Annotated in this window: 48 protein-coding genes (2 of these 48 running past the window's edge); 24 read left to right on the top strand and 24 right to left on the bottom strand. The window is 67.4% G+C overall.

All coding sequences use genetic code 11. From position 1 onward, the window contains the following. The 3 genes in view from LWW89_RS01040 to LWW89_RS01050 are tightly spaced (at most 11 nt apart) and all read left to right on the top strand, a layout consistent with a single transcriptional unit that may run on beyond the window. Window positions 1-1,272, top strand: partial view of a hypothetical protein gene (locus LWW89_RS01040; RefSeq protein ID WP_293259783.1) — the 3' portion only. Its footprint begins 57 nt before the window's first position; 1,272 of the gene's 1,329 nt are visible here — the last part of the coding sequence; its start codon lies off the left edge, out of view; the stop codon is at window positions 1,270-1,272. Window positions 1,273-1,276: 4 nt separating this feature from the next. Beyond that, on the top strand, window positions 1,277-1,675 hold the full coding sequence (locus LWW89_RS01045) for a SirB2 family protein (RefSeq protein ID WP_293259785.1): 399 nt from the start codon (window positions 1,277-1,279) through the stop codon (window positions 1,673-1,675). An 11-nt stretch (window positions 1,676-1,686) separates the two neighbouring features. After that, window positions 1,687-2,238 (top strand): hemerythrin domain-containing protein, encoded by a 552-nt coding sequence (locus tag LWW89_RS01050; RefSeq protein WP_293259788.1) that lies wholly within the window; start codon window positions 1,687-1,689, stop codon window positions 2,236-2,238. A 44-nt stretch (window positions 2,239-2,282) separates the two neighbouring features. Here the strand turns inward: LWW89_RS01050 and fnr are convergent, their stop codons facing one another. Continuing rightward, window positions 2,283-3,026, bottom strand: a complete 744-nt coding sequence (gene fnr / locus LWW89_RS01055; RefSeq protein WP_293259791.1) for a fumarate/nitrate reduction transcriptional regulator Fnr — start codon at window positions 3,024-3,026, stop codon at window positions 2,283-2,285. A gap of 100 nt (window positions 3,027-3,126) precedes the next feature. Here fnr and hemN point away from each other — a divergent pair, with 100 nt between their 5' ends. Both hemN and LWW89_RS01065 read left to right on the top strand, forming a co-directional pair. After that, on the top strand, window positions 3,127-4,560 hold the full coding sequence (gene hemN, locus LWW89_RS01060; RefSeq protein ID WP_293259794.1) for an oxygen-independent coproporphyrinogen III oxidase: 1,434 nt from the start codon (window positions 3,127-3,129) through the stop codon (window positions 4,558-4,560). Window positions 4,561-4,667: 107 nt separating this feature from the next. Then, window positions 4,668-5,360 carry a sulfite exporter TauE/SafE family protein gene (locus tag LWW89_RS01065; protein ID WP_293259797.1) on the top strand — a complete coding sequence of 231 codons (693 nt, stop codon included), beginning with the start codon at window positions 4,668-4,670 and terminating at the stop codon, window positions 5,358-5,360. A gap of 123 nt (window positions 5,361-5,483) precedes the next feature. Here the strand turns inward: LWW89_RS01065 and LWW89_RS01070 are convergent, their stop codons facing one another. The 3 genes from LWW89_RS01070 to LWW89_RS01080 all read right to left on the bottom strand — a co-directional run bounded on the left by LWW89_RS01070 (window position 5,484) and on the right by LWW89_RS01080 (window position 7,357). Beyond that, window positions 5,484-6,260 carry an FTR1 family protein gene (locus LWW89_RS01070; protein WP_293259800.1) on the bottom strand — a complete coding sequence of 259 codons (777 nt, stop codon included), beginning with the start codon at window positions 6,258-6,260 and terminating at the stop codon, window positions 5,484-5,486. Between the two features lie 172 nt (window positions 6,261-6,432). After that, window positions 6,433-7,044 (bottom strand): 30S ribosomal protein S4, encoded by a 612-nt coding sequence (gene rpsD / locus LWW89_RS01075; RefSeq protein ID WP_293259803.1) that lies wholly within the window; start codon window positions 7,042-7,044, stop codon window positions 6,433-6,435. 31 nt (window positions 7,045-7,075) lie between these two features. After that, window positions 7,076-7,357: a hypothetical protein gene (locus LWW89_RS01080; protein WP_293259806.1), complete on the bottom strand. Its 282-nt coding sequence runs from the start codon at window positions 7,355-7,357 to the stop codon at window positions 7,076-7,078. 519 nt (window positions 7,358-7,876) lie between these two features. On the opposite strand from LWW89_RS01080, the gene LWW89_RS01085 reads away from it, so the two are divergent. The 3 genes from LWW89_RS01085 (at window position 7,877) to bfr (ending at window position 10,105) form a co-directional block, all read left to right on the top strand. Then, window positions 7,877-8,149 carry a hypothetical protein gene (locus LWW89_RS01085; protein ID WP_293259809.1) on the top strand — a complete coding sequence of 91 codons (273 nt, stop codon included), beginning with the start codon at window positions 7,877-7,879 and terminating at the stop codon, window positions 8,147-8,149. 15 nt (window positions 8,150-8,164) lie between these two features. After that, the gene (locus LWW89_RS01090; protein WP_293259812.1) at window positions 8,165-9,517 is read left to right on the top strand and encodes a DUF2325 domain-containing protein; all 1,353 of its coding nucleotides are present in this window, start codon (window positions 8,165-8,167) and stop codon (window positions 9,515-9,517) included. A 105-nt stretch (window positions 9,518-9,622) separates the two neighbouring features. Continuing rightward, the gene (bfr, locus tag LWW89_RS01095) at window positions 9,623-10,105 is read left to right on the top strand and encodes a bacterioferritin (protein WP_293259815.1); all 483 of its coding nucleotides are present in this window, start codon (window positions 9,623-9,625) and stop codon (window positions 10,103-10,105) included. A 218-nt stretch (window positions 10,106-10,323) separates the two neighbouring features. Here bfr and LWW89_RS01100 read toward each other — a convergent pair whose 3' ends face one another. The 13 genes from LWW89_RS01100 to LWW89_RS01160 form a co-directional block, all read right to left on the bottom strand. Then, window positions 10,324-11,730: a trypsin-like peptidase domain-containing protein gene (locus LWW89_RS01100; protein WP_293259818.1), complete on the bottom strand. Its 1,407-nt coding sequence runs from the start codon at window positions 11,728-11,730 to the stop codon at window positions 10,324-10,326. Window positions 11,731-11,788: 58 nt separating this feature from the next. Next, the gene (locus tag LWW89_RS01105) at window positions 11,789-12,925 is read right to left on the bottom strand and encodes a cytochrome c peroxidase (protein ID WP_293259821.1); all 1,137 of its coding nucleotides are present in this window, start codon (window positions 12,923-12,925) and stop codon (window positions 11,789-11,791) included. An 11-nt stretch (window positions 12,926-12,936) separates the two neighbouring features. Further along, a complete protein-coding gene (locus tag LWW89_RS01110; RefSeq protein ID WP_293259824.1) occupies window positions 12,937-15,729 on the bottom strand; it encodes a TonB-dependent receptor in 2,793 nt (930 codons plus the stop codon). A gap of 61 nt (window positions 15,730-15,790) precedes the next feature. Further along, on the bottom strand, window positions 15,791-16,777 hold the full coding sequence (locus LWW89_RS01115) for a FecR domain-containing protein (RefSeq protein WP_293259827.1): 987 nt from the start codon (window positions 16,775-16,777) through the stop codon (window positions 15,791-15,793). Window positions 16,778-16,781: 4 nt separating this feature from the next. Continuing rightward, the gene (locus LWW89_RS01120; protein WP_293259830.1) at window positions 16,782-17,279 is read right to left on the bottom strand and encodes an RNA polymerase sigma factor; all 498 of its coding nucleotides are present in this window, start codon (window positions 17,277-17,279) and stop codon (window positions 16,782-16,784) included. A gap of 12 nt (window positions 17,280-17,291) precedes the next feature. After that, window positions 17,292-17,639 carry a DUF2149 domain-containing protein gene (locus LWW89_RS01125; RefSeq protein WP_293259832.1) on the bottom strand — a complete coding sequence of 116 codons (348 nt, stop codon included), beginning with the start codon at window positions 17,637-17,639 and terminating at the stop codon, window positions 17,292-17,294. After that, on the bottom strand, window positions 17,639-18,172 hold the full coding sequence (locus LWW89_RS01130; protein ID WP_293259835.1) for a MotA/TolQ/ExbB proton channel family protein: 534 nt from the start codon (window positions 18,170-18,172) through the stop codon (window positions 17,639-17,641). Before LWW89_RS01130 ends, LWW89_RS01125 begins: the two co-directional genes overlap by 1 nt. Window positions 18,173-18,209: 37 nt before the next feature. Beyond that, entirely contained in the window at window positions 18,210-22,442 is a 4,233-nt protein-coding gene (gene cobN / locus LWW89_RS01135; protein WP_293259838.1) for a cobaltochelatase subunit CobN, read from the bottom strand. 451 nt (window positions 22,443-22,893) lie between these two features. Then, entirely contained in the window at window positions 22,894-23,016 is a 123-nt protein-coding gene (locus LWW89_RS17530) for a hemin uptake protein HemP (protein ID WP_334156945.1), read from the bottom strand. Window positions 23,017-23,074: 58 nt separating this feature from the next. Continuing rightward, window positions 23,075-23,506 (bottom strand): biopolymer transporter ExbD, encoded by a 432-nt coding sequence (locus tag LWW89_RS01145; protein WP_293259844.1) that lies wholly within the window; start codon window positions 23,504-23,506, stop codon window positions 23,075-23,077. Further along, window positions 23,507-24,271: a MotA/TolQ/ExbB proton channel family protein gene (locus LWW89_RS01150; RefSeq protein ID WP_293259847.1), complete on the bottom strand. Its 765-nt coding sequence runs from the start codon at window positions 24,269-24,271 to the stop codon at window positions 23,507-23,509. Window position 24,272: 1 nt separating this feature from the next. Next, window positions 24,273-24,986 (bottom strand): energy transducer TonB, encoded by a 714-nt coding sequence (locus tag LWW89_RS01155; protein ID WP_293259850.1) that lies wholly within the window; start codon window positions 24,984-24,986, stop codon window positions 24,273-24,275. Window positions 24,987-25,276: 290 nt separating this feature from the next. Then, window positions 25,277-27,565: a TonB-dependent hemoglobin/transferrin/lactoferrin family receptor gene (locus LWW89_RS01160; RefSeq protein WP_293259853.1), complete on the bottom strand. Its 2,289-nt coding sequence runs from the start codon at window positions 27,563-27,565 to the stop codon at window positions 25,277-25,279. A gap of 226 nt (window positions 27,566-27,791) precedes the next feature. Here LWW89_RS01160 and ppa point away from each other — a divergent pair, with 226 nt between their 5' ends. The 3 genes from ppa to LWW89_RS01175 all read left to right on the top strand — a co-directional run bounded on the left by ppa (window position 27,792) and on the right by LWW89_RS01175 (window position 30,473). Continuing rightward, window positions 27,792-28,322, top strand: coding sequence for an inorganic diphosphatase (ppa, locus tag LWW89_RS01165; protein ID WP_293259855.1), 531 nt, complete (start codon window positions 27,792-27,794; stop codon window positions 28,320-28,322). A gap of 154 nt (window positions 28,323-28,476) precedes the next feature. After that, entirely contained in the window at window positions 28,477-30,093 is a 1,617-nt protein-coding gene (locus tag LWW89_RS01170; RefSeq protein ID WP_293259858.1) for an NAD+ synthase, read from the top strand. A 41-nt stretch (window positions 30,094-30,134) separates the two neighbouring features. Continuing rightward, window positions 30,135-30,473, top strand: coding sequence for a P-II family nitrogen regulator (locus LWW89_RS01175; protein ID WP_293259861.1), 339 nt, complete (start codon window positions 30,135-30,137; stop codon window positions 30,471-30,473). Between the two features lie 107 nt (window positions 30,474-30,580). Here LWW89_RS01175 and LWW89_RS01180 read toward each other — a convergent pair whose 3' ends face one another. Next, entirely contained in the window at window positions 30,581-31,168 is a 588-nt protein-coding gene (locus tag LWW89_RS01180) for a hypothetical protein (protein WP_293259864.1), read from the bottom strand. A 129-nt stretch (window positions 31,169-31,297) separates the two neighbouring features. On the opposite strand from LWW89_RS01180, the gene LWW89_RS01185 reads away from it, so the two are divergent. Next, entirely contained in the window at window positions 31,298-31,807 is a 510-nt protein-coding gene (locus LWW89_RS01185) for a superoxide dismutase family protein (protein ID WP_293259867.1), read from the top strand. Window positions 31,808-31,847: 40 nt separating this feature from the next. Continuing rightward, on the top strand, window positions 31,848-33,836 hold the full coding sequence (locus LWW89_RS01190; protein ID WP_293259870.1) for a BCCT family transporter: 1,989 nt from the start codon (window positions 31,848-31,850) through the stop codon (window positions 33,834-33,836). Between the two features lie 155 nt (window positions 33,837-33,991). On the opposite strand, the gene LWW89_RS01195 is transcribed toward LWW89_RS01190, so the two are convergent. The 3 genes from LWW89_RS01195 to trxB all read right to left on the bottom strand — a co-directional run bounded on the left by LWW89_RS01195 (window position 33,992) and on the right by trxB (window position 37,919). Next, the gene (locus tag LWW89_RS01195; protein WP_293259873.1) at window positions 33,992-35,383 is read right to left on the bottom strand and encodes a restriction endonuclease; all 1,392 of its coding nucleotides are present in this window, start codon (window positions 35,381-35,383) and stop codon (window positions 33,992-33,994) included. Between the two features lie 432 nt (window positions 35,384-35,815). After that, window positions 35,816-36,952 (bottom strand): Smr/MutS family protein, encoded by a 1,137-nt coding sequence (locus LWW89_RS01200; protein WP_293259876.1) that lies wholly within the window; start codon window positions 36,950-36,952, stop codon window positions 35,816-35,818. A 7-nt stretch (window positions 36,953-36,959) separates the two neighbouring features. Then, window positions 36,960-37,919: a thioredoxin-disulfide reductase gene (gene trxB / locus LWW89_RS01205; protein WP_293259879.1), complete on the bottom strand. Its 960-nt coding sequence runs from the start codon at window positions 37,917-37,919 to the stop codon at window positions 36,960-36,962. A 289-nt stretch (window positions 37,920-38,208) separates the two neighbouring features. Between trxB and LWW89_RS01210 the strand changes: the two genes are divergently transcribed. The 5 genes from LWW89_RS01210 (at window position 38,209) to pstS (ending at window position 43,962) form a co-directional block, all read left to right on the top strand. Continuing rightward, entirely contained in the window at window positions 38,209-38,883 is a 675-nt protein-coding gene (locus LWW89_RS01210; protein ID WP_293259882.1) for a cyclic nucleotide-binding domain-containing protein, read from the top strand. Between the two features lie 148 nt (window positions 38,884-39,031). Beyond that, the gene (locus LWW89_RS01215) at window positions 39,032-41,365 is read left to right on the top strand and encodes a DNA translocase FtsK (protein ID WP_293259885.1); all 2,334 of its coding nucleotides are present in this window, start codon (window positions 39,032-39,034) and stop codon (window positions 41,363-41,365) included. A 201-nt stretch (window positions 41,366-41,566) separates the two neighbouring features. Beyond that, on the top strand, window positions 41,567-42,220 hold the full coding sequence (lolA, locus tag LWW89_RS01220; RefSeq protein WP_293259888.1) for an outer membrane lipoprotein chaperone LolA: 654 nt from the start codon (window positions 41,567-41,569) through the stop codon (window positions 42,218-42,220). 145 nt (window positions 42,221-42,365) lie between these two features. Further along, the gene (locus LWW89_RS01225; protein WP_293259891.1) at window positions 42,366-42,662 is read left to right on the top strand and encodes a DUF3861 domain-containing protein; all 297 of its coding nucleotides are present in this window, start codon (window positions 42,366-42,368) and stop codon (window positions 42,660-42,662) included. 214 nt (window positions 42,663-42,876) lie between these two features. Next, complete coding sequence (gene pstS, locus LWW89_RS01230; protein WP_293259894.1) at window positions 42,877-43,962, top strand: phosphate ABC transporter substrate-binding protein PstS; 1,086 nt, start codon at window positions 42,877-42,879, stop codon at window positions 43,960-43,962. A gap of 76 nt (window positions 43,963-44,038) precedes the next feature. Here the strand turns inward: pstS and LWW89_RS01235 are convergent, their stop codons facing one another. Beyond that, window positions 44,039-45,370, bottom strand: coding sequence for a serine hydrolase (locus tag LWW89_RS01235; protein WP_293259897.1), 1,332 nt, complete (start codon window positions 45,368-45,370; stop codon window positions 44,039-44,041). Between the two features lie 302 nt (window positions 45,371-45,672). Here LWW89_RS01235 and LWW89_RS01240 point away from each other — a divergent pair, with 302 nt between their 5' ends. From LWW89_RS01240 to serS, 6 genes are all read left to right on the top strand, one after another. After that, the gene (locus tag LWW89_RS01240) at window positions 45,673-47,481 is read left to right on the top strand and encodes a 3'-5' exonuclease (protein ID WP_293259900.1); all 1,809 of its coding nucleotides are present in this window, start codon (window positions 45,673-45,675) and stop codon (window positions 47,479-47,481) included. Between the two features lie 241 nt (window positions 47,482-47,722). Next, complete coding sequence (locus LWW89_RS01245) at window positions 47,723-48,250, top strand: hypothetical protein (protein WP_293259903.1); 528 nt, start codon at window positions 47,723-47,725, stop codon at window positions 48,248-48,250. A 166-nt stretch (window positions 48,251-48,416) separates the two neighbouring features. Continuing rightward, complete coding sequence (locus LWW89_RS01250) at window positions 48,417-50,087, top strand: transglycosylase domain-containing protein (RefSeq protein ID WP_293259906.1); 1,671 nt, start codon at window positions 48,417-48,419, stop codon at window positions 50,085-50,087. 1 nt (window position 50,088) lies between these two features. Beyond that, a complete protein-coding gene (locus LWW89_RS01255) occupies window positions 50,089-50,811 on the top strand; it encodes a hypothetical protein (RefSeq protein ID WP_293259909.1) in 723 nt (240 codons plus the stop codon). A gap of 157 nt (window positions 50,812-50,968) precedes the next feature. Next, entirely contained in the window at window positions 50,969-52,462 is a 1,494-nt protein-coding gene (locus tag LWW89_RS01260) for a replication-associated recombination protein A (protein ID WP_293259912.1), read from the top strand. Window positions 52,463-53,012: 550 nt separating this feature from the next. Beyond that, entirely contained in the window at window positions 53,013-54,329 is a 1,317-nt protein-coding gene (gene serS, locus LWW89_RS01265) for a serine--tRNA ligase (RefSeq protein ID WP_293259915.1), read from the top strand. Window positions 54,330-54,617: 288 nt separating this feature from the next. On the opposite strand, the gene LWW89_RS01270 is transcribed toward serS, so the two are convergent. Next, the gene (locus tag LWW89_RS01270) at window positions 54,618-55,439 is read right to left on the bottom strand and encodes a ferritin-like domain-containing protein (protein ID WP_293259918.1); all 822 of its coding nucleotides are present in this window, start codon (window positions 55,437-55,439) and stop codon (window positions 54,618-54,620) included. 30 nt (window positions 55,440-55,469) lie between these two features. Next, window positions 55,470-56,917, bottom strand: partial view of a membrane-bound lytic murein transglycosylase MltF gene (gene mltF / locus LWW89_RS01275; protein WP_293259921.1) — the 3' portion only. Its footprint extends 70 nt past the window's final position; the window shows 1,448 of its 1,518 coding nt (coding positions 71-1,518); its start codon lies off the right edge, out of view — the gene reads right to left on this strand; it ends in the stop codon at window positions 55,470-55,472.

Below are 56,917 nucleotides of genomic sequence, written 5' to 3' on the forward strand. Positions count from 1 at the left end.
CCGCTGCGCTTTTTCCTCACCGCCCCCCTGTTCGGGATTCTGGCCGGCGGGCTGCTGCTCGTTCGCGGCGGCGCGGTGTTCGCGTCGCGCTGGACTGGCGAGGCCCTGGCCGCCACCCACTGCCTGACCGCCGGGTTCATGCTCCAGATCATGCTTGGCGCCCTGGTCCAGTTCCTGCCGGTGGGCGCGGGCGTGGTCTTGCCCGGGCAGCGGTGGTTGGTGCCCCTGGTGCACGGGGCGGTCACGGCGGGCAGCTTGGCCCTGGTGATTGCCTTCCTCGGTGCGGGGCAGCCGGCCTTTCTGCTGGCCGGGGCGACCCTGGCCCTGGGCGTTGGCGCCTTTGCCCTGGCCGGGGTCATGGCCCTGCGCCGACGTTTCGCCCTGGTGGGCATCGTGGGGGCGCTGCATCTGACATTCCCGGCCCTGCTGGCTACCCTGTTGCTGGGGCTGTGGCTGGTCGGCGGCCTGGCCGGCTGGAGCAATCCGCCGGTTTTCCTGGCCACCGCCCTGCACGCGGGCTGGGGGCTGTTTGGCTGGGCCGGGGGGCTGTTGCTGGGTGTTTCCCTGGTGGTGGTGCCCATGTTCCAGCTCACCCCGGCCTATCCAGGCTGGGTCGGCCGGGGGTTGGGGCCGCTCCTGACGCTCCTGCTGCTGGGCTGGAGCGTTGCCCGGCTGGGGGCCGGGGAGGGCAGCGGTGTGCAGGTGCTGCCCTGGTCGCTGCTGCTCGCGGCCGTGGCTTTCGGCTTCTGCCTGGTCACCCTGGGCTTGCAGCGCCGCAGCCGCCGTCCCTGGGGTGATCCGACCCAGCGCTTCTGGCGCCTGGGACTGGTGGGCCTGGCGGCGGCCGCGCTCCTGTGGGGCACGGGAGAAGCGGGGCGGGGCGTCTGGGGTGTGGGGAACGGCGACCGGCTGGCCCTGTGGATCGGGGTGCTGGTCTTGTTCGGCGGGTTCATCCCGGTGATCTGCGGCATGCTCTACAAAATAATGCCGTTCCTGATCTGGCTCGACTTGCAGAACCGGGGACGGGGGCGGGTGATTCCGCCCAACATGAAGCGCCTGCTGCCAGAAGCAGGCATGATGCGCCACCTGCGCGGCCACGCGGCGGCCCTGGTGGCGTTGCTTGCCGCGCCCCTGGCGCCGGATTGGCTGGCGCCCCTGGCCGGTGTCCTGGTGTTGCTCGCCTTTGCTCTGCTCGCCGCCAACCTGCTGGGGGGGCTGCACCGCTACCGGCACGAATGCCGGCGCATCGCCGACTGCCTCGACCAAGGATGAGCGAATGACCACTGCCTACCTGATTCTCAAGCACCTGCACGTCACCTGCGTGGCCCTGTCCGGCCTGGGCTTCCTGCTGCGCGGCGGCCTGATGCTGGCCGATTCGCCCCGGCTCCAGGCCCGGGTGTTGCGCATCGCGCCCCACGTGATCGATACCCTGCTGCTGGCCAGCGCCCTCAGCCTGGCGGCGCTGCTGCACCAGTACCCCTTCGTGCAGGGCTGGCTCACCGCCAAGGTGCTGGGGCTGCTGGCCTACATCCTGTGTGGCACCGTGGCCCTGAAGCGCGGTCGGACCAAAGGCGTGCGGATCGTCTTCCTGATCCTGGCCCTGGCCTGCTTCGCCTACATCGTTTCGGTGGCCCTGACCCGCAATCCCTGGGGCTTCTTCCTTTTCCTCGCCTGAAAGTCCGTTCCATGTCCGCATCCCTGCTCGGCCCGGCCGCCCCGTCCTTCGACGAACCCCTGGAAATGCTCGACGCCTGCCATGGCCGCATCGAAGCCCAGCTGAAGACCCTGGAACGCCTGGTGGAGCACCTGCCCCGCCATGGCGTCGATACCGCCGCCCGGCAGGCCATCGAGGGGGTGGTGCGTTACTTCACCGTGGCCGCGCCGCACCATCACGAGGACGAGGAAACGGACCTGTTCCCCGCCCTGAAAACCGCCGTGGCCGGCCAGGAGGCAGCCAGCGGCGAGGTGGAGGCCCTGGTCGGGCGCCTGCTGGCGGACCACCGGCGCATGGACGTGGCCCGGGACGCCATGCTCGACCACCTGGGCAAGCTGCTCGCCGGTGGGACGGCGGACCTGTCAGCCGAGATGGTGGCGGGGCTGGCGGCCCTGTACCGGGAGCACATCGCCCTGGAAACGGCCGAACTGCTGCCCCTGGCCAAGCGGGTGCTGCCGGAGGAGGTGGCGCATCGCCTGGGCGGGCACATGGCGGCACGGCGCGGGGCGCCGATGCCGTCGTGAAGCGATGAGGGGGAGATGCCTGGCGATGAGCCCTGAAGGGGCTGTCAGACCGGAGTGTGGTTCATCAGGCGCTTCAGGCCCGGGATGTCGAGGATGCGGATGTGCTTCTGCTGCACCGCGATCAGCCCTTCTTCCTGGAACTTGGAGAAGGAGCGGGAGACGGTTTCGAGCTTGAGGCCCAGGTAGCTGCCGATCTCCTCCCGGGTCATGCGCAGGTAGAACTCGGCGGGAGAATAGCCCCGGGCGACGAAGCGCTGCGACAGGTTGAGCAGGAAGGCTGCCAGGCGCTCCTCGGCGCGCATGGTGCCGAGCAGCATCATTACGCCGTGGTCGCGCACGATCTCCCGGCTCATCACCTTGTGGAAGTGGTTTTGCAAGGTCGGCACCTGGCGCGACAGGCGCTCCAGATAGTCGAAGGGGATCAGGCAGACCTCGCTGTCTTCCAGGGCGATGGCGTTGCAGGAGTGGTTTTCGCTGCTGATGCCGTCCAACCCGAGCAGTTCGCCGGACATCTGGAAGCCGGTGACCTGGTCGCGGCCGTCCTCCATGATCACGTCGGTCTTGAAGAAGCCGCTGCGGATGGCGTAGAGGGCTTCGAAGGGCTGGCCGGCCCGGTAGAGCAGGTCGCCGCGCTTGACGCGCTTGCGGGTGGAGACGATTTCCTCGAGCTTGGCCATTTCCTGGGAATTCAGGCCGAGCGGCAGACACAACTCGCGCAGATTGCAGTTGGAACAGGCGGTCTTGATGACCGAAAGATTGACGGTTTTCAGAGCCCGGTTTTCGGACATAACGAGTGCGTGCCCCTAGGCAAATTGCGGTTTGATCCAGGTCAACGTGAATCTGTTCCTTACAATGAATACTTAGGAACAACCCTCATATTACCCTGCAATGGCGCTTCCGCTCTCTTTGACCCCCAACGCCTCCAACGTCGTCTTCGATCCCGAGATCATCCAACGTTTCGACATCAGCGGCCCGCGTTACACGTCCTATCCGACGGCGGACCGTTTCGTCGAAGCCTTCGATGCCGAGGCGCTCAAGGCCTGGCTCGGCAAACGCGAGATCGGCGGTGTGGGCGGGCCGTTGAGTGCGGCGGGACGTGCGTTGTCATTATACTTCCACCTCCCTTTCTGCAATACCATCTGCTATTACTGCGCCTGCAACAAGATCATCACCAAGGATCACGGGCGCAGCGCCAAGTACATCAAGTACTTGGGCAAGGAACTGGCCCTCCAGGCCGAGAGCCTGGACGGCAGCCGCGACGTGGCCCAGCTGCACTGGGGCGGCGGCACGCCCACCTTCCTCTCCCATGACGAGATGCGCCAGTTGATGGTGCTCACCCGCAAGTATTTCCACCTGCTGCCGGACGGCGAGTTCTCCATCGAGGTAGACCCTCGCAAGGTGGATACCGCCACCGTGGAAGTGCTGGGCGAACTGGGCTTCAACCGCATGAGCATCGGCGTGCAGGACTTCGACGAGCGCGTGCAGGTGGCGGTCAACCGCATCCAGTCCGAGGCCGAAACCGTCAACGTGGTCGAGGCGGCCCGGGCCAACGGCTTCCAGTCGATTTCCATGGACCTCATCTACGGCCTGCCGCACCAGACCGTGATGGGCTTCAACCGCACCCTGGAGCGGGTCCTGGCGATGAGCCCGGACCGCCTGTCGATCTACAACTACGCTCACCTGCCGCACCACTTCAAGCCGCAGCGGCGCATCCTCGAGGCCGACCTGCCCAGCGCCGACGCCAAGCTGCAGATCCTGCAACTGGCGATCAAGAAGCTCACCGAGGCCGGCTACGTGTTCATCGGCATGGACCACTTCGCCAAGCCCGACGACGAGTTGGCGGTGGCCCAGCGCCAGGGGCGGCTGCACCGCAACTTCCAGGGCTACTCGACCCACGCCGACTGCGACATGCTGGCCTTCGGCATCTCATCGATCGCCAAGGTCGGGCCGACCTACAGCCAGAACGTGCGCACCCTGGACGAGTATTACGACCGTCTCGACGCCGGCCAGCTGCCGGTGCTGCGCGGCCTGGAACTGACTGCCGACGACATCCTGCGCCGCTCGATCATCCAGGCCCTGATGTGCCACTTCGAGCTGTCCCTGGAGTCCATCGAGATCGCCCACCTGATCGACTTCCGCAAGTACTTTTCTGCCGAGCTGGAGGACCTGCGCGAGATGGAGCAGGCCGGCCTGCTCAAGGTGGACGACAAGTGGATCACCGTGCTGCCCCCGGGGCGCATGCTGGTGCGGGTCATCGCCATGGTGTTCGACCGCTACCTGCGCGCCGACCGGCAGCGCACCCGCTACTCCAAGGTCATCTGACCGCCCGGCCGGCGGCACCCCTGCCGCCGGCGTTTCCCTGCGCCACCGTTCTCGGCCGCCGCGTCGTTTCCATCCGGATTCGGCGCCCGGGGTAGTACACTGACGCCGTGGATTCCCTGACCCCCGCTTCCCTCCTGCCTTTCCTCATCGTCGGCTTTCTCGGCGGCCCCCACTGCGTCGGCATGTGCGGGGGCATCGTCGCCGCCCTCACCGCGGGGGGCGGCTCGTCACGGCGCGGTCTGCACCTGGCCTACAACCTGGGGCGGATCGCTGCCTACGGCCTGGCCGGCGCGGCCATGGGCGCCCTGGGCGGGCTGCTCGGCGGCCATGGCGCCCTGGCCGCCCAATGGCCGCTGCGCACCGTGCTCTACCTGCTGGCCAGCCTGCTGCTGGTGGGCATGGGCCTGTATCTGCTCGGCTTGCCGCAATTGCTGCTCCCCCTGGAGCGGGGCGGGCAATTCCTGTGGCGGCGCATCCAGCCCCTGACCCGGCGCTTCGTGCCGGTGCGCTCGGCGGCCCAGGCGCTGCCCCTGGGCTTCCTCTGGGGCTTCCTGCCCTGCGGCCTCGTCTACAGCGCCCTGGCATCGGCCCTGGCGGCCGGTTCCGCGGCCCGGGGCGGGGCGATCCTGCTGGCGTTCGGCCTGGGCACCCTGCCCAACCTGCTGGCCATGGGCCTGTTGGCGGTTCGGCTCAAGGACTGGGCGCGCCGCCCGGCGGTGCGCCGCCTGGCCGGTGTGCTGGTGCTGGGGTACGGCGCCTGGGGATTGTTCGCCGGCCTGCGGTTACTGGTCGCCAACTGAGCAATCGCGCTGACGGAAGGTGGATCGGGGTCGGTACCGGCCGGGCTTGTTCTAAAAGTAAAGCAACAAAACAAACGGGGCACCCTTGGGTGCCCCGTTTGTTTTGCGTGTTGCCGACGCAGCTCAGGCGGTGCGCGGGTGGTGCGGGCGGGAGAGCTTTTCCCGGAGGACCAGCAGGGCGAACCAGGCCAGGGGGATGGCCACCAGGGAATAGGTGATCCACTGGCCGTACTGGCCTTCCGGCCCCCAGGGCTCGGTGACCATGTGCCAGTACTCGTTGTCGATGGGCAGCAGGCCGGTCTCGGTGAATTCGTGGAAGGCGTAGAAGACCAGTTGCAGGGCGAACAGGACCAGGAACACCGAGGTGACCTTGAAGAAGCGGTCGAGGCGGATACGGCTGCCGAAGCGGCCCCAGCCCCAGGCCACCAGGCCGGCCAGCAGCACGCCGAGGACGCCGCCGATGGCCAGGTCTTCCATGCCCGCGCTGAACAGCACGGCGGAAAGCATCAGGGCGGTTTCCATGCCTTCCCGGGTGATCATCAGCAGGACGAAGGCGAACACGCCGATCCAGGCGCCGCTACCGGTCTTGAGGCTGGCGGCCTCGATGCGGGCGGCGATGTTGGCGCGCATGTGCTTGGCGGCGGAAAGCATGTACACCACCATCGATACCACCAGCACGGCGGCGATGGCGGCCAGGGTGCCTTCCCAGAAGGGCTGGCTTTCCGCCTTGCCGAAGAAGTAGCCGGCGACGACGGAGGCGAGGATGCCGGCGCCGGTGCCCCAGTAAACCGCGGAGGTGAGGGCGTGGCGGCCAGTCTGGCGCAGGTAGGCGAGGGTGATGGCGACGATCAGGAAGGCTTCCAGGCCTTCCCGCAGGGCAATGACAAGGGCTTGCATCATGGCGGGCTTCTCCAGGGGCCGTGGGCGCAGGGGGATCGGAGCGCCGGGCAAAGGAATAGTCTAGCCGATAGCCATATTAATGAGAATGGCTATCGTTTTTGGCTGGGCCCCGAGGGACGTTGCGAGTGCCGGGACCGCCGGCCGGCGTGGGCCCGCCGACGGTGCAGGGTTATCAGCCGCGCAGGGCGTAGTACTCCACCACCTGCTGCATTTCGATGGGGAAGGGCACGTCCTGGGGGCCGGGCAAATGGCCGACCCGGGCGCTCAGGGCGGTTTCGTCCCACGCCAGCCACTCGGGGCGGGTCAGGGCGGGTTCGGCCAGGCTGGCGCGGATGGCGTCGAGGGGCTTGTCGCCCCGGTGCAGGGTGATGGTGTCGCCGACCTTGAGGCGCACCCCGGGCAGGTCGACCCGGCGCCCGTTCAGGCGCAGATGGCCGTGGCGCACCAGTTGCCGGGCCGCCGGAATGGTGGGGGCGAAGCCGGCGCGGAACACGGCGTTGTCGAAGCGGCGCTCCAGCAGCTCCAGCAGCTTGTCGCCGGTGGGCGTCTTGCTGCGCTTGGCTTCGCTCACCAGGCGGCGCAGCTGGCCTTCGGTCAGGCCGTAGTTGAAGCGCAGCTTCTGCTTTTCCATCAGCTTGGCGCCGAAATCGGACAGGCGCTGGGGCTTCAGGCCGTGCTGGCCGGGGCGATGGGGACGGTCGGCAATGGTCTTGCGCGACAGGCCGGGCAGGTCGAGGCCGAGGGCGCGCATCACCTTGAGGCGCGGGCCGGTATAGCGGGACATAAAGGGCTCCAGTAGGGCGGCCGGATGGGCGTCAGTGGGCGAGGGGCCGGGCGGCTTCGCCGGGGGCGTCGAGGCGGTCCAGGTCGGCGTAGGCCTGGGCCAGGTCGGCCCAGTGCCGCAGCATCTGCCGGCAGGTATGGCGCAGGGCCGGCGGCACCTGGGGATCGGGCAGTTTGTCCAGGGCGGCCAGCTTCTGCACGATCAACTGGCACAGATAGGGCTCGCCGCACAGGGCATGCTCGGTCATCCAGGTCATGGCCGCCGAGAGGAGTTCGTTGGCGTCGCCGGGACGCCGGTCGAGGGGCTCGCGCATGGCTCCGCATCCGGTGGGGCGGCGGCCGGAGCCGCCGGTTGCAGGGTTGGGCTGGCGGCCCGGTCCCTGCATTCCTGGCAGGCGGGGCGTGGCTGGCATCGAGGGGCCGGGTGGGCAGGCTTGGGATAAGCCCTGTCCGGCAATTGATGATAATAGTTCGCATTTGCTTTTGTCGCAACCCGCAGCGGAATTTGTTCTGGGCGTGCAGGCGGTGCGACAGAACAGGGCTCCCGGCAATTGGCGTTGCTGCCGTGCCCTGCCACCCTGATGCCGTGCGTACCTTATTTCACTGGGGAGGGACGTGCCGAGCTGATCAGGCTGCGCCGCAATTTGGAATTGCCGTTCATTGGCCTACCAGGCGAACCCTGACAGAGGGCTAGACCGCGAGCGTTGCAATCCAGGGCTTGTCTTTTTAATGAGAATAATTATCATTTGATGTGTGTGGGGACTATGCCATGTGCCACAACCACCATGCCGCCCGCTTTTACCGACGATCCTTTCACCCCTCGGGAGACCGCCATGAATGCCCTTGCCCAGCCCCTGGTCCAGGATGACGAAGCCGCCAGCATGGCGGCCAGCCTGCTCTACCTGATGAGCGAATACGCCGCCGAGGACAACCCCTTGCTCGCCGCCCTGGTGGCCGGCGAACTGGCAGCCCTGGGCCGTCTGGTCGATCCCCGCTCGCCCCTGGCCTACATGGTCCAGCGCATGACCCGCCGCTGGCGCGCCCTGGCCCAGAGCCGCAGCGGCGAAACCCGGGGGCGCGGCGCCCTGGCGGCCCTGCCGGCGTAAGGTAAGGAGAACGCCGTGCCGATCCGCTTTCCCTTGACCAAGCCCGCGCCGGCAGGCGCCGCCGCCGCGGCTCCCGCCCTCGATCCCGCCGCCCTGGCCCGGGCGGTCGATCCCCTGGCCGCCGGCGAGGATGCCCGGGCCGGCTCCCGGCGCCGCCGCCTGTGGGACGTGAAGCACCAGTACCACTGCCCGGTGATCGGCACCTGCCTGCCCATGGACGTGCTGCGCCGCCTGGCCGAGAAGGCCCGGGTGAGCGTGGACGGCCTCACCGACTTCGCCCTGCATACCCAGGCCGTGGGCCACGCCGAAGCCCGCACCCCCTTCGCCGAACTTATGCAGAAGGAGCTGGAACGGCGCCACGCCCTGGCCATCAAGCGCTTCAACCAGGCCCGGGACGAAGCCGCCCTGTGGCAGCTGTGGTGCGATGCCGTGGCCCGGGGCGAAGTGCCGGGAGCCCTGTGGGCGGTGTGGACCCACCCCCGCTGCGGCAACGACCTGGCCCACCGCATCTACGGCGAGGTGCACATGATTTCGCACCAGATGGGCGCTGGCCAGACCGCCGACCTGCAACGCCTGTCCCAACTCGCCGCCACCGTGGCCGAACTGCGCGGCAAGCTCGACGCCCTGACCGAACGGACCGCCGAGCGGTTGGCGGAAAAGGTGGACGAGCTGGAAGCCCTGCGCCAGCAGGTGGCCACCCTGGAAGCCGCCGCCGCCGAGCGCGACGCCCTGCGCGGCCGCGTCGAGTCCCTGGAAACGGCCACCGGCCAGGCCGCCGAGCGCATCGACGGCTGGCGGCGCCAGGCCGACAGCCAGTCCCGCCGCGCTGACCGGGCCGAAGCCCGGGCCCGGGCGCTGGAGCGGGCCCTGGCTGAGGCCCGCGACGAACTGGCCGAGGTCCGCGCCGAGGCCGCCGCCGCCGAAACCGCCCTCGGCGCCTGGAGCGGCGGGTCGGGGGGCGAATCCGGCGGCGCGACGCCGCCGTCCTGCTCTGCCCCGTGCGCCGCTTCGGCGCCCCGGCTGGCGGGCCAGGCGGTGCTGTGCGTCGGCGGCATTCCGGCCCTCACCGAGGCCTACCGGCAGATCGTGGAAAAGGCCGGCGGGCGCTTCGTGCATCACGACGGCGGGCTGGAGGACAACCCCCGGGCCCTGGAAGGAACCCTGGCGGCGGCCGACGCCGTGATCTGCCAGGCCGGCTGCATCAGCCACGGCGCCTACTGGCGGCTCAAGGACCACTGCAAGCGCACCGGCAAGCCCTGCGTCTATCTCAAGCGGGCCAGCGTCACCAGCTTCGTGCGCGGCGTCGTCCAGGTGGCCGAGGGGGCTCCGGTCTTGCACACCGGCGAGGATGAGAAGGCGTATCGCTAACGAAATGGGCCGGCAACGTTGAAAAGGCCGGGGGGAGCATCCAGAATGGAGGTCCAGACCGCCCGCCGGTCACCCCTTCCCACTTTCCAGACACGGAGCCTGCCCATGAAAGGCGACAAGAAGATCATTGGTCACCTGAACAGCCTGCTCGCCGGCGAACTGACCGCCATCGACCAGTACTTCATCCACGCCGAGATGTACAAGGACATGGGCCTCAACGCTCTGTTCGAGCGCATCAACCACGAGATGGAGGACGAGCGCGAGCACGCCCGCCAGCTGATCGCCCGCATCCTGTTCCTGGAAGGCGTGCCCGACCTGACCAAGCGCGAGCCGGCCATCAAGGTCGGCAAGGACGTGCCGGGCATGCTGGAAAGCGACCTGGCCCTGGAATACGCCGTGGTCAAGCATCTCAAGGACGTCATCGCCGAAACCGAGAAGGCTCAGGACTACGTCACCCGGGACATGCTCGTGGCCATGCTCGACGACACCGAGGAAGACCACACCCACTGGCTGGAAAAGCAGCTGCGCCTGATCAAGCTCACCGGCTTGCAGAACTACATCCAGTCCCAGATGGGCAGCGCCGCGTAAGCATCGCTCTGCGCCCCAAACGAAAAGCCCCCGCAACGCGGGGGCTTTTTCATTGGCGCCGCTGGAGCGGCACTGGCAGCACTAACGGCAGAGCTGCCTGGAGAACCGCTCCCATGGCCGATCTCCGCGCTGGCATGACGAAGATCGAGTAATGGCGCGGCGTTTCATCGGGTATGCCTGGGAATCGGCCACTGGCGCGGGGTTTCGCGGTGCAGATTTCAGCGTCCCGGGATTGAAGCGGCCGAGGGTGCCGTCCGGCGCGGCCCCAGGGGCAGAGCCAGGTATTCGCCCTGGCGGCGCAGTCGCAGCAGGGCGGCCTCGCCAGCCGGCAGGCGTTGCACCGCCCGGTTGAAGTCCGCCAGGGTCGGCACCGGTTGGCCGTCCAGGGATTCGATCTCGTCCCCCGGTTCCAGGCCGTTGCCCTCGGCTGTCCCGTAGCTGGCCAGGATGCGCAGCGGGCCAGCCTTGTCCCGGGCGCCCGGTAGGGTCGCCGGCTCTTGCAGGATCAGCCCCAGCTCCCGGGCCGGGTCCTGGGCGTTTGCGTTGTGGCGCGGCCGGGAGCGGGTCTCCTCTTCCCCCAGGGCCACGGTGACGCGGCGGCGGGACTGGTCGCGCCAGACGTCCAGTTCGAGCCGTTCCCCGGGGCTGGAAACCGCCAGGGCCCGGTGCAGGGCGCCCACGTCGGCCAGGGCGGCGCCGCCGATGCCGACCACCAGGTCGCCGCTTTTCAGTCCGGCCCGGGAAGCCGGCGTACCGGGATGAACCCGGGTGAGCAGGGCGCCCCGCCGCTGGCCGAGGAGCCGGGCGCTGTTCTCGGCGGGGAAGATGTCGGCGCCCAGCCAGCCGCGTTTCACCTGACGGTCCCGCAGCAGCAGGGCGGCGACGCGCAGGGCCTCGTCGATGGGGATGGCGAAGGCGATGCTGGTGTAGCCGCCGGAACGGGAGAAAGCCAGGGAGTTGATGCCGACGATGCGCCCGGCGGCGTCGAACAGGGGGCCGCCGGAATTGCCTGGGTTGATCGCCGCGTCGGTCTGGATGAAGGCCACGTGGGGGTTGCTCGGCACGAAACGGCCAGTGGCGCTGACGATGCCGGAGGTCACCGTGTGGGCCAGGCCGAAGGGGGCGCCGATGGCGAACAGGGCATCCCCCGGGCGCAGGGCCGCCGGGTCGCCGATGGGCGGCGGCGGGGCGGCCAGTACCGGCTCGGTACTCAGCACCGCCACGTCGGTGGTCTGGTCGCTACCCACCAGGGTGGCGGCGTACTCCCGGCCGTCGTGGCCGATCACGGCGATTTCCCGGGCGTTGCGTACCACGTGGGCGTTGGTCAGCAGGTGGCCCCGGGCGTCGAAGACGAAGCCCGAGCCGGTCCCACCGGGCAAGGGAGCGGGCTCTATGGCGGGAAATGCCGGGTTCGGCGTGAGGGCCGCCGGGACGGCGCGGCGCACCTTGATCTGCACCACCGCCGGCAGCCGCGCCGCCACCTGCTCGGCCAAGGATGGCGGAGGGTCGAAGGCCGGGGTAGCGGCATGGGCGGCGGGAACGTTCAGGGCGCAGGCCAGCAGGATGGCGGTGACGGCAGGCCGGAAGGGGCGGACGAGGCGAGAGGCGGGGGTGTGGTGGAACATCGGTCGGGAATCGTGTTGGCTGGGCTGGCTTTGGCTGGGGGGGATGGGGGGCTGGCGCTCACAGCGCTTCAAGGAAGGCGTGCAGGGCGTCGATTTCCGCCTCGTCGAGCTGGCGGGCGCGGATCAGGGGCGACTTGCGCGGCCGGTAAGGGTCGGCTGTAGCCGTCTCCTTGGGCGTCAGGTTGCCCATGCCGGCGTTGTACATGCGCAGCAGGCCTTTCAGGTCGGGAAAAATGCCATTGTGCATCCACGGCCCGGCCCGGGCCACGTTGCGCAGGCTGGGGGTGCGGAAGGCCCCCAGGTCGGCCTTGTTCCGTGTCACCTCGAAGCGGCCCAGATCCTGGTTGCGCCGGCCGTAGAACGACAGGCCGATGTCGTGAAAGCCATGATCGGTGAGCAGGGGGCCGTAGTGGCAGTTGAGGCAGCCGGCCTTGGTGCGGAACAGGTGCAGGCCGGTCAGGGCGCCATCGGACAAGGCCGCCGCGTCCCCGGCGAGAAAGCGGTCGAAGGCCGTGGCCTCGGGGCGCAGGGTGCGCACGAAGGCCGCCAGGGCCTGGGCCAGGGTGGCCTCGTCCGGGCCGGCGGTGCCGAAGGCGGCCCGCCAGGGCGCCCGGTACTCGTCCAGGCCCTTGATCCGGGCCACGGCCCGGGGCAGGGGATGGTTCATCTCCACCGGGTTGGCGATGGGGCCGACCACCTGCTCTTCCAGGGAGCCGGCCCGGCCGTCCCAGAACAGGCGCGGGGCGAAGGGGGCGGCGAGCAGGGGCGGGGTGCGGCGCCGGCCCATCAACTTGTCCTCGCCCACGGCCAAGGGCTTGCCGTCGGTGAAGGCCTTTTCCGGTCGGTGGCAGCCGGCGCAGGACAGCTCGCCCTTTGCCGACAGACGTGGGTCGAAGAACAGGCGCCGCCCCAATTCCACCCGGGCCGGCGTGCCGGGATTGCTGGCCGGCGTCGGCGCCACGGCGGGTACTGGCCCCAGCTCCTGCCATGCCACGCCCGCCTCCACCTCGGGCGCCGGCCAGGCGGCGGCTGGCGCGGCATAGAGGCGGCGCAGGCAGGCGGCGTCCCAGCCGTTGGCGGTGCGGCAATCGGGGGCGGCCGGCGCCGGCAGGGCGGTCGGGGCCGCGCTCAGGGCGGCGGCCAGGCAGGCCGCCCGCAGGCCATGGATCGCGTGGGTCCGCGCATGAGTCTTCATGGTCGCTCCCCTCAGAACCGGTAGCCGACTTCGAGCCAGTACTGGCGGCCCTTTTCGTAGACGAGGTCGGTGCCCGTCAGCTCGATGGCGTTGCTGCGGTTGAGCACGTTGTCCACCGACAGGGTGACGTAGGCCTCCTGTTCGCGCACCGTGGGCATGGACCAGTTGATGCGCATGTCCCAGGTGATGGCCTTGCCCACCGTCTGCTTCTCGTAGACGTCGATCTGGGTGCCGTTGTAGTCGGCCTTTTTGCCCGTGGCGACGATCTTTTCGTAGCTCTGGCGGAGCCGGAAGAAGTTGCCGATGGTCAGGCGGGCCGAGGGGATGACGGTGTTGAAGAGCACCCGGCCGGTCATCGGCCGGTTGTAGTTGTCGGCGGGCCGGTCGATCCAGCGGGTGACCTTGCCGTTGTAGAGGATCACCTTGTCCAGCTCGTTCTGCAGGTTGCTGATGGTGTCGCTGTAATCGGCGTGGGACGTCTTCACCCGGGTGCGGTCCAGCCCCAGGGTGACGGTGGTGTAGGTGCCGGCCAGCTTGATCGGCGCCAGGGTCTCGGCGGTCAGGGACCAGGTGTCGGCGCTCGAACTGCCCACGTTGTCGTAGGCGTAATCGCCGGCCTGGCGCAGGTGCAGGATCACCTCGTCGCGGCCCTTGCGGGTTACGTACTTGAGGTTCCACAGCATGCCCCCGGCCTTCTGGCTGATGCCCGCCATCTGCTCGTCGGCATAGGGGACTTTCAGCTCCCCCAGGTGGTACATCTTCCAGGTGTTGCTCTGGGTCGGCGTCGGCCAGGCCGTGAGCACGCCGCCGGAAACCGAGCGGGTCTGCACGGCGGTTTGTAGAGACAGGCGCTCGGCCTGGGTCCGGTAGATCATGAAGTTGCGGCCGTAGTAGCGGTTGAGGCCCGCCTCGATCCGGGTGGTGCCGTCCCCCAGCACGTCCCAGAACAGGGCGCTGCGCGGCGCCCAGGTGGCCTTGGGCGCCAGGTCGTCGCTGTCGTAGCGGGCCCCCAGGCGCAGGCGGACCGTGCCCAGGCGCATCTCGTCCTGGAGGAAGAAGGCCCGGCCGGTGTTGTTCACCTCGAACTTGCCGGCGAAGTAGATCAGGCGACTCCTCAGGTACTGCCCCTGGCCGGCGGGGGCGTTGTAGGGCGTGGACATGGAGCAGTTCTCCGTATCCACCCCGCCGCCGGCGGTGGCGCAGGTGGTGGTGTTGGTCGAGGCGGTGTATTGCTCGTAGGGCGTCTTGCGCTCGTAGTACGAACGCTGGCGGTCGAGTTCCAGGCCGGCCTGGAGGCGGTGCTCCAGGCCCAGCAGGGCGAAGGGCTTCCAGTCGCTCTTGAGTTGGTAGGTCAGGTTTTCCTGGGACTGGTCCACATCGCCCCATCCCCCTTCGCCGCTGTTGCCGTTGGGCTTGCCCCAGTTCTTCTCGGCCGAGTAGCGCCACAGCCGCCAGACGTTGCTGTCGGTGCGGCGCGAGCTGTCCATCTGGCTCCACACCAGCCGGTGGGTCAGGGTGGCGCCGCCCAGGGGGTGGTGCAGCCCGAAGTTGAGGCCGATGCCGCCGTTTTCCAGCTCGAAGTAGGAATTCTTGGCGTCCTTGACGAAGTAGCGGCCGATGCCGGGAGCGTAGAGCACCGAGAAATCCGCCCCCACGTCCTTGCTCGGCGTCCAGAAGCCGCGCAGGAAGTAGTTGTCGGAAATGCGCTCCTGCTGCTTGCGGTTCTCGTCGCCGCCGCTGGACAGGTTGTTGCTGTAGCCGTTGAGGGGGATCACCGAGGTGCGCCGCACGAAGCTGCCGATCAGGCCCAGTTCGTCGCTCGGCTTGCCCTGGAGCGCCATGCGGTAGCTCCACTTCTCGAACTTGGGCTGGTAGGTGGCGTCGGCCGAGGACGCGTAGGCCTGTTCCTGGGCGTCGCTCAACTTGTAGCGGGTCCAGGAGTCCCGGGTGGTTTCCACCGACACTTGGCCGGCGAACGCCTTGGTCGGGGCGCAGGTGTCCGCCTGTACCACGCCGCCGGAGAAGCGGCCGTATTCGGCGCCGACGTTGGAATCGCGCACCGTCACCCGGCACACCAGGCTGGTGTCGACGGCGAAGCCCTGACTGGCCGAAGGCGGGCTGGCGTTGTTGTTGGCATTGTTCGGCGTGGCGACGGTGGCGGCCGGATTGATGTCGTTGTTGAAGGACATGCCGTCCATCAGGTACAGGTTGCTGTAGAACTTGGCCCCGTTGATGCTGACGTCGGCCGGGGCGATTTCCCCCAGGCGCCCGGTGTGCTGGTCGTTGTTGGCGAATTGCACGTTGGGGTTGATCTTGAGCAGGCTGGTGATGTCGCCGTTGCCCAGGGGCATGGCGTCGATCGTGTCCCGGTCCAGGGTCATGGTGCCCAGGGATTCGCGCTTGCTCAGCACATGCACTTCGGGGAGCTGTTTTTCACCCTGGGCCGCGGCCGGGTTGGGCTGGCGGGCGGCCACGATCACCGCGCCGCTGTCGCCCACCAGCCGGTAGCCGAGGCCGCTGCCGGCCAGCAGCCGGTCCAGGGCCTCCAGGGGGGTGAGCGCCCCCGACACGGCGGGGGCGCTGTGTCCCCCCACCAGCTCCGGGGGGAAGGAAATCGACCAGCGGGTCTGCTCACCCAGGGAAATCAGGGCGCTGCCCAGGGGCTGGGCGGGGATGTGCAGGGCCGGCGGCATGGTCGATGGGGCCGATGCGGCGGCCGAGGCCGCCGGGGCAGTCAGGACGAGAGCCACGGCCAGGGCGGAACGGCGCAGCCAGAAGCGGGGAGAAGGAGGGAAACCGTGCATCGGGGGGATGTCCTCGAAAACAGTGTCGATATCCCCAAGACGTCTGTCGCGCCGTTCTCCCTCACCTGTTGCCGGATTTTTTTTCGCCGGCCCGCACCACGAATAGACCGGGCAGCCGGTCCAGGCGCAGACCGGCCCCGTGGGCCAGCAGGGCCAGAGCCTGGTCCGGGCGGGCTGGGTCCACCACCCCGGACACCCTGACGTGGCGGGCTTCGCCCAGGACCAGGATGGGCTGGCGGGTGTAGCGGCTGAGCTGGGACGCGGCCCGGGCGAGGGGCGTCGCTTCGAACACCAGCATGCCTCGGGTCCAGGCCGGCGATCCGGCCGGTTGCCCCGGTGTGGCCGGGGGCAGGGCGGCATCGTCCGGGCCGACGGCGATGGCATCGCCGGGGCCGAGCACCCGCTCCGCTTCGGTGTCGGCGCAGGCCGTGCAGCGCACCGCCACCTTGCTCTCGAAGACGGCGACCCGGGTGGTGTCGTCGTCCCGCGCCACCTCGAAGCGGGTGCCCAGGGCCCGGGCGCGAGCCTGGGGCGTGGCCACGGTGAAGGGCGCCGGGGTGTCGCTGCCGCCCGGCTTGCGGGCCACCTCGAACAGGGCCCGGCCGCGCAGCAGCCGTATCTCCCGGGCATCGGCTCCCAGGGCGACGGCGATGGCCGAATCGGCGTCGAGGGTCACTGTGGAGCCGTCGGCCAGGGTGACCGTGCGGATTTCACCGATGCCGCTGGCGTAGTCGGCCTCCTGCTCCTGCCAGAGCCGGGGCGCGGTCGTGCCCAGCAGCAGCGCCAGGCCCAGGGCGCCCAGGGTGGCGGCCCGGCGGCGGCCGGTGGCGCCGGAAGGGCGCAGGCGCCGGCCGTCCACCTGGCCCAGGCGTTGCCACAGGCCGGCCAGCCGTTCGTAGGCCGCGGCGTGGGCCGGATCGGCGGCGTACCAGGCGGCGAAGCGGGCCTCGTCCTCGGCGGAAAGGGCGGCGTTGCTGCGCCGCACGACCCAGCGCGAGGCTTCGGCCTGGAGGCGTTCGGTCGGCGCGTTGGCGGTGGCGGAGGGCACGGGCTCAGGCCTCGTCGAGCACGGCCTGGCAGGCCAGCAGCAGGCGGATCATGTGTTTTTCCACGGCGCTCACCGAGATGCCCAGTTCGGCGGCCACCTGGGCGTGGGACAGGCCGTCCACCTTGTGGCGCAGAAAGACCTCCACGGTGCGCGGCGGCTGGGCCAGGATGATGGCCTCCAGGCGCCGGATGGTCTGGCGCAGGGCCGCCAGGTGGGCCGTGTCCGGGGCGCTGGCGTCGGCGACCCCGGCCAACTGGCCGTAGTCGGCCAGCAATTCGTCCTCCCGGCCGCGCTGGCGGTGCCAGTCCACGGCGATGTTGGCCGCCACGCGGAAGACGTAGCCGCGCAGGTTGTCCACCGGCTCGGCGGGGCGGGCCTTGCACAGCTTGAACCAGCAATCCTGAGCGCAGTCCTGGGCGGCGTGGCGGCAGCCGGTGCGGCGGGACAGGAAGTCCACCAGCTCCCGGTAGTGGTCCAGGTAGATGCGGGTGAGGGCGGTCATGGCCGGGGCGGGTCAGGGGGCCGGGGCGGCGGTGTCCGCCGGGCCCGCCTCGGGCACATACACGATCGAGCCGTCCTGCATCCGGTAGGCGGTGCCGGCCTTGGCGCCCTGGCCTTCGCCGATGGCGCCGCTGGCCTTGTACTTCTCGATCTTCTCGCCCTTCTTCACCACCACTTCCATGGAGGGCTTGCCCGGGTCGGTGATCACCGTCACGTCCTGGTGCGAGAAGGGATTCATCAGCGGGTTCTTGGCCACGGTGATGAGCAGGGCGGCGATCACCACCAGGAAGATGTCGATCAGGTTCACCACCGACAGGATCGGATCCTCGGTTTCCGGCTCGTGCAGCAGTTTCAGGGCCATCACGCCACCTCCTGGACCGGATAGGTGGGCAGAGGATGGCCGTGGCCGGCGGGGCCGTTCCGCTTCAGGGCGGCGATCTCCAGCAGTTCCTCGGCCAGCCAGCGGCGGCGCACGTTCACCACCCAGTAGGTGATGGAGGCGGCGATCAGGGCCAGGATCACGGCGGAAAAGGCCACCGTCAGGTTCTCCGAGACCTGGGCCAGGTTGCCGTCGGACAGGGATTTCAACGCCGGCCCCATGGGGATCATGGTCGCCACCAGGCCGAGCATGGGGGTCACCCGGCTGGCGATGCGGCCGTTCTCCAGGGCCTTGTGGGCGGCCAGGTCGAGCTCGTCCTCGGTCAGGTCGGGCTGGGCCAGGTAGGCCCGCAGCAGGGGGCGGCCGGTCCGGCCCCGGCGGCGCTGGGCGAACTGGCGCAGAAAGCCGCCCAGCACCCAGAAGGCGTAGAGAAAGAGCAGGGCGATGAGGGCCAGGGTGGGCAGCAGAAAGAGCTGGCCGATCTGGTACATGGAGCCTTCGAGCAGGGTTTGCATGGCGGTCCTTTGCGAATCGAATGGAGCGGTGGAGGGATCAGGCGGCGCGGCGCACCGTCAGGGGGCGGTTGGCGGTGAGCGCCCCGCCCAGGGCGGCGGCGAGCACCAGCAGGGCGCCGACCAGGGCCGCCAAGGGCAGGGGCGGCAGGGCCTTGTCGGGCTCGGGGACTTTTTCCAGCTTCATGCCGCGGATCACCGGGGCGTCGGGCGGGGTGGCCGGGTCGCCAGGATCGGCGGGTTTCTCCACGGGGGCATCCCGGGAAGCCGCGTCGTTATTGGCGTTTGGCGGCATCGGCTCGGATAGCGAGGCGGGGCGCGGCTTTCCGAGGCCATAGCCGGCGGCCGGGGCTGCGGCGCCCACGTAGGCGCGGAAGGCGGCGTTGTCGCTCTTCACGTCGTACCTGGCGGCCAGCTCCCGGTAGGTTGCCTTCAGCTCGGCCACGGTCTTGGCGTCGGCCTGCCAGTAGCCCTGGCGGGCCGCTTCGAGCATGCGTTCAACGGTCTGGGCCAGGGCGTGGGGATTGTTGCGGGCGAACCAGTCGCGCAGCCCCAGCTGGTGCTTGTCGCGCACGTAGACGTCGGCGAACTCCTGCCACTGGTCGTCGCGCACCACTTCCCGGGCGGTGGCGGTCCAGCCCCAGAAGTTGTTCATGGCGTCGAGCACCTGCAAGGTGCCGGCGTAGCCCTCGGCCATCACGTTCTTGATGTAGCCGGGGTGGAAGTTGCGGGTGGCCAGCTCCTTGGCCAGGAACTCGGCGGCGCCCTCGGCCCGGCCACCATTGCCACTACCACTAGCCCCGCCGGCGCGCAGGTTGCTGATGTACAGCTCCGGGGCCTTGCCGTCCAGGTGGCGCACCGCCAGGCCGATGCCGCCCAGGTACTGGAATGGGTCGTCGGTGGTGAGCATGCCGTAGAGGTTGGAAGAGCGGGCCAGCACGGCTCCCTGGGTGCCCTTGAGCTGTTCGGCGTAGAGGTTGATGCCGCGCAGCGATCCCTGCTGGGCCTGGCCCCAGGTGGCCTCGTCCGGGCCGTAGGCGAACTGCATCTTGCGCAGGTACAGCTCGGCCAGCTTGCGGTCGCCCTCGGCCTTGCCCTTCCAGGTGTCGGTGGCCAGGGTGGCGTCGTCCAGGCCGGTGCCGTAGTTGCCGGATTCTGAGGAGAAGATGCGGGTGCGGGCGGCGTTGCGCCGTTCCGCCTCGGGCACCCCCTGGCGGGCCAGGCGGGCCTCCACCTCCCCGGTGTGGGCGGCCACCGGGTTGTCCGGCTCGTCAGCCGCGGCGGCCAGGGCCACGGCCTTGGCCAGCTGGCGCATGGCGTTGGGGAAGTGGTCCCGGTACAGGCCGGTGGCCGACAGCACCACGTCCACCCGGGGACGGCCGAGGCGCTCCCGGGGGATCAGGCGCACGTCCTCGACCCGGCCACCGGCGTCCCACACCGGCTCCACCCCCAGGGCGAGCAGGGCCTGGGCTTCCAGAATGCCCTGGTGGCGCATGGTTTCCACCGACCATAGCGAGAAGGCCAGCTTGTCCGGGTAGCGCCCGGTCTTTTGCCGGTGCAGGGCGAGCAGGCTGTCCAGGGCCTCCTTGGCGGCGGCGAAGGCGGCCGGGGTGGGCACCCGGGACGGGTCGAAGCCGTACAGGTTGCGTCCGGTGGGCAGGGCCTCCGGGTTTTTGATCGGGTCGCCGCCGTAGGAGGTGGGCAGGTGGCGGCCGGCCAGCACCGTGAGCAGGCCGGGGATCTCGTTGCCGGCGGCCAGGTCGGCGGCCAGGGCACGGCCCCGGTCGAGCAGTTCGCGCAGCCGGGCCGGGGCGCCGGCCGGGGGCGGTTCGCCGTTCAGGGCGGCTTCGAGCAGGCGGTAGGGGCGGCTGGCGGCGAGCTGGCGGTAGTCGCCGACGAAGCTTTCTTCCGGGTCGTCGCCGTCGACCGTGGCCAGCTGCCAGTACTCCTTGCCCAGGGCCAGCACGGCGGTGCCGATGCGGTGCACCGGGGCCGGGGCGGTGCCGAAGGTGTGCAGCCCTACCGGCTGGGCGGTCTGGGCCAGTTCGTGGAGGTGGGCGTGCAGGGTGTCGACAAAGGCCGGGAAGTCGGCGGCGATGCGCGCCGCGCTCCAGCCCAGGTCCTTGTCCACCCGCAGGGCCTGGGCGCGGCGCAGCAGGTCGGCGCGCAGCTTGTCCTTGACCCCGCCTTCGTCCTGCTGCTGCCAGGCGTGCAGCACGTCGTGCAGTTCGTTCACCTCGCCGTGCAGCCCCGCCGGGGCGAAGGTCGGGGTCTGGTGGCTGACGATGACGGCGCGGCCGCGGCGCTTGGCCTGGAGCGCCTCGCCGATGTTGTCCACGATGTAGGGATAGGCCACCGGCACGTCGCCCACGGCGGCCATCGGCCAGTCGAACACCGACAGACCCCGTTCCTTGCCCGGCAGCCATTCCTGGGTGCCGTGGGTGCCGAAGTGCACCAGAGCGTCGGAGCGTTGCCGCGCCCACAGGTAGGCGGCCAGGTAGAAGTGGGAGGGATGGGCCTCCAGGGAGTGGTAAATGGCCTTTTCCTTGTCCACCCATTTCTCGCCCCGGGGCGCCTGGGGCAGGATCGCCAGATTGCCGGCGAGCAGGCGCGGGATGACGAACACCGGCCCTTCCGGGCGCCGCAGCACCATGGCCGACTTTTCCGGCTCGCCCCACTGCCGCGCCAGGGCCTGGCGCTGGGCCTCGGGCAGGGTCGCCAGCCAGCGCCGGTAGTCGGCCACCGGCAGGGTGTCGGCCAGGCCGTCGCGCAGCAGCGAGTCGAGCTGGGCGGCGGTGTCGTCCCGGTAGAAGGGGGCGAGCAGGCGTTGCAGGCTGGCGATCAGCACCGGCTCGGAGAGGGCCTCGGCGCGGTAGCCGGCGTCCTTGAGGCCCTTCAGGGTGGCCTCCAGGCTGCGCGGCAGGTTCATGAACGAGGCCGACAGGTTCTTTTCCCCCGGCGGGTAGTTCCAGACGAACACGGTGACCCGCTTCTCGGCGTTGGCCAGGGTTTGCAGGCGCACCAGCTTCATGGCCTTGCCCACCACCGCCGCGGCCTGCTCGGGGATCGGCACCACCTGGTCGTCGCCGGCCCGGGTGGCGGCGGCGATCTGGATGTCGGTGACCCCGGCATACTCGGCCTGGGCCAGGTAGAAGGGCACGTCGGTGAGGCTCACCCCCTGGGGATCGGCGCGCCAGGCGGCGGCGTCGCCCTTGCGATAGGGCATGGCCTGGACGACCGGAATGCCCAGGGCGGCGAACTCGGCGCGCCGCCCTTCCGGGTTGAGCATGATCTGGGTGTTGATCAGCACGTTGGCCACGGGCCGGCCGGCGGCACTGGTCATGCGCCGCACCCCGTCCGGGTCCATCACCGGGCCGTAGAAGGGCAGGGCGAGGGCGCCGGCGGCCTCGATGCGGCCGATCAGGTCGTCGATGAAGGCGGTCTGCTCGGCGGCGATGTAGCCCTGGTGCAGGGCGATGGCCACCACCGGACGGCCCGGCGCGGCGGGATCGACGCCCTTCCAGCGCAGGTAATCGGCCGGGTCGGCGAACACCAGGCCGGGGGCCTTGGGGTGGTAGATGGCGCTCTTGGGGAAGACGATCGGCGCCGCCGCCGCCTTTTCCACCGCGGCCCAGGGCTGGCCCGCCAGGTGGGCGGCCAGGGTGGCGAAGAAGCCCTCGAAGTTGGCCCGGCTGCCGTTCACGTAATAGGCGTGCAGGCGCCGGGCCAGCGGATCGGGCAGGCGCTGCCACTGGGGGGCATTCTCGTGCAGCCACAGGACAGGGGGCGAGGCTGGGGCGTTCAGCCCGGCCAGGGCTTTGGCCAGGCGGGTCTTGGCGAAGTCGCGCAGGTGGTCCCGGGGGGTGTCGAAGAACACCACGTCGTAGCCGGCGAACAGACTGGCATCGGCCTCCGCCGGCAGCTTCTCGACGAAGCGGCTGTCGGCGGCGATGCCGTGCCGGCGGGCCAGGGGGGCGAGCATCTGGAACTTGCCGGCGGGCACCGGGCTGGTGGCGAGGAACAGCACCCGGTGGGCGGTGGCTACGGCCGGAGTCGGGGTAGGGGCGTCGGCCGCCGTGGCGGCCCCGGGGGCCAGGAGCGGCAGGGCCAGCAGGGCGGCCCTGCCCAGGAAGGTCCGGAGGATCGAGAGGGCCTGGAGGGCCAGGACGGGACCGGGCCGGACAGGTGCGCGGCGTGGATCGTGGCAAGCGGCGGCGCCGGCCGGCGCGGGAGGGGCGGCAAGGCCCGGGAAGGGCGGAAGGGCAGGGTCCATCGCATGGCGGGACCGCCCGTGGGCGGCCCCCAGTCCTCGGCTGATTCCTGCCGCCGCGGCGGGATGTGCGCCCAGTCGCCGGCCCGGAACGGGCGGCCCCGGGGATGAACGGAGCCGGCGGCGCCGGATCGACCGGAAACCGGGCGGCCCGACGGGCGGGGCGCGTGGATGCTGCGGCGAGGGGCGACCCGATGCGCGGGGCGGTGGGGTCGAAAAGGAGGGCTGGCTGCCGACGCCGGCACCGCCGAGAGGGGGAGCGGCGGGCGAGTGGGTTGCTGGCGCAAGGCCTCCGGGCTCACGGCCCAGGACGGCGGTACTGCAACGGAAATGGGACGGTGCTGCGGGGCTGCCCGGGGGGCGGCCGGATGGCTGGCGTGACGGTGGACCGTGCTGGCTGGCTGGACGGATCAGGCGCGGAGCCTGGCCGGAGGCGGCGGGTGTTACCTGGCTGTTACTTGGTCAGGATCAGCTTGTTTTCCCGCGTCAGGCGCAGGATGTAGGACTGGCCGGCGTGCTCGATGCGCACCGTGTTGCTGCCTTGGAACAGCTGGCTGCTGGACAGGACCGGGGCCACGGCCGGGGCGCCGTGGGCGCCCCCGGCCTGGGAGGCCCGGCTGCCAGCCGCGCAGTCGTTAGCGGTGGTTGCCATGGGTGTCTCCGGGGAGGGTGATGAAACCGAGTTTGACCAGTCCGGCTTCCCGGGCGGCGCCCATCACCTCGGCGACGCGCTGGTAGCGGGTCTCCCGGTCGGCGGACAGGTGCAGCTCGGGCTGGGGGGTCTGGGTGGCGGCCGAGGCCATGCGCGAACGCATCTCGGCGTCGTCCACCGGCTGGTCGTTCCAGTACAGCTTGCCGGCGCCGTCCAGGGCGACCCGCACCGTTTCCGGCTTGGCGTCGGTGGGCTGGGCGGCCACGTTGGGCAGGTCTACCTTGATCGCCTGGGTCATCAGCGGCGCGGTGACGATGAAGATGATCAGCAGCACCAGCATCACGTCCACCAGCGGCGTGGTGTTGATTTCCGCCATGGGGGCCTTGCTGCCCCCGGAAAACGAGCCGAAGGCCATTTACGCGGCCTCCGCCAGGGGACGGCCGGCGGCGTTGGCCGGGGCGCTGTGGCTGGCACCGGTGTGCGGTTCGCCGCCGGAGAGGGGCTTGCCGGTGGTGAAGAAAGCGTGCAGATCGTGGGCGAAGGCGTCCAGGTCGGCCTCGATGACGCGCACGGCGCGGGTCAGGGCGTTGTAGGCGAGCACCGCGGGAATGGCCACGAACAGGCCGGCGGCGGTCATGATCAAGGCCTCGCCCACCGGGCCGGCGACTTTGTCCAGGCTGGCCTGGCCGGTGGCGCCGATCATCGCCAGGGCGTGGTAGATGCCCCACACGGTGCCGAACAGGCCGATGAAGGGGGCGGTGGAGCCCACCGAGGCCAGCAGGGTCAGGCCGTTTTCGAGGCGGGCGCTGGTCTGGGTCAGGCCGGAGCGCAGGGCCTGGGTGATGAACTCGGCGCCGGACAGGCTGGCGGCCAGGGAGCCCGTGCCGTGGTGGCGCTGGTAGTGGTTGGCGGCCTGGTCGGCGCGGCGGGCCAGCAGGGCGAAGGCCCGGGCGTTGCCGGCTTCCAGTTCGGCGATGGCGGCGGGCACGCTGCGCGCCTGCCAGAAGGCGGCCAGGGCCGGCGTGGTGGCGCGGCGCAGGTTCCAGACGCGCCAGCCCTTGGCCAGGATGACGGTCCAACTGCCCACCGAGAGCAGCACCAGCAGCACGGCCACGGCGTGAGAGACGAAATCGCCGGCCGCCCAGAAGCTGGCCAGGTTCATGTGGGTTTCAGGCTGCATCTCAATTCTCCAAACTGAAAGTGATCGGTATTTGCACCCAGGCGGCGACCAGCTCGCCGCCCTGGCGGGCAGGAACGAATTTCCACTTGCGCACCGCGTCGAGGGCGGCGTTGTCCAGGCGGGTACTGCCGGAAGAGGTTTTCACCACGACGTCGTCGGCGCTGCCGCTGGGCAGCACGTGGGCGCGCAGCATCACCTTGCCCTGCTCGCCCATACGCCGCGACAGGGGCGGGTAGGCGGGGGCCGGGTTGCTCAGGTAGTCGGCGTCGAAGCGCGGCGCGGTCACCGGCGCGGGTGTGCCGGAGGGGGCGCTGTGGGTGGCCGGCGCCGCGGCCGACGGGGCGGCGGGGGTAGCCGGGGCCGAGGGCTGCGGCGCGGCGGCGATGGGGGAAGGGGCGGGCACCACCGGCGCCGGGGCCGGCGTGGGCTTGGCCGGGGTCGGCTTGACCACCGGCTTGGGCTCGGGCTTGGCGGCGGGCAGGGGTGCCGGCGGCGTGGGGGCCGTTGGGGCGGGCGGCAGGATCGACACCATCAGCGGCGCTGGCGGTTCGATAGGGGCCGGCGCCGGGGCCAGCAGGATGGCGGCGGCGATTGCACCGTGGGCCGCCAGGGCGGCGGCGATCCAGCCCAGATTGGTGCCGCGCCACAGCCTGTCGCCGTCGATGACGGAATACGGCAGGGGGGCGGAAGCGGGCAGTGCGGCGGTAGCGGTCATGGCAACCCGGCTGGGGTGGAATAAATAAGAACGGTTCGCATTATCGAATTCACCTGACAAGTTGTCAAGAAATGTTACGACCTGCCTACGCTAAGGGGCGCGGGCGATTTCGGCCTTGATACAGGTGGCCTTTTACTCTCCCCCGGGGCCCTTGCCCTGCGACCTGTTGTCGCAGGGCAAGGGCGGGGCGGCGCAGGGGCGCTTCAAGCGAAAAAAAGCCCCGCCGGAACGGGGGCGGGGCAAAGGACGATACCGGCGTGCCGGCATCGCGAGGCAGGCCGGTCGGAGGCTCAGAAGTCCAGGGCCAGGGACACCATGGCGTTGCGTCCGGGTTGGGTATAGAACTCGGGAGCCTGGTCGCTGGCGAGCAGGCCGCTGCGGCGCACGTCGTTCCACAGCCAGTACTTCTTGTCGAACAGGTTGTTCACTGCCACGTTGATGCGGGCCGTCTTGTGGAACTGCCAGTAGGCCGACAGGTCGGTGACACCGTAGCCCGGGGTGCGGAAGTAGGCCTGGCCGGTGCCGGCGCTGCTGTCGTCCACCCGGTCCTTGCGCCAGGCGGCACGGAAGCGGGCTTCCAGGCCGACGGTGGCGGTGGGGGTCCACTGGGCGCTCAGGGTCAGGCGGCGCGGTTCGATCGAGTTGATGGGCCGGTCGGTGTCCTGGTCGGTGCCGCTGGCATAGGCGAAGGCCCCGTTCAGGCGCACTTCCTTGAGAGGTTGCCAGTAGCCGCGCAGCTCGAAGCCGCGGATGGTGACCTGGCTCAGGTTCTGGTACTGGTAGGTGGCGGCGCTGCCCGGGATGTAGGCCGGGTTGCTGGCACTGATCTTGATGTTGTCGATGAAGTTGCGGTAGCGGTTGTGGAACACCGCCACCTGGCCGCCGGCGGTGGCACCCGCCACCTTCAGGCCCAGTTCCACGCTCTTGCTGGTTTCCGGCTCCAGGTTCGGGTTGCCCACCGAGCCGTAGTTCTGGGAGCCGTTGTAGAAGAAGCGGTTCACCTCCTGGTAGTTGGGCGGGCGGAAGCCCTCGGCGTACTGGCCGTAGACGTTCCAGCCCTGCATCACTTCGAAGCTGGCGGCGAACTTGGACGAGACTTTCGAGCCACTCTTGTCCACCGCCCGGTAGCCGGGCTTGGTGACGTAGAGCGGATCGCTTTCGGGCGTCAGGCTGTAGTGGTCGTAGCGGATGCCCGGGGTGAGGCGCAGGCGGTTGTCCAGGAAACGCAACTCGTCCTGGGCGAACAGGCCCAGGCTGTCGGCGTGGCCCTTGGGATAGTCGGTGCTCGGGTAGCTGTCGCCGAGCAGCGTTTTGTTTTGCACGCCGGTGGCCAGGTTGGTCCAGGTGGCGTCCTTCTTCTCGGCGGTACGGGCGCGCATCCAGTCGGCGCCCCAGGTGATCGACTGGGGCGTCAGCCAGGTGGCTTCCTTTTCCATTACCAGGCTGGCGCCGCTGCGGGTCTGCTCGAAGTCGAAGCGCTGGTCGAGCAGGCAGTTGGCGGCGCCGGGGGTAGAGGCCGAGCAACTGGCGCTGGTGTTGGTGCGCCACACCTTGTTGCGGTTGGTGGTTTCCTGGGTCTGGGTGTACAGCTTGAGGCCGAGCCGGTCGAACAGGGCGGTGTTGGTGGGCAGCCAGTCGTAGTCGAGGGCAACCCGGTTGCGCGCGATGCTGTCGTCCCCCAGGTTGCGGGTAATGCGGCTCAGGTTGTTGGGGCTGCCCGGGCTGACGTTGCTGACCCGGCGCACGTCGGTCTTGACCTCGGTTTCGCGGTTTTCCAGGGTCAGCTTGAAGCGGTGGTTGGCGTTGAGCCGGTAGGCGAGCTTGGCCAGGATGTCGGTGGTGTCGTAGTCCTGGGGGTTGGCGCTGCTGCGCAGCAGGCCCGAGCCGTTGAGGTAGGGCTTGTCCGGGCTGTCGCTCTTGTTCTCGATCTCGTGGCCGCTGCGGTGGGACACCATCAGCAGGCCCTTCAGGTCGCCGCCGTCGATGGCGCCGTAGCCAAGCTGGCTGGTACTGCGGTCGGCGCTGAAGTAGGCTGCCTTGCCGCCCACGGCGTAGGGCCGGCCCTTGAGCAGGTCGTCCGGATCGAGGGTGAGGAAGCCCACCACGCCGCCCAGGGCGTCGGAGCCGTAGAGGCTGGAGCCGGGGCCGCGCACGATCTCGATGCGCTTGAGGAAATCCGGGTCGGGCACGTCCCGGTTGCTGGCGTCGTAGTTGGTGGTGCCGGGGGAGCGGAAATCGGCGGAACGGACGCCGTCGATCAGCATCAGCACCCGGTTGTCCTCGATGCCGCGGATGTTGATGTTGCCGCTGCCGAAGCGGCGGGCGTCGGCGGGCATGGCCACGTCCGGCTCGTCGGCCAGGGCGTCGGCGATGGTGCGGGTGCCGCGTCGGTCCAGATCGTCCCGGTCCACCGTGGTGACGGTACCGGGAATGAGGTCGGTGGCCTGTTGGGAACGGGTGGCGGTGACCACCACTTCCTTGAGGGGCGCGGCTCCGTCCGCCAGGGCAGGGGCTGCGGGCAGGGCGAACGCGGCGAGCGCCAGGGCCAGCCGGCGCGGTCGGAAAGGCAGGGGGGGCATGCGAGGCTCCGGTGAAAAGGGCTCGCTACCTTTCGCCGCGGGGTTGGCGCGGATGTGGTGGGTGGCTGGCGTTGTTGTTTATATGAGAACGATTCTTATTATAAGGATTGCCGCAGCCGGGTCAATCCGCCGCGAGATCGCTCCAACGCGCCGCAGGCGGCGACGTTATAATTACGGGCTGTCCAAAATTCAACGACCACTTTCAACGCAATCGGGAGCTTCACGCATGAACGTCAACGCCCTGTCCGCCGGCAAGGACCTGCCCAACGATATCAACGTGGTGATCGAAATCCCCGCCAACCAGCCCGGCATCAAGTTCGAGCTGGACAAGGATTCCGGCGCCATCGTGGTGGACCGGTTCATGGCCACCCCCATGCACTACCCCTGCAACTACGGCTTCGTGCCCAACACCCTGTCCGACGACGGCGATCCCACCGACGTGCTGGTGGTGGCCCCGGTGGCCCTGCCGGCCGGCTCCGTGATCCGCTGCCGCCCCGTCGGCGTGCTGCAGATGGAAGACGAAGCGGGCATGGACGCCAAGGTAGTGGCGGTTCCCCACTCCAAGCTGACCCCGCTGTACGACAACGTGAAGAGCATCAACGACCTGCCCGAGCTGCTGATCAAGCAGATCACCCACTTCTTCGAGCACTACAAGGATCTGGAACCGGGCAAGTGGGTCAAGGTCTCCGGCTGGGGCGACGTGGACGCCGCCCGCGCCGAGATCGTTGCCAGCGCCGCCCGCGCCCAGGCCAAGTAAGCCGATCCTGGCACCGTAGCCGGCCAGCGGCCGGCGATTCGGCATACAATCGGCGGGGCCGCCGGAGTCGCAAGACCCGGTGGCCCTTTTCATTGCCGGCGCCGTGCGCGCCGGCCCGCTCCCGCATCCTTCGCCTTCGTTTCCGCACTCCGCCATGGCCACCCTCCGCCTTGCCATCGCCCAGCTCAACGTCACCCTGGGCGACCTGCCCGGCAACGTCCAGCGCATCCTCGACGCCGCCCGCCGCGCCGCCGACCGGGGCGTTCGCCTGCTGCTGACCCCCGAGCTTTCCCTGACCGGCTACCCACCCGAGGACCTGCTGCTGCGCCCGGACTTCTACCGGGCCTGTGACCGGGCCATGGCCGATCTGGCCGCCGGCCTGCCCGAAGGCGTGGCGGTGGTGGTGGGCCACCCGGTGGAGGTGCGGGGCTTCCGCTTCAACGCCGCCTCGGTGGCCGAGCGCGGCGGCCTGCGCGCCACCTACCTCAAGCGCCGCCTGCCCAACAGCGAGGTGTTCGACGAGGTGCGCTACTTCACCCCCGGCGAAGGCCCCCTGGTGGCCGATATCGATGGGGTCAAGGTGGGCCTGGCGATCTGCGAGGACGTGTGGGCCCCGGGCCCCTGCGCCGACCTGGCCGCCGCCGGGGCCGAGCTGATCCTGGTGCCCAACGCCTCGCCCTACCACCTGGGCAAGGGCGCCGAGCGCCTCGACGTGCTCGCCGCCCGGGCCCGGGAAACCGGCCTGCCCCTGGTCTACGCCAATCTGGTGGGCGGCCAGGACGAGCTGGTGTTCGACGGCGGCTCCTGGGCCGTCCAGGCCGACGGCACCCCGGCGGCCCGGGCGCCCCAGTTCGAGGAAGACCTGCTGGTGCTCGACTACGCCGACGGCCGCCTGGCCGGCCCTGCCCCCCTGCCCGACCTGGGCATCGAGGAAGAGGCCTACCTGGCCCTGGTGCTCGGCGTGCGCGACTACTTGGGCAAGAACGGCTTTCCCGGCGCCATCATCGGCCTGTCCGGCGGCATCGACTCGGCCCTGACCCTGTGCGTGGCGGTGGACGCCCTGGGAGCGGACAAGGTGCGGGCGGTGATGATGCCCTCGCCCTACACCGCCGACATCAGCCTGGACGATTCCCGCGCCCTGGTGCGCACCCTGGGGGTGCAGTACGACGAGATTCCCATCGCCCCGGCCATGGCCACCATGGAAGGTCTGCTGGCGCCGCTGTTCGCCGGCCTGCCGGCGGACACCACCGAGGAGAACATCCAGGCGCGCATCCGTGGCAACTTGCTGATGGCCCTGTCCAACAAGACCGGCCGCCTGGTGCTGACCACCGGCAACAAGTCGGAGATGGCGGTGGGCTACTGCACCCTCTACGGCGACATGGCCGGCGGCTTCGCCGTCATCAAGGACATCGCCAAGACCCTGGTGTACCGCATCTGCCGCTGGATCAACCGGGACGGGGAGATCATCCCCGAGCGCATCATCACCCGGCCGCCCTCCGCCGAGCTCAAGCCCGGCCAGGTGGACCAGGATTCCCTGCCGCCCTACGACGTGCTCGACGCCATCATGGAAGCCTACGTGGAGCAGAACCGCTCCCCCCGGGAAATCATTGCCCAGGGCTTTGCCGAGGCCGACGTGCGCCGGGTGGTGCGCCTGCTCAAGATCGCCGAATACAAGCGCCGCCAGGCCCCCATCGGCATCCGGGTGACCCGGCGCGGCTTCGGCAAGGACTGGCGCGTGCCCATCACCAACCGTTATGCTGACGAATACTAGAATTCAAATGCACGCCCCGAGGGGGCACCGAGGAACTCACCATGAAAAAAGTTGAAGCCATCATCAAACCCTTCAAGCTCGACGAAGTGCGCGAAGGCCTGTCCGAAATCGGCGTCACCGGCTTGACCGTCACCGAGGTCAAGGGCTTCGGCCGGCAGAAGGGCCACACCGAGCTGTACCGCGGCGCCGAGTACGTGGTCGACTTCCTGCCCAAGATCAAGGTCGAGATCGTGGTCGCCGACAGCCAGGTGGATTCGGTCATCGAATCCATCATCAAGGCCTCCCGCACCGGCAAGATCGGCGACGGCAAGATCTTCGTCACCCCGGTGGAGCAGGTGGTGCGCATCCGCACCGGCGAGACCGACGAGGCCGCCGTCTGAGCGTCTGATTGCCGACCATCCGATGCATCCGCCGGCACAGCCCGGCGTGCCACGACGCCCCGCTTGCCGGGGCGTCGGCGTTTTGGCTTTGCGCGTTTTCCCGGCGTCTAGCAGCCGAGGGAAAAACGGGCATCGCTCAATTCCTTCCGCCGCGTCGTCCAATGATCCCCTTCCGTCGCCGAGTGGGGCTGGCGCAGGATGGCATCGACCCGGGTGATGTCCTGGGCCAGGGCCTCGCACTGGGCCGCTTTTCCGTCCACGGCCGCGGTCCGCATGGCTGTCGGTTCCGGGTAGGCATGGCGGGCTTCCCGCTCCGCCGCCATGGCGGCCACCCGCTGCCGGAGCCGTTCCACCTCGGCCTGGGCGGCTGCCGGATCGGCGGCGCCGGTGTGGCGCTCCACCGCGACCAGCTGCTCCCCCGCCCGGCAGCCCTGGTCCCGGTAGGCATTCCCCTGGGGGCCACGGCACTTGTACAGTTGAGGGACGGTCGGGGCGGCGGCTTGCGGTGCAGGCGCCGCTGGACGGGCCGTTGGCGTCGCAGCAGCCGATGCGGGCTGGGGAACGGGGCTCGGCCCCGGCCCCGGTACCTGGCCCTGTTCCCCGTGGACCACCAGCAGGACTGCGCCGCCCATGACGGCGGCAGCGAGCAAAAACGACAGGGCGAGGGTGCGCGGCGATTCCATGGGATTAGGCATCGTGGTTATGCTCGGAGTATAAAACGTACCCGATTTGGAACGGCCGTGCCCGGCCGGGGTCTGTCCTAGTCCGATGTTTTTCGCAGCCTTTGCCGCCGGAGCCGGCGGCCCACGTTCAAGGAGTGTGTCATGAAGCGATCCACCCTCATTGCCTGTTCCCTGGTTGCCGCCATTACTGCGGCCTGCGCCTCCACCCCCCCGGACGGCGGCGCCCGGGCTGCCCTGGAGGCCCGGTCCGGCAGCAACGTGGCCGGCGAGGTGCTGTTCTCCCCGATCCCCGGCGGCCTGCGGGTCGAAGTGCGGGCCACCGGCCTGACCCCGGGCGAGCACGGCTTCCACGTCCACGAGGTGGGCGACTGCTCGACCCCGGACGCCATGAGCGCCAAGGGCCACTTCAACCCGACCGGCAAGCCCCACGGCCACTACGGCATGGGCGAGTACCATGTCGGGGATATCCCCAACCTGGTGGCCGACGGCAACGGCGTGGTCCGCCAGCGCATGGACATCATGGGCATCGCCCTGGACGGCCCCAACAGCGTCCTCGGCCGGGCCGTGATCATCCACGCCGACGCGGACGACTACAAAACCCAGCCCGCCGGCAACTCCGGCAAGCGGGTGGCCTGCGGCGTGATCCGCTGACCGTCCGCGCCGCCCCGCCCGCCACCGACCAGGAGACCCGATGAATCGACCCGTGTTCGCCGTATCCGCCGCCCTCGCCAGCCTGTTCATCGTCTTGTCCGCCCTGTTTCCCAGGCGCGCGGCCCGGGCGGTGGCCTGGGTCCAGGACGGGATACTGAGCGACTTCGGGTGGTTCTACATACTGGCGGTGGCGCTCCTGCTGCTATTCGTCGTCGTCCTGCTCTTTTCGCCTTACGGCCGCATCCGCCTGGGCCACGACGGCGACGAGCCGGAGTACAGCTACCCGACCTGGTTCGCCATGCTGTTCTCCGCCGGCATGGGCATCGGCCTGCTCTTCTACGGCGTGGCCGAGCCGGTGCAGCATTTCGTCGCGCCCCTGGGGGCGGCCGGCGGCACGGTGGAGGCGGCCAAGGCCGCCTTCGTCACCACGCTTTTCCACTGGGGGCTGCACGCCTGGGGCATCTACGTGGTGGTGGGGTTGGCTCTGGCCTATTTCGCCTACCGCCACGACCTGCCGCTCACCATCCGCTCGACCCTGCTGCCCCTGCTCGGCGACCGCATCCACGGCCCCCTGGGCCATGCCGCCGACACCCTGGCGGTGCTCGGCACCCTGTTCGGCCTGGCCACCTCCCTGGGCTTCGGCGCCCTCCAGGCCAATGCCGGCCTGGCCTACCTGGGGGTGGCGGACAACGGCCTGCCCCAGCAGCTGGCGCTGATCGGCCTGATCACCCTGGCCGCCACCGCCTCGGTGGCCAGCGGCCTGGACCGGGGCGTGCGCCGCCTGTCGGAACTCAACCTGCTGCTCGCCCTGTTGCTGCTGCTCTTCGTCTTCATTGTCGGCCCCAGCGTCTTCCTGTTGTCCACCTTCGTCGAGGGAGTGGGCAACTACCTGTCCCAGATCGTCGGCCTGAGCTTCCGCACTACCGCCTTCCGCGGCGTCGAGTGGCAGAAGAGCTGGACCATGTTCTACTGGGGCTGGTGGGTGTCCTGGGCGCCCTTCGTCGGCATGTTCATCGCCCGCATTTCCCGGGGGCGCACCCTGCGCGAATTCGTCGCCGGGGTGCTGTTCGTCCCGGCCCTGTTCAACGCCCTGTGGTTCACCGTGTTCGGCAACACCGCCCTGCACAGCGAACTGTTCGGCCCCGGCGGCATCGCCGAGGTGGTGGCCCGGGACATGCCGGCGGCCCTGTTTACCCTGCTCGACCAACTCCCCTGGGCGGGGCTGACCACGGCCCTGGCCACCGTTCTGGTCGTCACCTTCTTCATCACCTCGGCCGATTCCGGCGCCCTGGTGATCGACATCCTGGCCCATGGCGGCGACCCCACGCCGCCCCTGTGGAGCCGCATCTTCTGGGCCCTGTCCGCCGGCGGGGTGGCGGCGGTGCTGTTGGTGACGGGCGGACTCCAGGCCTTGCAGACGGCGGCCATCGTCATGGCCTTGCCCTTTTTGCTGATCATGATCGCCATGGCCGCCTCGCTGCTGCGCGCCCTGCGCGCCGATCCGGGCCAGGACCAGGCCGAATCCGGCCCAGCCCTGGCCCCGGCGGCGGATTTCGCCCTGCCGGTGAGCGAGGACGCCGGCCCCGGCGACGACTGGCGCGCCCGTTTGGCCGAAGTGGTGGGCCGCCCCGGCCGGGCCAGGGAAGGCGCCGCCTCCCCTCGGGAGCGCACCCGGCGCGAACTGCGCGACTTCATCGCTGCCACGGCGGTGCCCGCCTTCGCCCAGATCCAGGGCGAACTGGCGCGCCACGGCCGCCGCGTGGCGGTGGACCGGCATCCCTACCACGTGCGGGTGGCGGTGCTGTCCGGCGACGGACGGGAATTCGTCTATACCCTGCGCGCCCGGGCGGACGCCTATGGCGCCTTCCGCATGGCCGACGCTGCCGACGGCGCGGGCCGCCAGGAACCGTCCCGGGCCGAGGTGGTGCTGGTGGGCGGCGTGCGCAAGTCCCTTCCCCTGTCCGACTGCACCCGGGAGCGGCTGATCGGCGACTTCATCGCCGAATACGCCAAGTGGCTGGGGTGGTAGGCCGGCGCGTGCTGGAATGGGGAGAAATAGGGAGAAATGGGGGAGAGGGGCCTTGTTGCATGTGGCGCTCATCACAACATGGCCGCCGACAACTCGGTGCAGTCCGGGGGTGGGGGAAGGAAGCGGGGTGAGTCTGGCGTGTAGGAATGCAGGTGCTAACCGTCAGTCGGGAAGACGATTCGTGCATTTACGCCGACCTCTTTGAGCAGATACAAAAGTCCGCCTCCATCGATAAGCTCAATCGGTTTGTCCTTCGAGAACTCGAAGGCGTCCTGCCCATAACCACTGGTTGCCACCAGGATTCCCTTGTTGGCGCCTTCGTTCAGCATCGTGCCGTAAAGGTCCCGGACGGCCGATACACCCACCGTATTCCGATAGCGCTTGCACTGGATGACGACTTTGCCGCCGAGGACCGGGCGCGCATCGAACGCCACCGCATCTACGCCACCGTCTCGCGATGATCTGGTTTGCTTGGTTTCAAGGCCCATGCGATCAAATAAATTGCTCACCAGGTTTTCGAACTCAAACGGCGACAAGTCCATGAGGTTGGGACGCGCTTCGAGGTCGGCCAGTACATCGCTCTGCTCGACGAACCGCTTGTCAATCCTGTTGAAGTCGACAATCGGCTTTACCGCTTGCAGTTCATCGGGGCGGGGCGACACGTTGGCGCCAAGATTCCGCAAGCAGGCCTTCTTGTCGATTCGGGCCAAGTCGATGCCTAGAAAAGTCTCCTTGGTCGCCCGAACCGAAATCAGGTGGGAGGTCATATCCTTGCCGGTAGCCGGATTCACGCCGTGTACGAATCCGTTGAATACCGCTACCTGAACACAATCCATTTGATCCGCTTCGAAAATTTCGTGGATGGTTCGTAAGGCAACCGACGCGACGACGTCCTGATACAAATCTTTGATGTCCGCCTTTTTTCTGGGTTTGCCATTAATCGAGTCAGATGACTTCACATACTTGTAGGAATCTGCCTCAGGGACAATGGCGACCGGCGGCAATTCATACTCAACCACAAGCTCCTTCGATTCTGGGACATAAGCCAGGCGAAATTCTTGGGGGAAATTCTCTGGATAGCGCGACTTTTCCAAGACCATAGTGTTGTAGGTCACGATGGCATCCGCTTCTGCGTTGCGGTAGGCATTCTCCAGTTCATCCACTTCCTGGTTTCGCTGCCTTACCTTGGCGAGGAAGAGATCATGGCTGGTCTTGTGTTTCTTCCGCTCGTTGTTTATCGCCGAGGTATGTTTGATGGCAGCATTTTCGTACGCGCTTATTGCCTCGCTGAAGCGCTGCTCTTCGATGAGAAGGGCTTGCTGGTGGCGCTTAGACGCTCCTGGCACCATGCGAGCTACGAACCCGGGTGGTCGAATCGTATTCCGGACGGGCGCTGTAGGCGCCTGAGCGAGGGCGGTGGGTATCGTGAATGCTGGAAAATCGTCTTCCAGCCGTAGATCGTCAAACTGAATTGTGTCGTTGATCGACAGAGTGTGCGCGAGTAAGGCGTTGAGTTCCGAGACCTCGGATGCCAGATCGGCATTCATGTCATCGGTCTCTTCCAGGCGAGCTTCCAGATATCGCTGCTTTGCTTCTCGGGCGTTTGCCGCAGCCTGCCGTGCATTCGCCCTGACCTGGGCAATTTGGGCTCGGTGTGCCCGCCGCGAGGCTGCGTCTGCTTGTCGTTGTGCTCTAGCCGCCTCACGTGCAATCGCGTTGAGTAGACTCACAACACCCGTTCGCCGTCCCATAATCGCTTTTCCATGTGATCTCAATATGCGATTGGGAATATACGGAAAAAAAGCCCCGGAGCGAAAACCCCGGGGCTTGCGAATCAACAACTGAGGTGGAGTTCCAGGCCTGGCGGGCCTAAAGAACGGTTCGCAGTGTATGCGGGCGGCAGCGGCGGCGGGAGTGACCGGTTGCCGCAGGGCAGGATGCCGCAGGCGGTAGAGGAATGAAGGCTGTGGTGGTCGCCTTCAGCCCCGGGGTGCCCGCAGCAGGATCAGCAGGGCGCCTTCGCCGCCGTCCTGGGGCTTGGCCTGACAGTAGGCGAGGATTTCCTCGCGCTGGGCCAGCCAGCTGCGCGACAGGTGCTTCAACACCGGCTCCCGGTTGGGGGAGCCCAGGCCCTTGCCGTGGATCAGGCGCAGGCAGCGCCGGCCGGCCTCCAGGCTGTCGGCGAGGAAGCGGCGCAGGGCTTCCCGGGCCTCGTCCCGGGTCAGGCCGTGCAGGTCCAGCTCGGCTTGCACCACCCAGCGGCCGCGGCGCAGGTCGGTGAGCACCTTGCGCGCCAGGCCGTCGCGCAGGAAGGCCGGCTCGATGCCCATGTCCAGTCGGTCCTCGAAGGACAGGGGGGAGTCCAGGGCTTCGGCCAGCACCGCCCGCTCGTCCTCCTCGCGCTTGATCGGCCGGGGCGGCGGCAGGGGCTTCTGCACGTCGGCCAACCCCTTGTCCTTGAGCGGGGCCACGGCGCCCACGGCGTGGGCGAAGAGGGCGCCCGGATCGTTGCCGACGCTGGCGGCCAGGTGATCGTAGATGGCCGCTTCCCCAGATGGGGCGCCATTCTCCAGGGGGGCGTCGCCAAACTCGAGGCCTGGCGCGGTTTTCCGCCCGTCCCGGTCGAAGATCAAGGCGTGGCGCGGGGCTTTGTGGTGGCCGATGTCGGCCTGCCCGGTGTCCTTGAGGGGCGTGACTTCCCCGACCAGGGCGCGGAACAGGTCCGGCGAGTCGTCTGCCGGCAGGGGGCGGGACGGGGCCGGAGTAGGGGAATCCGTTTCCTTGAAGGTCGGCTGGACGATGGGCCGGGGGGCGGGCTTGGCCCGTTCCAGCGCCGCCCGGTTGCGCGCCCGGGCCAGGGCCGGGCTGGCGTCGGTGGCGCCCACGGCGGCGCGGAACAGGGCGGCCGCATCCTCGTCTCCGCCGGAGGCAATGGTTGGGGCCGGACGCGCCGCCGAGGCGGGCTTGGCGGCGGGCGCCTTGGCCGGCGCCGGCTTGCCGCCGCCAGGCTCCTGCGGCGTGGCGGGCAGGCGGCTCTTGAGCTTTTCCAGGGCGGAAAAACCAACGCCCGTCGCAAGACGGGCGTGGTCCTTCGCCGGGTGGCGGTGTTTCGCCATGGCGTCCTTACTTGGCCAGGCTGTCCAGGTAGCGCTCGGCGTCCAGGGCGGCCATGCAGCCGGTCCCGGCGGAGGTCACCGCCTGGCGGTAGACGTGGTCCTGCACGTCGCCGGCGGCGAACACGCCGGGGATGCTGGTCTGGGTGGCGTTGCCCTCGCGGCCGCCCTGGGTGATCAGGTAGCCGGTGTCGTCCATCTCCAGTTGGCCCTTGAAGATGTCGGTGTTGGGCTTATGGCCGATGGCGATGAACACGCCCATCACGTCGATGTTCTCGGTGGCGCCGGTCTTGGCGTTCTTCAGGCGCAGGCCGGTCACGCCGGAACCGTCGCCCAGCACCTCGTCCAGGGTGGTGTCGAACTTGATGGTCATCTTGCCTTCTTCGACCTTCTTGAACACCTTGTCCTGCATGATCTTTTCGGCGCGGAACTTGTCGCGGCGGTGGATCAGGGTGACGTGGCTGGCGATGTTGGCCAAGTAGAGCGCCTCTTCCACGGCGGTGTTGCCGCCGCCGACCACGGCGACCTTCTGGTTGCGGTAGAAGAAGCCGTCGCAGGTGGCGCAGGCGGACACGCCCTTACCGGCGAACTTCTCTTCCGAGGGCAGGCCCAGGTACATGGCCGAGGCGCCGGTGGCGATGATCAGGGCGTCGCAGGTGTATTCACCGGCGTCGCCGATCAGGCGGAAGGGCTTGGCATCCAGCTTGGCGGTGTGGATGTGGTCGAAGATCATTTCGGTCTCGAAGCGTTCGGCATGCTTCTGGAAGCGCGCCATCAGCTCCGGGCCCTGCACCCCGTCCGCGTCCGCCGGCCAGTTGTCCACCTCGGTGGTGGTCATCAGTTGGCCGCCCTGGGCGAGGCCGGTGATGAGCACGGGCTTGAGGTTGGCCCGGGCCGCATAGACGGCGGCCGTGTAGCCGGCGGGGCCGGAACCGAGGATCAACAGGGGGCTGTGACGGGTTGTGCTCATGGGGCTCTCTCTTCGCTTTGGTCTTGGATGGGCGCGATTATACCCGGCTCCCGCGCTGGCTTTTTCCATCGCCACGATAGGGCAGGGCTATCGATTGGTTGGGCATGAATTGGTCATGAGCGGGGCTGGTGCGGGTTTGCCGAAGCGGTTTTCCAGACCCGCAATCGGCGTCCGGGGCCATGGATGGCGGTGTGGCACGGTTTTTCCGGCGAGTTCCTCTATAATCTGGGAATATTTCACGTTTTTGCTACTTTCATTCCGTTCATCCAGCTGGGGGAGTGAGCACACGATGGAAACTCGCAGCGCGGCCCACGCCGCATCCCTGAGCCCTTTCGTTCTACGTCGGGTCAGCCTGTTTTCGCGCCTGACCGACGAGGAACTGTCCCGCATCGCCCGCAATTCCCAACGCCGTTCCGTCACCCGCGGCACCGCCGTGGTGCGTTCCGGCGATCCCACCGATTCCCTGTACATCCTGCTCACCGGCTCGGCCAAGGTCACCAACACCGACGACGAGGGGCGGGAAGTGATCCTGTCCCTGCTGGCTCCCGGCGATTTCTTCGGCGAAATGGGCCTGATCGACGGCAGCCCCCGCTCCGCCGACGTGGTGGCCCTGGAAGCCTGTGAGTTGTTGCAGATTTCCCCGGCCGAATTCCAGCGCTGCATCGTGGACCACTTCGACGTGGCCCTGTCCCTGATGCGCGGCCTGGTGCAGCGCCTGCGCGTGGCCGACCGCAAGATCGAGAGCCTGGCGCTGCTCGACGTTTATGGCCGGGTCGCCCGGCTGCTGATCGATTTTTCCGAGGAAGAGGACGGCCGGCGGATCATCACCCGCAAGCTCTCCAAGCAGGACATCGCCAAGATGATCGGCGCCTCCCGGGAAATGGTCAGCCGCGTCATGAAAGATCTGGAAACCACCGGCTACATCCGCTGCGAGCCGGGCCGCATCATCCTCAACGCCGCCTGACCGGGGCGCCTGCCCAATTGTCGCAGCCGGCCGGCGTCCCTCCGGGGCGTTCCGGCGTGGCGGCGGAACGGCGCGGCCGGGTGGCGCGCCGGCGGCCGTATAATGGACCGCCAGTCCATCCTGAACGAGAGATCCCCGTTCCCGCCCCATGGCCCTAGCTTCAAAGTCCGCCGCCCTCGCCGCCGACCGGGAGGCCCCCCTGCCCGACAAGGTGGGCGGGCTGCTCCAGGAATTTCGCTGGCTGCTGCTGGTTCCCCTCTGCGCCTTCCTCGCCATCGCCCTGTGGGGCTTCGACGCCAACGACCCGGGCTGGTCCCACGCCACCGGCAGCGCCGTGGTGCGCAACCCGGCCGGCCGCTTCGGCGCCTGGCTGTCCGACTTGCTCCTCTACCTGTTCGGCGTTTCCGCCTGGTGGTGGGTCGGCCTGATGGTCTATTTCATGATCCGCGGCTACCGCCGCCTGGGGGATGTCGCTACCGACGACGAGCCGGCGGCGCGCCGCCCCCTGGTGCTGGCCACCGTCGGCTTCCTGGTGTTGCTGCTCGCCAGTTGCGCCATCGAATCCCTGCGCTTCCATTCCCTCAGCCATCCCTTGCCCCTGGTGGCCGGCGGCATGCTCGGCGTCGAGCTGTCCGCCTGGTCCGAGCGGGTCCTGGGCTTCACCGGCGCCACCCTGCTGCTGATGGCCACCCTGGTGCTGGGCTGGAGCCTGTTTTCCGGCATGAGCTGGCTCAACTTCTTCGAACGCTTCGGCGCCTTCCTCGAAGGCGCCTGGTTCGGCGGTCGGGGTTTGGTGGAACGCTGGCAGGACCGGCGCATCGGCCGCGAAGTGGCCCGGGAGCGGGAAGCGGTGGTGGAAGTGGAGCGGGAGAAGTTCGAGGACCACGAGCCGATCCTGATCGAGCTGCCCCCTGAGCCGGAGGAAAAGCCCTCGCCCCGCCTGGCCAAGCGCAAGGAGAAGGAACGCCAGCCGGCCCTCTTCCCCGAGGCCGTGGTGGGCGGGCGCCTGCCGCCCCTGCACCTGCTCGACGCCCCGGCGGCCAACAACGATCTGCCCGCCGCCGACACCCTGGAATTCACCTCCCGCCTGATCGAGCGCAAGCTGGCCGACTTCGGCGTGCAGGTGAAGGTGCTGGCCGCCTACCCGGGGCCGGTCATCACCCGCTATGAGATCGAGCCGGCGGTGGGGGTCAAGGGCAGCCAGATCGTCAATTTGGCCCGGGATCTGGCCCGAGCCCTGGCCCTGGTGTCGATCCGGGTAGTGGAAACCGTGCCCGGCAAGTCCTGCATGGCCCTTGAGCTGCCCAACCCCAAGCGCCAGGCGGTGCGCATCTCCGAAATCTTCTCATCCAGGGTCTACAACGAGATGGCTTCGGCCCTCACCGTGGCCCTGGGCAAGGACATCGGCGGCCAGCCGGTGGTGGCCGACCTGGCCAAGATGCCCCACCTGCTGGTGGCCGGCACCACCGGCTCGGGCAAGTCGGTGGGCATCAACGCCATGATCCTCTCGCTGCTCTACAAGAGCGAGCCGGAAGAGGTGCGCCTGATCCTGGTGGACCCGAAGATGCTCGAACTGTCGGTCTACGAGGGCATTCCCCACCTGCTTGCACCGGTGGTCACCGACATGCGCCAGGCCGCCAACGCGCTGCACTGGTGCGTCGGCGAGATGGAAAAGCGCTACAAGCTGATGAGCTCCCTGGGCGTGCGCAACCTGGCCGGCTTCAATGCCCGCATCAAGGAGGCGGAAAAGGACGGCGGCAGCATTCCCAACCCGCTGTCCCTGACTCCTGAGGCCCCCGAACCCCTGCGCCAGCTGCCCTTCATCGTGGTGGTGATCGACGAGCTGGCCGACCTGATGATGGTGGTGGGCAAGAAGGTCGAAGAGCTGATCGCCCGCCTGGCGCAAAAGGCCCGGGCCGCTGGCATCCACCTCATCCTCGCCACCCAGCGCCCGAGCGTGGACGTCATCACCGGCCTGATCAAGGCCAACATCCCCACCCGCATGTCGTTCCAGGTGTCGTCCAAGATCGATTCCCGCACCATTCTCGACCAGATGGGTGCCGAGGCCCTGCTCGGCCAGGGCGACATGCTCTACCTGCCCCCGGGCACCGGCTACCCGCTGCGGGTGCACGGCGCCTTCGTCGCCGACGACGAGGTGCACCGGGTCGTCCAGCACCTCAAGAGCCTGGGCGCCCCCGAATATGAAGAAGGCGTGCTCACCGGCGCCGGGGCCGACGGCGACGACGGCATGGGCGGCGACGGCGGCGAGGACGACGATCCCGAGAACGACGGCCTCTACGACCAGGCCGTGGAAGTGGTGCTCAAGACCCGCCGCGCCTCCATCTCCCTGGTCCAGCGCAACCTGCGCATCGGCTACAACCGGGCCTCGCGCCTCATCGAGGCCATGGAAAAGGCCGGCCTGGTCTCGGCCATGGACGGCCGGGGCGGCCGCGAGGTGCTGGCGCCCAAGCGCGAGGAATGAGTTGGCTGGGATGCCGGGGCAGTCGGCCCCGGCCCCACGGCCTTTCCTGTTCGGCGTTCATCGTCGCCTTCCGCCCCCGATTCCTTACCGTACCCTAGCGCCGACTGCCCCGTCTCCCCGCTTTTCAGACCGCCCGCCGTGCAGCGGACGGACGGCCCCAGCCCTACCGTCCTTTCTGCTTCCTAAATTTCCGGACTCGCCATGACTACCCCCGCCATCGCTTCCCGCCGCCCCTTTCTGCGTACTCTGTGCGCCGCCCTGGCGCTGCCTGGGCTACTCGCTGTGTCACCGGCCTTCGCCGGCGGGGTGGAAAAGCTCAAGAGCTTCCTCGAAACCACCCACACCCTGCGGGCCGATTTCAGCCAGACCGTCACCACCCGCTCCGGGCGCAAGCCCCAGGTGACCACCGGCCAGCTGCTGCTGTCCCGCCCCGGCAAGTTCCGCTGGGAACAGCAGAAGCCCTATCCCCAGCTGCTGGTCGGCGACGGCGAAAAGATCTGGCTGTACGACCCGGAGCTGAAGCAGGTGACGGTGAAGAAATTCACCCAGGCCCTGTCCGGCACCCCGGCGGCCTTGTTGGCCGGCGACAACAACGTGGAAAAGCGCTTCACCCTCACCGAACAGGGCGAGCGGGACGGCCTGGCCTGGGTCGAGGCCGTGCCCAAGCAGACCGACGGCGGCTTCGAGCGCATCCGCCTCGGCTTTGGCGGCGACACCCTGCGCGCCATGGAACTGACCGACAGCTTTGGCCAGACCACCAGCCTCACCTTCCCCAAGCTGGAGCGTAATCCCAGCCTGCCCCCCGCCACCTTCCGCTTCACCCCGCCCGCCGGGGCGGACGTGACCGGCGAGTAAGGCCCCGCTGCCGGCGCTGGCTATTCCCATACTCAGGCCAATCCGGGCCCGCTGCGCAGCCGGCACCGTTGCCGTTCCCCCGCCCGGCTGCCTGTAGGTCAGCCCGCGCGGGGGATGTTTTTTCAAACCACAAGACCCACCCCCCATGAAACAACACCGCTACCGCGTTACCGTCGAACATCTGGCCGACGCCCAGGGCAACCCGGTCGATGCGTCGCCGCTGCGCTTCGAAGTCGGCAACCACGACGACATCATGGCCGTGGTCGCCTACCTGCGTGGCCGGGGCGACCTGCCTGAAGAGACGGCCACCGCCTTCGGCGTCGGCCTCAAGCTGTTCGGCGAGACCCTGCTGGAAAACCGCGACCACCCCCTGTTTGCCGAGTTCTTCCCCCAGTTCGTCGCCTTCATGAAGCACCTCAAGAAAGGTCCGGCCCAGGGCTGACCGCCCCCGTGCAAGCTGTCGGACGGGCGTGCGGCCCGGTATCCATGGCCTGCAATTGAATTGCCACATTCGCCCGCTACACTGGCGCCCGCCTGGGGCGCCTTTTTCTTTTTTGGCCCGGCCCCGGATGTGCAGGCGTTTTGCGCCAATGCTATTGCCCACGCTGCCGCAGAGCCCGCTTCAGGCCGGCGCGGCGCGCCATGAGGATGTTGCCGTGCCCCTGACCCTTACGCCCCGCTGGGCCTTTGTCTCCCGCCTTGCCGCTGCGGCCGCCCTGGCCGGGCTGCTGCTCGCCCCGGCGATCGCCCGGGCGGTCGAGCCCATGAACGGCGCCGGCTCCTCCGCCGCCCACCCGGTCTATCGCATCTGGGCCGAGCAGTACAAGAAGGCCGGCGGCGCCGATCTGGCCTACGACCCGGCAGGCTCGTCGGCGGGGCTGCAACGGATTCGTTCCCGGCAGGTGGATTTTGGCGCCACCGACGTGGCCCCGAAAAGCGAGGACCTGGCCCGGGACGGCCTGGTGCTCTTTCCCACGGTGATCACCGGCGTGGTGCCGGTGGTGAACCTGCCCAAGGTGGACGGCGGCCGGCTGGTGCTCACCGGGGAAGTGCTGGCGCGCATCTTCGCCGGCGAGGTCACCCACTGGGACGCCCCGGAAATCCGTGCCCTCAACCCCGGGCTGGCCCTGCCGGCCAAACCCATCGCCGTGGTGGTGCGCTCCGACGGCTCCGGCACCACCTACAACTTCAGCGACTACCTGGCCAAGGTCAGCCCGGCCTGGAAGCAGAAGCTGGGCGTGGGCACCGCCATCAAGTGGCCCGCCGGCGTGGTGCCGGCCAAGGGCAGCAAGGGCGTGGTGGAGGCGGTCCAGGCCACCCCGGCCAGCATCGGCTACGTGGATTACAACTACGTGGTGGAAAACAAGCTCAAGCCCGTGGCCCTCAAGAACGCCGAGGGCGCCGTGGTCGAGGCCGGCCCCCAGACCTTCCATAACGCCCTGTTGCAAAGCGCCTGGATGCAGGGCGGCGACTTCACCCAGACCCTCACCAACCTGCCCGGCCGCGACAGCTGGCCGATCACCATGGGCACCTTCGTGGTCATGCCCCGGGTGGCGGACAAGCCGGCCAGCGCCATGCCGGTGATCCGCTTCTTCACCTGGGCCTTCCTCCACGGCGACGACCTGGCCAAGCAGGTCAATTTCGTCCGCCTGCCCACCACCATCCAGGCCAAGTCCTACCGCGCCATTGCCAGCATCGTGGACCGCAACGGCGCTCCCATCGGCGTGGGAGCGTTGCGCTGACGCCGGACCCGGGCCGGCCTTCCGCCCATTCCAAGGCGGGGCGCGGCGCGGGTCTGCGGCGGGCGGCCGGGGAGTCTCAGCGCGGTGTGGTCATCAGGTAGCGGGCCAGGGCGTCGAAGGCCGGCAGGGTGGTCGGATCGTTGGCGGCGTTGCCCGCCTGGGGGTGGGACGCATAGCGGGCGATCACCACCTCGGCCTTGGGGTCGATGTAGAGGCGCTGGCCGTGCACGCCCCGGGCCATGAAGGCGCCGTGGTCGTTGTGGGTCACCCACCACATGTTGCGGTAGCTCCAGCCTTGCAGCAGCGGGTAGCCCCCCTGGGCGAAGGCGGCCTTGTCGCCCCCCCGGCGGATGTCGTCCACCACCGCCTTCGGCACGATCTGCCGGCCGTGGAAGCGGCCGTCGGTGCGCAGCATCTCGCCGAAGCGCGCCAGGTCGCGCAGGCCCGTGTTCAACCCGCCGCCGGCGAAGGGCGTGCCGATCGAATCCACCGTCATGTAGGCGTCCTGCTCGGCGCCAAGGGGGCGCCAGATGCGCTCCGAAAGATAGTCCGCCACGTTGCGGCCCGTGACCCGGGCGATCAGCCAGCCCAGCACGTCGGCGTTCACCGTCTTGTAGCCGAAGGCCGCGCCGTGGCTGCCCTGGGGCTGCACGCCCTGCAAATACTCGTAATAGCTGCGCGGGCCGGTGTAGTCCCGGGGCTTGGGCAGCGGGCTGCCTGCCTGGGCATGGGCCCAGACCTCGGCGTTCGGGTCGTCGTAATCCTCGCTGAATTTGAGGCCGGTAGTCATGTCCAGCACCTGGCGCACGGTGGCCGTACCGAAGGCCGAGCGGGCCAGTTCGGGGATGTAGTGGGCCACGGGCTTGTCGGCGTCGAGCAGCCCTTCGGCCACCAGTAGCGCGCCGAGGGTGCCGACCACGGACTTGGTCACCGACATGGCGCCATGCTGGCCGTCGTCCTTGAGCACGCCGAAGTAGCGCTCATAGACGATGCGCCCCCGGTGCAGCACGACGATGCCGTCGGTGTAGTTGGCGGCCAGGGACTGCTCCCAGGTCATGGGTTCGCTGCCACCGAGGGGAACGAAGCGGACCGCGTCCAGGTCCTTGCGCAGCGCCCGGGGCAGGGGATCGATGGCGCCCAGCCCCCGGGAGACGTTGATGGTGGGCATCAGTTGGCGAAAGTTGGCGACGCTCCAGCGCAGTGCCGGAAAGCGGAAGTAGCTGCCGTCGTCGAAACGCAGGATGCGCTCGGGGGGCGGCGGCGACCCCACCATCCAGCCCAGGGCTGCCGGGTCGCTGGCCGCGGCGTCGGGCACCGGAGAAGCGGCGTGGGCGGTGGCGGCCAGCGCCAGGCAGGCCGCCAGGGCAGCGGCGCGAGGAAAGGGGCGAAGGGGGCGAAATCGGTTCATGGCGGCATCTCCCGGCAATGGGCCCTGGCCCGCAACTGCACCTGGGGCGCGGGCGGCGGCAGGGTAGGACGAAGGCATCGTGCCCAGAAACTATAGCGAACCCGGGCGCCCCCATCGGTTCGACTCTGTAACGACAGGACCGGCGGTGGGCCGCGCTGTCGGAGCATCCCCGGTCATGGGAGGCGCTGTGCGCTTTCGCACGGCATATCGCGCAAACCCGAGGGCATAATGTCAGGTGACTGACAACCATTGGCCGGCAATGCTCCGGCCTGCCCGGGAGGCGCAGCGACGCGTATGGCACCATGGCAACCCTGATTCCCGCAATCTCCACTTGCGCCGGGCGCATGACCGCCGGCGAAAACCGCTTCGCCCGGCGGCTCGAAGCCAAGCTCGAAGACGACTACCTGCTCTGGTACGACGTGCCCGTGGGCCCGGCCAACCTGCATCCGGACTTCATCGTCTTCAACCCGCGCCGGGGCATCCTGGTGCTGGAGGTCAAGGACTGGAAGCTGGACACCCTCCAGGCCATGGACCGGGACCACACCACCCTGGTCACCGCCGATGGGGTTAAGCAGGTGCCCAATCCCCTGGAGCAGGCCCGCCACTACGCCCACGCCGTGGCCGACCTGCTCAAGCGCGATCCCCAACTGACGTTTTCGTCCGGGCGCGAGCAAGGGAAGCTCTACTTCCCCTGGGGCTACGGCGTGGTGCTCACCAACATCACCCGCAAGCAGTTCGACGACACCGACCTGGGCGAGGTGATCGCCCCCCACCGGGTGATCTGCCGCGACGAGATGGAAGAGGGCGTCGATGCCGAAGCCTTCCAGCAGCGCCTGTGGGGCATGTTCCCCTTCAGTCGCAGCACCGCCCTGTCCCTGCCCCAGATCGACCGCATCCGCTGGCACCTCTTCCCCGAAATCCGCATCAACGCCCCGCTCCAGGGCAAGCTCTTCGCCGACCCGGAGGTGGCCGACATCCCGGACATCGTGCGGGTCATGGACTTGCAGCAGGAACAGCTCGCCCGCAGCCTGGGCGAAGGCCACCGGGTCATCCACGGCGTCGCTGGCAGCGGCAAGACCCTCATCCTCGGCTACCGGGCCGAACACCTCGCCCAGGTCTGCCAAAAGCCCATCCTGGTGCTCTGCTACAACCGCACCCTGGCCAACCGCCTCGCCCAATCCATGGCCGCCAAGGGCCTGGCCGGCAAGGTGCTGGTGCACACCTTTCACCAGTGGTGCCGCGCCCAGTTGGTGGCCTACAACGCCGGCCTGCCGGAAAAGGGCAACGAGAAAGACGGTGACCAGAGCGCCTACTTCGCCGCCATGGTCGAGCGGGTCATCGGCGGCGTGGACCGGGGCCTCATCCCCGGCGGCCAGTACGACGCCGTGCTCATCGACGAAGGCCACGACTTCGAGCCCGCCTGGCTCAAGCTCGTCACCCAGATGGTCAACCCGGACACCAACTCGCTCTTGGTGCTCTACGACGACGCTCAGGACATCTATGCCCGGGGCAAGAAGCAGAAATTCAGCTTCAAGAGCGTCGGCATCCAGGCCCAGGGCCGCACCACCATCCTCAAGATCAACTACCGCAACACCCACGAAATCCTGCAACTGGCCGCCAGCTTCGCCAAGGACCTGCTCCAGCCCGCTGGCGCCACGGTCAATGGTGCGGCCGACGAGGACGGCGTGCCCCGCCTCGCCCCCATCAGCGGTGGCCGCCACGGCCCCGAACCCCTGGTGATCCGCCTGCCCACCATCAAGGACGAGGCCGAGCACATCGCCAACCGCCTAAAAGCCGCCCACCAGACCGGCATCCCCTGGAACGACATGGCGGTGATCTACCACGACTACGCCAAGGTGGGAAAAGCGGTGATGGACGTGCTGGCCGCCAAACGCATCCCCTACACCTTCCACAAGAAAGCCACCTTCGCCCCGGACGAACACACGGTAAAGGTGCTCACCATGCACAGTTGCAAGGGCCTGGAATTCCCCCTGGTGGCCATCCCCGGCGTGGGGGTCATGGAGCAGGAGGAGGAAAAGCGGGATGAATACGCCCGGCTGCTCTATGTGGCGATGACCCGGGCGACGCAGGAATTGGTGGTGGTGGGGTGAGTCATATTTGAAAAGTAACGATGGCAATCGGCCAGAAGCCGCAATTGAGGATTGCTTCCGATAATGGGCCTCCGAGCTCCTTATTTCTTTTTGCGTTATTAAAGTTGTTGTACATACTCGGCTAAACATATTTGTTGCCTGGGAATGAATATTCTGTGCGTAATTATCCCAGGGGGTTGATTCGCGTGGGAGCCCAAGGGGCTGTTTAAAAGCTCTCGGTTGTATTTGAGGAAAAGGCGGAATGAGCGTCGAAGTCTTTGTGCTAAATTTTTTATACAGCCTGCTGGCTACTCTTATAGGTGGTGGAATTCTTGCGTTGCTCTTATTTTGGCTAAAGGAGAATGTTTTTCCACTTCCGAATATCGCTGGTCGCTGGTATTTTCAAGTGCGAACTGTCAATACTACCTATAATCCCTATAAGGGGATGGTTTTGGGCTATGTGGCGATACTTTTGCGTGTAGGTAATCGTATAGAAGGAACTGTTGAAAAGGTTTATGAGAACTCATCTACAGGGGAAAGATATTATGAAGAAAAAAACCGTACCAGGGCAGTGATTAAGGGGTTCGTAGAAAAGAGGTATTTTTCAAAAGACTTTGTTTCTCTACATGTTGTCGAAAACGGGTTCGGTCGAGAGTCAACGCATTTCTATGAGCTCGTGGCGAGGTCCGATGAAGAGATGGCTGGGAGTTTTACTTCCATGGTTGCCAACCAAGATGGAGAGGTTAAATGGCAAAGAGAAAAGCCTTGGGCGAAATGCGATATGAGTTGATGTGATATGTTTTTAGATTTATTTTAAAGTAATTAAATCCGGCCTGGTGACGGCGAGTGAGATAAAGTTACCTGCTGGGTAATAATTTTATTTTGATAATTTTGAGGCTATTTAAGTGAATAATTTTTTTGTTCACTTTCACTAAGCGCAGATAAGAAGCCGTGGAATGAATGCAATCGGTACTATTCGGCAGTTGTCAGATATTTTTAAGACGATTGAGCGAGGAGATTTTCTTCCCCTGCATACTTACCATGTGCGAGGAAGAAAAGGAAAGCTGTTGGGGATTGTTGGGAATGGCCTATGCTACCCGTTACAGCCTTCCCGAAACTCCGAGCTGCTAAAAAAGTGGCTATTAGAGGTAGAGGATAAAAGGTTCTATCAGCACGGCGCTATCGATTTCAAAGGAGTTGCCCGCGCATTTTTCAAGAATTTGATTGCTGGTAAGCTTGTTCAGGGTGGGAGCACGATTACGCAACAATTGGCTCGAACCCTTTTCCTTGATCCTTCACGCACATGGGTAAGGAAGCTATCTGAGGCCGTCATTGCCTTAAAACTTGAGCGGCACTTGACTAAAGACCAGATACTTAATGCCTATTGCGATTTTTCATATATGGGTCGTGGCAGTAGAGGTTTTGAAGCGGCGGCGAGAATCGTATATAGGAAGTCATTCAAAAAACTAGAGCCAGACCAAATTCCTGCATTGATAGGATTGCTTGGGGCCCCCGAGAGATTTCATCCTGAAAACAACGAAGATCGGTTTTGGATGAGGGCCAAGCAAAAAGCCAGGACACTAGGGGTTGAAATTGTAAACGCCTCGGTTAATCCAATTCGCATATTGCGTACGCCTAACAAGCGAATCGAAAGTGCGGTGAAAGATGAACTGGTACGGGCTGGTTTTACTGAGCGAGACATTAAGGCTGTTGAGCTCACCTTGGATGAATCGCTTCAGAGATCGATTGACCAATTGCTAATGGAGGTATCAAGGCGGCAGGAAGTCGCTCAAGTCGCTGCTATTGTTATTTGCAATAAAACTGGAGATATTCTCGCTGAGTCGTCTTGGAGTAAAGGTCAGATAACTCAATTTAGTCCTAGCTTTTCAGGATGCATACAACCTGGATCGACATTCAAGACTTTTGCGCTTCTAACCGCGATTGAATACGGGCTGTCGACTGAAACAACTTTCGAATCAGCTCCCTACCATTCAGAAAACAAGGCTGGGGCGAAGTGGCAGGTCAGAAACTATGGGCATGCCTATCATGGATGCTTGACATTAGAAGAGGCTCTTAAAAGGAGTGATAATTCGGTTTTTGCACGTTTAGCCGACTGCCTTGATCAGGATCTGTTGGCGTCCACATATGAGCGGTTTTCCTTAATCAATAGGAGCTCCTTTACGACTGCAGCAACTCTAGGTGGGGTTCGAGATGGAGTTTCGCTGTTAAAGCTTGCGAGCGCGTACGCCTCCATTGCCCGTAATGGGGTGACGATAGAGCCTCGTCTAGTACGGTTTGTTGAATATGAGGATGGCCAGACAGCATTCGTAAGGCCAAGTTGCAGTCGAGTGGTGGCTGATTATGCAGCGATCCAGACTCTTAAGCAGGTACTTGCCTATTCAGGCATTAGAACTATCTCACAGAATATTTCTGGGAAAAGTGGCACTACTAAGAAAAGTAGCCTGTTTGCAGGATATAACGACGATGTTTCAATAAGCCTATGGCTCAACTTCAATCACGAGCAACCTGAGCATGGTCCAAAGGATTTAACAGCTATTCAGATTGTAAAAAATATCGGAAAGAGCTTGCTGGAATGGTCTGAGAATCGCGCATTTTCGATTGTTTGAGATGATGGAAATCCTAAAAGTCTTAGTGGCACCTATCCTTGTGGCACTCGTTAGTTGGCTTGTTAAGGACTACATGTTTGCCCAGCAAAAGGCTAAGCAAGATTTGCTTCGAAATGAGTGGCTTAGGCGCTTGACAACATTCTGGTCGCCTTTGTTTCTTTGGTCTGGAATGGTCTTGTTTCCTAAGCATGGGGATGGTCATAACATTGAGAAAGCAGTTTCCGAATTGACTACAGCCTTGGCAGGAAATGCTCACCTGCTTCCAATTAAGCATTACTACGTAATCATGTCGCTTATTGAAAAAGCAACTGTATTGCCTGAAAAGGATCTTGATTTAAGCGTTGTTAACGATACTCGAGCTTATGTTTATAGGCAAATAGAAATACTTAACTATCTGTTGTATAAACGCGATAACAGCTTTGATCCGCTGACTAATGCAGAATTTATTGGTTCCCCCTTGGCGCTGGTTAGGGCTGCAGCAAACACAACGCTACATCTATTAACCTGGGGGCTATTGGCTGGGTTTTTATATCTTGGGTATTTCTTTTTGAGTGAAGGTAATTTATTTGGAAGTATTTTGTATTCGTTTATATTAATTCTGCCATTGTGGGCTGATGCTGAAAAAAGAATCGAGATGCGTCGTGAAACAGTCAATCACCGAGCTGGAAGGAATAAATATGGGCTGCTCGCAATGCTTCGTTGGGGCAAGAAAAAATTGGCGTGATGCACTAGTCTTTAACCTTCCGCGACATCACTTGAACGATTGCTTCTGTATGTAACGTATGTCAGCTAAGGGGTGATTGCTGATGACGTGCTAGTCCTCCAGTCCTTGGGAGCTTTGAACCGAGAGTACTGTTCTCCTACGCGCTATCATTCGCTCCATGAGCGACCTGTTTTCTTCCCTGGAGCCGCCCGTCCCTGAGGGCGGCTCCGCGCCTTCCGGGGTGGATGCCCCGCCGCCGCCCCTGGCGGAGCAGTTGCGGCCCAAGACCGTGGCCGAGGTGATCGGCCAGCAGCACCTGCTCGGGCCGGGCAAGCCCCTGGCTCTGGCGTTTGCCTCGGGCGAGCCCCATTCGATGATCTTCTGGGGGCCGCCGGGGGTGGGCAAGACCACCCTGGCGCGGCTGATGGCAGACGCCTTCGACGCCGACTTCATCGCCCTCTCGGCGGTGTTCTCCGGCATCAAGGACATCCGCGAGGCCATGGCCCGGGCCGAGGCGGCGCGGGCCCGGGGGCGGCGCACCATCCTGTTCGTCGACGAGGTGCACCGCTTCAACAAGGGTCAGCAGGACGCCTTCTTGCCCTACGTGGAATCGGGCACTGTCACCTTCGTCGGCGCCACCACCGAGAACCCGTCCTTCGAGGTCAATTCGGCCCTGCTCTCCCGGGCCTCGGTGTATGTGCTGCAATCCCTCACCGCCGAGGAAATGGGCCAGTTGTTCGCCCGGGCCCGGGAAAAAGCCTTCCCCGAGCTGACCTTCGACGAGCAAGCCCAGGAGCGGCTGATCGGCGTGGCCGACGGCGACGCCCGCAAGCTGCTCAACCTGCTGGAACAGATCCGTACCGCCGCCCGTACGGCCAAGACCACCACGGTGGACGGCGACTTCATCAACGCCGCCCTGGCCCAGCAGCTGCGCCGCTTCGACAAGGGCGGCGAGGCCTTCTACGACCAGATTTCGGCCCTGCACAAGTCGGTGCGTGGCTCCAACCCGGACGCCGCCTTGTACTGGCTGGTGCGCATGCTCGACGGCGGCGCCGACCCGCGCTACCTGTCGCGCCGGCTGATCCGCATGGCCTGGGAAGACATCGGCCTGGCCGACCCCCGCGCCGCCGAGATCGCCACCACCGCCGCCGACACCTATGAGCGCCTCGGTTCCCCCGAGGGCGAGCTGGCCCTGGCCCAGGCGGTGATCTACCTGGCGGTGGCGGCCAAGAGCAACGCCGGCTACATGGCCTACAACCAGGCTCGGGCCTTCGTGCAGCGCGACGTGTCGCGGCCGGTGCCGATCCACCTGCGCAACGCCCCGACCAAGCTGATGAAGGAACTGGGCTACGGCAAGGAATACCGCTACGCCCACGACGAGCCCAACGCCTACGCCGCCGGCGAAACCTACCTGCCCGACGGCATGGCCGACCCCGGCTGGTACCAGCCCGTGCCCCGGGGCATGGAAGCCAAGATCGGCGAAAAGCTGGCCTGGCTGCGGGGCCTGGACGAAGAAGCGCGGCAGGAGGCCCGGGCCGCCGAACGCGCCCGGCGCGGCGCTGGGGCGAACCCTGCCAACGCCGCCAATGCCAATGCCGCCAACCCCGGCGTGGCCCCGGCGGCCAAGCCCGTGGCGCCCGCCAAACCGCCCAAGCCGCAAAGCGAGGATTGAGGCTGGCGGGCCGGTGATACATGAATTTTTTTAATGTTTCCCGTGGGTAGGATCGCCAAGGTCTAATAATGGCGCGGACCTTGGGTTTTGGCTGCGCCTGAAACATTAATTTTCTTCATGTATCACCGGGCGGGCGCTTGATTGCGTGGCCGATGATCGATGCCCTAGATGGCTCCCCAGCGGCAATCCAGCGGCAGGGGGCGCTCGGCGTGGCAGTGGTTGCCGCAATGCCACGATGCCTGAGCACCGGAGCACCGGCGGGCCGGGCCAGCGTAGCGCGCTCGCAGCGCAGCTCCCATGTGCGTGGCAGGGCGCTTTACCTACGGCCCGGCCCGCCACGTAGCGACACGATGAGGCCGTGGCGCCTCTCGGCCGGCCCCGCGCTCTTGCCGTTGCCCCCGGGGCCGCCGCTACGGCAGCGGTCCGCATAGCCTCCGCGCCCCGCGAAGCCGCCTTCTTCTCGGCTTATAATCCAGGCATTACGCAACTTCGCGCAGATTCCTGTGCCACGCCGGGTCGGCGTGGCCTTTCATTTTCAGCCCACACCGCCATGCTCGACATCCAACTGCTCCGCTCCAACCTCGATCTCGTCAAGGCCCGTCTGGCCACCCGCGGCAAGACCGTGGACCTGTCCGAATTCGCCGCCCTGGAAGCCGAGCGCAAGTCGCTCCAGGCCCGCACCCAGGAATTGCAGGCGGCGCGCAACAGCCTGTCCAAGCAGATCGGCATGTTGAAGGGCAAGGGCGAGGACGCCTCTGCGGTGATGGCCGAGGTGGGCAAGATGGCCGACGAGCTGAAGGCGTCCGAGGCCCGCCTCAACGAACTGCTGCCCAAGCTCGAAGCCATCGTCGCCGCCCTGCCCAACCTGCCCGCCGAGTCGGTGCCCGAGGGCAAGGACGAGGCCGCCAACGTGGAGATCAAGCGCTGGGGCACCCCGCGCAGCTTCGATTTCGAGGTGAAGGACCACGTGGCCGTGGGCGAGGCCCTGGGCGGCCTGGACTTCGAGCGGGCGGTGAAGATCACCGGCAGCCGCTTCACCCTGATGACGGGCGGCGTCGCCCGCCTGCACCGGGCCCTCGCCCAGTTCATGCTCGACACCCACACCCGGGACCACGGCTACACCGAGGTCTATGCCCCCTACTTGGTGAACGGCGACAGCCTGTACGGCACCGGCCAGCTGCCCAAGTTCGAGGAAGACCTGTTCAAGATCCCGTCCGCCAGCGGCTCCGACGGCCAGGCCGAGGGCGCCGGCCGGGATTACTACCTGATCCCCACCGCCGAGGTGCCCCTGACCAACACGGTGCGCGACGAGATCGTCGCCACCGACGCCCTGCCCATCAAGCTGGTCAGCCACACCCCCTGCTTCCGCTCCGAGGCCGGTTCCTACGGCCGGGACACCCGGGGCATGATCCGCCAGCACCAGTTCGACAAGGTGGAGCTGGTGCACATCGTGACCCCGGAAACGTCCGAGCAGGCCCACGAGGAACTGACCCGCCACGCCGAGACCATCCTGGAAAAGCTGGAACTGCCCTACCGCCGCATCGTGCTGTGCACCGGCGACATGGGCTTTTCCGCCGCCAAGACCTACGACCTGGAAGTGTGGCTGCCGGCCCAGGGCACCTACCGGGAGATTTCCTCCTGCTCCAACTGCGAGGCCTTCCAGGCCCGGCGCATGAAGGCCCGCTTCCGCAACGCCCAGGGCAAGCCGGAACTGCTGCACACCCTGAACGGCTCCGGCCTGGCGGTGGGCCGCACCCTGGTGGCGATCCTGGAGAACTACCAGCAGGCCGACGGCTCGGTGACCGTGCCCAAGGCCCTGGTGCCCTACATGGGCGGCGTCGAAGTGCTGACCCCGGCTGCCGCCTAAGTCTGAGTTGGTGGCGCCGCGGCGCCTGCATCGGCGATGCGGGTGTCCGCCGCCTCCCCCGAAAAACCCGCCGCGAGGCGGGTTTTTTGTGGCCTGCGACTTGGTGGCAGCGGGGTAGGGCAGGGGGCTTGGGAGGCGGGAGGCTGGCGTTGCTTGTGGGACGTGGTGCGGACCAGGGGCGGAGCCGGAATCGGGCCGGTTGTCGCGCCGCCGTTCCCCGGGCCGAAATGGCGACGTCTCGGGACGATGATTGGAGGTGACGACTGGAGGCGACGTCTGGGCCCGTGCCTAGCGTTGCAGCACCCAGGCGGTCCAGCGGGCCACCGGGCCTTCCACCACCCGGGCCACGCCGCTGGGCAGGTCCAGGGGCTTGAGCAGCATGCGGGCGGCCATGGTCACCGGGTATTGCTGCTTCATCTGCCGCACCAGCCGGGCGCGCAGGGCGTGGAGGCGGGCCGGGTCGGCGCTGCCGTTGCGCACCGCGAAAACGTGGCGCAGGGCGCATTCCGCATCGTCCTGGCGGGCTTCCACCAGGCGCCGCCGCAGGGCGCCCAGCACCGCCAGGCGGCCGGTCGGCTGGCGAGCGCTGAATTTGCGGAAGTAACGGTAAAAGTGCTTGTAGTGGCCGATCTCCTCGGCCCGGATGCGGGCGGCGATGCCCGCCAGTACCGGCTCGTCGGTCTGGGCGGCGAGGGCCTGGTAGTAGGTGGAGGTGCCGGTTTCTACCACGCAGCGGGCCACCATCTCCAGGCCGTGGGTGGGTTCGAATTCCTCCACCGTGCAGTGTTGCGAATAGTCGGCGTAAAAGGCGGCGTAGGCCCGGGGCCAGTCGAAGTCGGGCCACACGTGGTTCACATAGGCGCGCAGGGCGCGGCCGTGGCGCACCTCTTCGACCTGCCAGTGGGCTTCCAGCCAGCCGCGCACCTCCGCATCGTCGGCGAAAGTCTGGACCAGGTTGGCGGTGTACAGCTCGGCGGCGATCTCGATGAACGAGGCGGCGGCCACCAGGTAGAACAAATCCTCCCGGTCCCGCACCCGGGCCAGGTCCACGTCCTGCAAGGGGATGTTGTCCAGGGTCCAGCCGTCCCCGTCCGTTCTGTGCGCCTGCATGGCCCGCTCTCCTGCCGCCGTTCCTTCATTTCACGATAGATTCGTTTCGGTCCGGCGGCCAGGGTGGGGCGGGCGTGCCCCGGGGGGGCAGGCCCGGCCGGTCTTGCCGCCCCGGCCGCCCTTCTTGGGCGGGGCCAGGGGGACGTAGGCGGGGGCGTGGCGTTGCAGGATGTCGTAGAACATGCGCACGTTTTCCACCAGGATCACCGCCTCGCCGCCCCGGGCGCGGCCGGACTTGAGGCGGCTGTAGTACTGGGGCCGGGAGAGCAGGGGCAGCACCTTCTTCATCTCGAACCACTGGTCCGGGTCGGCCCCGGTGGAGGGGGCGATGGCCCGGGCGCCGTTCATGTGGCCCAGGCCCAGGTTGTAGGCGGCCAGGGCCATCCAGGTGCGGTCCGGCTCCTTCACTTCGGGGGGCAACTGGTCGCGCAGGTCGGCCAGGTAGCGGCTGCCGGCGCGGATGCTCTCGCTGGCGTCGAGGCGGTTCTTCACCCCCAGATGGTCGGCGGTGTCCTCGGTGAGCATCATCATGCCGCGCACCCCGGTGGGGCTGGTGGCGAGGGGGTTCCACTTCGATTCCTGGTAGGCCAGGGCCGCCAGCAGGCGCCAGTCGATACCGGTGATGATCTGGCCGCGCTTAAATTCCTGCTCGTAGTCCGGCAGCAGGCTGTGGACCGCTTCCAGGTAGCTGATCACGTCGTTGCGGTCCAGCCGGCGGATGTGGCCGAAGTAGCGGTCGATCAGCCGGGCCAGGGTGCCGTCGCGCAGGCTCTCGTCGAGAAAGGCGTTGGCCCGGGCCAGCAGGTCCGGGTCGCCGTCGGCGGGGAACAGCCAGGAGACGGGCTTTTCGCCCCCCACCTCCAGGGTGGTCTGCAAGGTGGGGTAGAAGTTGCTCGCCACCTCCATCACCCGGGAGTCGGTCAGGGCGTACTCGATGCGCTGGTCGGACACCGCCTCCACCAGGTCGAATTCGTCCCAGGACTTGTGTTCGATGATGGTGGGGGGCGGCTCGACGCCGGTGAGGGCCTTGAGCCGGTCGGCGTGCTTGGAGCCTTCGACCACGTGGATGGTCTTGCCCGCTAGGTCGGACAGCTCGGCGAGGGGCAGGGAGGCGTCGTTCTGCACGATCACCTGCCGGTTCTTGCCGTAGGGCGTGGCCTGGACGAAGGAATCGGCATCCAGGTCGGGCAGGGGCAGCCAGCCGGCGCCGAAATGGGCCTCGCCGCTCTTGAGCTTTTCGTAGAGCTCCTGGTCGCTCTGGGCGATGACCAGGCGCAGGGGCTTGCCGATGCTGGCGGCGAACTGCTCCACCAGGTCGGATTCGAAGCCCCGGCTGCCGATCCGTTCCGCCTGCTGATCCCGCTCGTGGGTGGTCAGCCGGTCCCGGATCACCACCACCAGCGCGTCGCTTTCCGTGAGCCGTGGCGGCGCGTGGTCGCCACAGGACACCACCCCTGCCGCCAGGGCAGCCGCGAGCA

The organism is Oryzomicrobium sp. (assembly GCF_021287045.1).
GTDB lineage: Bacteria > Pseudomonadota > Gammaproteobacteria > Burkholderiales > Rhodocyclaceae > Oryzomicrobium.

Coding starts and splice junctions, on each gene's coding strand:
- LWW89_RS01120 (WP_293259830.1), bottom strand. CDS start 17,279: ATGACCGCCCTCACCCGCATCTACCTGGACCACTACCGGGAGCTGGTG.
- LWW89_RS01100 (WP_293259818.1), bottom strand. CDS start 11,730: ATGTTCCACCACACCCCCGCCTCTCGCCTCGTCCGCCCCTTCCGGCCT.
- LWW89_RS01170 (WP_293259858.1), top strand. CDS start 28,477: ATGGCCACCCTCCGCCTTGCCATCGCCCAGCTCAACGTCACCCTGGGC.
- LWW89_RS01210 (WP_293259882.1), top strand. CDS start 38,209: ATGGAAACTCGCAGCGCGGCCCACGCCGCATCCCTGAGCCCTTTCGTT.
- LWW89_RS01085 (WP_293259809.1), top strand. CDS start 7,877: ATGAATGCCCTTGCCCAGCCCCTGGTCCAGGATGACGAAGCCGCCAGC.
- LWW89_RS01110 (WP_293259824.1), bottom strand. CDS start 15,729: ATGCACGGTTTCCCTCCTTCTCCCCGCTTCTGGCTGCGCCGTTCCGCC.
- LWW89_RS01245 (WP_293259903.1), top strand. CDS start 47,723: ATGAGCGTCGAAGTCTTTGTGCTAAATTTTTTATACAGCCTGCTGGCT.
- LWW89_RS01050 (WP_293259788.1), top strand. CDS start 1,687: ATGTCCGCATCCCTGCTCGGCCCGGCCGCCCCGTCCTTCGACGAACCC.
- LWW89_RS01255 (WP_293259909.1), top strand. CDS start 50,089: ATGATGGAAATCCTAAAAGTCTTAGTGGCACCTATCCTTGTGGCACTC.
- LWW89_RS01125 (WP_293259832.1), bottom strand. CDS start 17,639: ATGGCCCTGAAACTGCTGCACGAGCCGGAAACCGAGGATCCGATCCTG.
- LWW89_RS01080 (WP_293259806.1), bottom strand. CDS start 7,357: ATGCGCGAGCCCCTCGACCGGCGTCCCGGCGACGCCAACGAACTCCTC.
- LWW89_RS01240 (WP_293259900.1), top strand. CDS start 45,673: ATGGCAACCCTGATTCCCGCAATCTCCACTTGCGCCGGGCGCATGACC.
- hemN (WP_293259794.1), top strand. CDS start 3,127: ATGGCGCTTCCGCTCTCTTTGACCCCCAACGCCTCCAACGTCGTCTTC.
- LWW89_RS01160 (WP_293259853.1), bottom strand. CDS start 27,565: ATGCCCCCCCTGCCTTTCCGACCGCGCCGGCTGGCCCTGGCGCTCGCC.
- LWW89_RS01045 (WP_293259785.1), top strand. CDS start 1,277: ATGACCACTGCCTACCTGATTCTCAAGCACCTGCACGTCACCTGCGTG.
- LWW89_RS01250 (WP_293259906.1), top strand. CDS start 48,417: ATGAATGCAATCGGTACTATTCGGCAGTTGTCAGATATTTTTAAGACG.
- serS (WP_293259915.1), top strand. CDS start 53,013: ATGCTCGACATCCAACTGCTCCGCTCCAACCTCGATCTCGTCAAGGCC.
- LWW89_RS01130 (WP_293259835.1), bottom strand. CDS start 18,172: ATGCAAACCCTGCTCGAAGGCTCCATGTACCAGATCGGCCAGCTCTTT.
- trxB (WP_293259879.1), bottom strand. CDS start 37,919: ATGAGCACAACCCGTCACAGCCCCCTGTTGATCCTCGGTTCCGGCCCC.
- cobN (WP_293259838.1), bottom strand. CDS start 22,442: ATGGACCCTGCCCTTCCGCCCTTCCCGGGCCTTGCCGCCCCTCCCGCG.
- LWW89_RS01270 (WP_293259918.1), bottom strand. CDS start 55,439: ATGCAGGCGCACAGAACGGACGGGGACGGCTGGACCCTGGACAACATC.
- LWW89_RS01145 (WP_293259844.1), bottom strand. CDS start 23,506: ATGGCCTTCGGCTCGTTTTCCGGGGGCAGCAAGGCCCCCATGGCGGAA.
- LWW89_RS01195 (WP_293259873.1), bottom strand. CDS start 35,383: ATGAATGCCGATCTGGCATCCGAGGTCTCGGAACTCAACGCCTTACTC.
- LWW89_RS01070 (WP_293259800.1), bottom strand. CDS start 6,260: ATGATGCAAGCCCTTGTCATTGCCCTGCGGGAAGGCCTGGAAGCCTTC.
- LWW89_RS01215 (WP_293259885.1), top strand. CDS start 39,032: ATGGCCCTAGCTTCAAAGTCCGCCGCCCTCGCCGCCGACCGGGAGGCC.
- LWW89_RS01190 (WP_293259870.1), top strand. CDS start 31,848: ATGAATCGACCCGTGTTCGCCGTATCCGCCGCCCTCGCCAGCCTGTTC.
- LWW89_RS01200 (WP_293259876.1), bottom strand. CDS start 36,952: ATGGCGAAACACCGCCACCCGGCGAAGGACCACGCCCGTCTTGCGACG.
- LWW89_RS01260 (WP_293259912.1), top strand. CDS start 50,969: ATGAGCGACCTGTTTTCTTCCCTGGAGCCGCCCGTCCCTGAGGGCGGC.
- LWW89_RS01185 (WP_293259867.1), top strand. CDS start 31,298: ATGAAGCGATCCACCCTCATTGCCTGTTCCCTGGTTGCCGCCATTACT.
- LWW89_RS01155 (WP_293259850.1), bottom strand. CDS start 24,986: ATGACCGCTACCGCCGCACTGCCCGCTTCCGCCCCCCTGCCGTATTCC.
- LWW89_RS01150 (WP_293259847.1), bottom strand. CDS start 24,271: ATGCAGCCTGAAACCCACATGAACCTGGCCAGCTTCTGGGCGGCCGGC.
- LWW89_RS01105 (WP_293259821.1), bottom strand. CDS start 12,925: ATGAAGACTCATGCGCGGACCCACGCGATCCATGGCCTGCGGGCGGCC.
- rpsD (WP_293259803.1), bottom strand. CDS start 7,044: ATGTCCCGCTATACCGGCCCGCGCCTCAAGGTGATGCGCGCCCTCGGC.
- lolA (WP_293259888.1), top strand. CDS start 41,567: ATGACTACCCCCGCCATCGCTTCCCGCCGCCCCTTTCTGCGTACTCTG.
- LWW89_RS01225 (WP_293259891.1), top strand. CDS start 42,366: ATGAAACAACACCGCTACCGCGTTACCGTCGAACATCTGGCCGACGCC.
- ppa (WP_293259855.1), top strand. CDS start 27,792: ATGAACGTCAACGCCCTGTCCGCCGGCAAGGACCTGCCCAACGATATC.
- fnr (WP_293259791.1), bottom strand. CDS start 3,026: ATGTCCGAAAACCGGGCTCTGAAAACCGTCAATCTTTCGGTCATCAAG.
- LWW89_RS01180 (WP_293259864.1), bottom strand. CDS start 31,168: ATGCCTAATCCCATGGAATCGCCGCGCACCCTCGCCCTGTCGTTTTTG.
- bfr (WP_293259815.1), top strand. CDS start 9,623: ATGAAAGGCGACAAGAAGATCATTGGTCACCTGAACAGCCTGCTCGCC.
- LWW89_RS01235 (WP_293259897.1), bottom strand. CDS start 45,370: ATGAACCGATTTCGCCCCCTTCGCCCCTTTCCTCGCGCCGCTGCCCTG.
- LWW89_RS01175 (WP_293259861.1), top strand. CDS start 30,135: ATGAAAAAAGTTGAAGCCATCATCAAACCCTTCAAGCTCGACGAAGTG.